The organism is Klebsiella grimontii (assembly GCF_900200035.1).
GTDB classification, from domain to species: Bacteria; Pseudomonadota; Gammaproteobacteria; order Enterobacterales; family Enterobacteriaceae; genus Klebsiella; species Klebsiella grimontii.
In genome coordinates this window covers 55475-112282 of the sequence record NZ_FZTC01000010.1, presented here as the reverse complement: position 1 = coordinate 112282, position 56808 = coordinate 55475, and the positions used below count along the sequence as shown (strand labels likewise).

Here is a 56808-nt window from a genome sequence, read left to right as displayed (position 1 = left end):
GGCGGCGCAGCACAGGACGATACGTGGCATAATTCCTCCCAATGGGTTTTGCTTGAGCGAGCGCTAAATAGACACCATCGACTATAAGACGAGGTGCCGGTATGGGTGAAGGCTATATGAAAATTTTTTTCACGTACGTGATCGGAGCGTTATTTTTCACCTCTTTACCCCGCCATATAAGCGAAACCGACAATAATCTCAGGCGTTGCGCGTGATTAAGTGGTATAAAAAGCCAGCATTATTTGAAAAATATTTTCAATCAGGCGGTGGCGGAGAAAGAGGCTGAAAGCATGGATATCGTAGGGCAGTTACAGGAAGGCATGGCGCGCTTTAGCGCTCAGGAATCAAGAGTCGCGGCATTTATTCTGCAGAATTTAAGCTTTACCGCCAGCGCTTCGATTGATGAACTGGCGGTGCGCGCTGGCGTGAGCGCAGCCACAATTACCCGCTTTGCCCGCTCCGTCGGCTGCGAAGATATTCGTGATTTGCGCAAGCAGCTGGCGCAGGCCTGCGAACGTCGCACCAGTTGGCTAAACGAGGAGAGCGCCGCGCTGCCCGCCGCGTGGCGCGACAAGTTAAGCCTGATTAGCGCAAATCTGGAGCAGCAGCTGGTCAGCACGCCCGAGTCGACGCTGCAAAAGCTGCGCACGCGCCTGCAAAATGCCCGCGCCGTGCACTGTTTTGCCCTCGGCGCGCAGGATATCGCGCTGGCGACGCTGCTTCAGCACCAGCTGCTCTCCATCGGTATCGTGATGAATCTCTGCCAGGACAGCGCCCTGATGCGGATGATAGCCAGTACCCTCAGCGACGATCATCTCCTGCTGGTGCTGGCAACCGGCGAGGCCGACGCGATTTTGCAGGGCGCCACCCTGCTGGCCCGGGTACAGGAAGCGACGATTTTCGCCCTCACCCCGGCCAACCACGCGTTGAGCAATATGGCCTCCGCGCTATTGCCCCTGCCTGAGAATGCGCAGGCCGCGCGTTACGCCCTGCTACTGCTGGTCGACCTGCTTAACGACGCGCTGCTCGCCTGACGTTATCCCTTTCGGGCCTGAATTTCCTGCGTTCAGGCCCCATTTTTGCTTATTTTATAAGCGGATAAGTTTACATTAAGCGCAAGCGCCCATCATTCCTGCTCTCCTCTTTTTACTTTGTTCTGCATCAATAAAATTGCAAACATCTTTGATGCAAAGCACTACATATAGAACTTAAAATGCGTCCCGGCCCCACATATTGTATTAATAGTCTATTATGTCACCACGCCCATCGTACTCAGGCGGTGATGGGATGTGGATAAAAAGGGCCGGGATCGGAGGGAAACGGCGGCAGCTATAGCGCCTCGTGGCTTCGATTGTCCTTCCGCCTCTGTGGATAACCTGTTCTGTAAAAATTATGGAGTGATCATGACACCGCATGTGATGAAACGCGATGGCTGTAAAGTGCCGTTCAAGTCAGAGCGCATTAATGAAGCAATTCTACGTGCAGCTAAAGCAGCGGGAGTCGATGACGCAGACTATTGCGCCACCGTCGCAGAAGTCGTTAGCCAGCAAATGCAGGGCCGCGCCCAGGTGGATATCAGCGAGATCCAGACCGCCGTTGAGAACCAGCTGATGTCCGGGCCGTACAAGCAGCTGGCGCGCGCCTACATTGAATATCGCCACGACCGCGATAGCCAACGTGAAAAGCGCGGTCGTCTGAACCAGGAAATTCGCGGCCTGGTTGAGCAGACCAACTCGGCGTTACTCAACGAGAACGCCAACAAAGACAGCAAAGTCATCCCTACCCAGCGCGATCTGCTGGCAGGCATCGTCGCCAAGCACTACGCGCGCCAGCACCTGCTGCCGCATGACGTGGTGATGGCCCACGAGCGCGGCGTGATCCACTATCACGATCTCGACTACTCCCCGTTCTTCCCGATGTTCAACTGTATGCTGATCGATCTTAAAGGCATGCTGACCCAGGGATTTAAAATGGGCAACGCCGAGATTGAACCGCCGAAGTCTATCTCTACCGCTACCGCGGTGACGGCGCAGATTATCGCTCAGGTCGCCAGCCATATTTATGGCGGTACGACCATCAACCGCATCGATGAAGTACTGGCGCCGTTTGTTACCGAAAGCTTCAATAAGCACCGTAAAATTGCCGAAGAGTGGCACATCCCTGACGCTGAAGGCTACGCCCGTTCCCGCACCGAGAAAGAGTGCTACGACGCCTTCCAGTCGCTGGAATATGAAGTGAACACCCTGCATACCGCCAACGGTCAGACGCCGTTCGTGACTTTCGGTTTTGGCCTTGGCACCAGCTGGGAATCGCGCCTGATTCAGCAGTCCATTCTGCGCAACCGCATCGCGGGCCTCGGTAAAAACCGCAAAACGGCGGTGTTCCCGAAGCTGGTCTTCGCCATTCGCGACGGCCTGAATCACAAGTTCGGCGATGCGAACTACGACATTAAACAGCTGGCGCTGGAGTGCGCGAGCAAGCGTATGTACCCGGACATCCTCAACTACGATCAGGTCGTGAAGGTGACCGGCTCGTTCAAAACCCCGATGGGCTGCCGCAGCTTCCTCGGCGTGTGGGAAAACGAGGACGGCGAACAGGTGCACGATGGCCGCAATAACCTCGGCGTTATCAGCCTCAACCTGCCGCGCATCGCGCTGGAAGCGAAAGGCGACGAAACCGAGTTCTGGAAACTGCTCGACGAACGCCTGCAGCTGGCGCGTAAAGCGCTGATGACCCGCATCGCCCGCCTGGAAGGGGTAAAGGCTCGCGTGGCGCCGATTCTGTATATGGAAGGGGCCTGCGGCGTGCGTCTGAAAGCGGACGACGACGTTTCGGAGATTTTCAAAAACGGCCGCGCGTCGATTTCGCTGGGCTATATCGGCATCCATGAAACCATCAACGCGCTGTTCGGCAACAAGCATATGTACGATAGCGCTGCGCTGCGTGAGAAAGGCGTCGCCATCGTTCAGCGCCTGCGCGAAGCGGTAGACCAGTGGAAAGACGAGACGGGCTACGGCTTTAGCCTGTACAGCACGCCGAGCGAAAACCTCTGCGACCGCTTCTGCCGTCTGGATACCGCTGAGTTCGGCGTCATTGAAGGCGTGACAGATAAAGGGTATTACACCAACAGCTTCCACCTCGACGTGGAGAAGAAGGTGAACCCGTACGACAAAATCGATTTTGAAGCGCCTTATCCGCCGCTGGCTAACGGGGGCTTTATTTGCTACGGCGAGTACCCGAATATTCAGCACAACCTGAGAGCGCTGGAAGACGTCTGGGATTACAGCTATCAGCACGTACCCTATTACGGGACCAATACGCCAATCGACGAATGCTACGAGTGCGGCTTTACCGGCGAGTTCGAGTGCACCAGCAAAGGGTTCACCTGCCCGAAATGCGGCAACCACGATGCTTCTCGCGTATCGGTAACCCGCCGCGTGTGCGGCTACCTCGGGAGCCCGGACGCGCGTCCGTTCAACGCCGGCAAGCAGGAAGAAGTGAAGCGCCGCGTGAAGCATTTGGGTAACGGGCAGATCGGTTAATTCCGCGCGATTTAGCCCTCTCCCCAACGAGGAGAGGGTACCGACCAGTAGCCGTTTGGCCCCTCAGGAGCCGTTCCCGGATCGCGGCGCAACGCGCTTTTTATCCAGGGCTACCGCCACTATATGTATGGGTTTCCTCAAATCAGTTGGCGTTGTAGCAAGGCGGCAAGCGAGCAAGTCCCGGGGAGCTTACTGTAGTAAGTGACCTGGGCGCACGAGCGCAGCCAACGCCGCTATAGCGTCAAATGAGAAGAGGAAACAATGAATTACCATCAGTACTACCCGGTAGATATCGTTAACGGTCCGGGCACCCGCTGCACCCTATTTGTCTCCGGCTGCGTTCACGAATGCCCCGGCTGCTACAACAAAAGCACCTGGCGGCTAAATTCCGGCATGCCGTTCACCGCCGAGATGACCGACCGCATCATTGCCGACCTCAACGACACGCGCGTTAAGCGCCAGGGGATCACCCTCTCCGGCGGCGACCCGCTGCATCCGCAGAACGTCCCGGAGATCCTTAAACTGGTTCAGCGCGTTCGCGCCGAGTGCCCCGGTAAAGACATCTGGGTATGGACCGGCTACACGCTTTCCGAACTTAACGACGCGCAGATGCAGGTGGTGGATCTCATCAACGTGCTGGTTGATGGCAAATTTGTGCAGGATCTCAAAGACCCGGCGCTAATCTGGCGCGGCAGCAGCAACCAGGTTGTGCACCATTTGCGTTAATACCAGCATGGCGTTCATCAGTTAATTTTCACCAGGCCACCTTTAATCACCAGCATCCCGCCGCCGTCAACGGTCTGGGTGGCACTGGCTTTGCTGGTAAGCGTCGCTCTTGCTTCCTGGCTGATGGTTACGGCTTTCTGGGACAGTGAGGATTTGGCTTCACTGGCGATGCTGGCGGCATCCAGCTTCATGCTGCCTGACGCGCTGGCGTTAAGACCCGCCCCACTCTTTATGTCCAGGGTTTTGCCGCTCTCGAGGGTGAGCGTGCCGCTGACCTTAATCGTCAGATTACCGTCAACATTGAGCGTGTAGTTGCCTTTTACCTTATGCGTCTCATTACCGTCGATAGCGTGTTCCTGATCGCCCTTCACCGTTACGCTGCGTTTATTTTTCACACTCAGGATCTCATCATGGCCAACGATGGTTGTACTGTCGTTCAGCACGGTGACCTGAAAATCCTTCTGCGCCTGCATCGCCAGCAGCTCGGCATCTTTTTTGTCGTCGAAGCGCAGTTCGTTAAAGCCTTGTTCGCTGTGGGTTTTAATGCCCGACTGAGTTTGATTCGCCGGTAGCGCATACGGCAGGGCATTCGCGCCGTTGTACACACAGCCGGTAATGAGCGGCTTATCCGGGTCGCCGTCGATAAAGCTCACGACCACTTCCTGACCAATGCGCGGGATAAACTGCGCGCCGAAGCCGTTACCGCTCCAGGCGGTGGCGACCCGCAGCCAGCAGGAGCCGATCTCATCGTTTTTGCCTTCCCGCTCCCACGGAAACTGCACTTTTACCCGTCCGAGCTTGTCAGTCCAGATTTCTTCTCCATTTTTGCCGACCACCGTTGCGGTTTGCGTAGGCATAAACGGCTTCGGCGTGGCGCACGGTGGGTGATACGGGGTGGCTTTCGGGATAGCGGTAAAACGGTTACGGTAGCGTTCGCCGTCATATTCATGGCTGACGGTGGTGATGAGCCAGTCGATATTGGTTGCTTTGTCGTCATGATCGGCGAGGGTAAACCAGTGCCCTGCCATCAGCGCTGGGCAGTCGCTTTCGCCGATCAGCTGTTTCGGCTGCTCAGATTTATCATTGCCGGGGTGAGCCCCCTGCGCGGTAGCCTGTAAACGCAGCTGCGCCGAACGAATCATTCCGGTTTCCCGCCCGCCGTTCTGAGCCGCCTGATACTTGACTTTTTTCTCGCCGGGAATAGGCGGGCAGGCGCTGTTATCATCCGTCAGCACCAGCGTATGCTTGCCTTCTTTATGGGTGAAGAACCAGAAGATCCCCTCCTGCTCCAGCAGCCGCGAGACAAAATTGAAGTCGCTTTCCTTATATTGCAGACAGTATTCACGCTTCGCCGGTTTGCGTTTCAGCTGGAACTTGTAGTCGGTAAATCCGCCGTCCTTAAACACCTTCTCGACAATTTCTTGCGCGTTGAGATTCTGAAAAACGCGGTTGTTGCTGGAGAGCGTCAGCCACCACAGCCAGGGGCGCAGCACAAACTGATAGCGATCGGCGTTGCTGGTCGCCGGAAGCTGGCGCGCCTCGGCAATCAGCCCGTCATAGTCGGCATTGTTGATCGTTGTTGTTAGATGGGTCGCCAGCACGGTATCAAGGATTAACGGCACGGAGGTGGTTCCTGCGACAGTGGCGGTGGTCAGGCCGTTAAGCTGGGAGTCGGTGCGTGCGGTCGCGGCGGTAAGGCCGGTCAGGGTGAGTTTGATGATGGTGGTTTCGGGCATGGGAAATTCCTTTTCAGCAGCAGCGCTAACGCCGGTCAGCCTGATGATAAACATCATCACCATCGCACCTACCTACGGCAATCGCAGGAACACCAGCCTCCTGATCCTCGACCTGATACCCGGCGCTACGTAGCTTGATTTTATAACGGCATAATTTGCCGCAAAGGCAGGCGGTGCGAAGCTTCCACCCTCAGCTACCTTTCTTATTCATCGCCACATCCCAAACGGAAGAGACGTTGCCTTCTTTCTGACCATCCGATTTCTGAGCGGTGATTTCCCATTTAATTTTGGTAAAGTTCAGCGACATCGTTTCGACCGGTTTGCCGCCGGAACCGCCGCTAACGCTCAGATGTGAGATAACGACGTTCATCATGGTATATACGATAAATGGCAGCATTTTTCCGTTATCATTACGGCACAACGTCAGAACGGCTTCTGTAATCGGTTTCCCGCTACAGCAGTACTCATTGAGCTTTGGCGTCGCGAGATCGACAAACTTGGTCAACGACATTTCACCGACATGCGCCCGTCCTGAGGTACGTTCAGTGTTACTGACGTCATTAGCGATCTGCATCGCCACGTTATGGCTGTAGCTCATGATCTCAAGCTTTTTTCAAATCCTTTGGCCTGACTTTCACCTTCGATATCGTCGAGCTTTAAAAAAATCGCATCCATCTTTTGCTCCTTATCAATCAGCCGGCAACCGGTAGCGGCAGTTCCGCCATCAGCCGAATCGCACCGCTTTTTTTCACATTCCTATTATTTTTACGCACATTGAACTAATACAATGATTTTTATGCTAAGCGTCTTCGCCTATATTCGCCCATTCCTGTTACGAGAATATTCGTAGTGCTAATTCTGTCGCCCCACTATTCAAATAGTATTTTTTCAGGATAACCATAAGCAATATAAAAAACACAACCACAAATAAATATCAATCAAATTCTTTACTGCCAATCACCGAATGATAATTGATAAAAATCAAATTAAAACAATTAATTAACCAAAATCAATTAGATGTAAAACAACCAACAAAATATACATCGATGAAAACCGCTCGCTGATATCAACTCTTTAACAGGTTAAATTATGAATAGTGATATGCATCAAAAAACGCATCTACTTTATTTATTACTTTGGTTATGTAGTATCTGTTCAAACTAATAAACGGGCGCTGAATGTTATAAAAGCGCATCAGTTTATTCCGCGAGTCATCATCCGCCGACTGTGGCGGCAACTGGGGGTATTACCATGAGTTGTCCCGGAGTTTGTACCGGCGCATTATTGCAGTGCTCATTTGGCGTTGCGCCGTCGATGCTGAACGTACTGCTCACCAGCCCCACCCTCGTCAGCAACATGCCGATGGCGAATATTATGGATAACAAACCGTTTGTGAATATTTTGCCGTTCGGGATCTGCAACAGTATCGCCAACCCGACGGTGGCCGCCGCTACCGCCGCAGCGCTTGGGGTATTGACGCCGATGCCCTGTATTCCGACAACGCCCGCGCCGTGGATGCCAGGCTCACCCACGGTGCTGGTGGGGAATATACCCGCCCTCACCGCCCAGTCACAGTTGATGTGCATATGGGGCGGCGTGATTCAGATTCGTTTTCCTGGGCAGATGACGACGGTCGTGGCGTGATGTTGTGAACGGTGACAGATACGGAAAACGTGGCGAAGGGCCAAATCAAAATCGGCTGACGCACTCCATCGCCACCGCTTTAAACTCATCAAAGCTGCGGGTGACGGCCAGGCGGGCCATAGCGCGTTCGCGCAGGAAGGTAACGAAAATATCGTAGATCGCCATCGCTTCTTCATACTCGCTTTTGCTGATGGCAAGCAGGAAGATGATATGCGCGGTTTCATCGCCCCAGGCAATGCCGTGCGGCGCAATCACGGTATAAACCACGGTCTTTTTTGCCAGCAGCCCAAGGGCGTGGGGCAGCGCGATGCCGTCGCCGAGCATGGTGCTGACGATAGCCTCACGCTCCACCACCGAATCATGAAACTCCGCGCCGACAAACCCCTCCCGCTGCAGCTGCTGGCACAGCGTGGCAAACAGCGTCTGCCGATCCATCGGAGCATCAATTACCTGAAAGTGGGCCTCATCAAAATACTTATTCAGCATCCACGGACGCGTGCGGTCCACCAGCACCAGCTTGCCGATTTGGTCGAGCTGATAGTCGGTAGGAAACGGCGCAATGGTCACCACCGGTTTATCTTTCTCGCTGATGCGCACGGTGGAGATGACAAAATCTTCCGCGACTTCTTGCCGCTGTTCATATTCGCGCTGCGAGAGGGTGGCGGCAATTTCCAGCTGCGGATACTTTCGCTGAAGAATAGCTTCAATCATCCGCACCATCGCGTTGCTGGTATCGCACACCAGCAGCACCTGCGGCTGACGCTGGTAGCCGATATTGTAATGGCGCTCCAGCCCGACGCCGATATGCAGCACCAGAAAGCCGATCTCATTTTCGCTGATGGCGTAGGGGGTATATTTTCCCCAGCTGGATACCGCCGCCAGGGTCATGTCCCACGCCATCGGATAGTGCTGCTTGATGTTATCGAGCAGCGGATTGGGGATCATTATCTGGTAGCGCACGCGGGTGATCATGGTCTTAATATGGGTCAGTAAATCCGCATGCAGCTGGGCGTCGTCCAGCAGATTGTAGTTATATTGCTGATTGATATAGCGCAGGATGTAGTTCACCAGCGCTTCGTCGTCGTCGGCGCTGATGGTGCCCGGATCGACGTCCTGCACCTGACGGGCGGCAAGATGGACGCACAGCCACTCCTCTTCCGCCGCGGCAAGCGGTTTACCCGCCAGCTGTTGCAGGGTGCTCGCCAGCTCGCGGGCGGCGTCGCGCACGTTCTGCGCCACATCCTCGGCGCTAAAGTCGGCCAGCGGATACCCTTCGCTCACGCGGCGCACGGCAACCGCGCCGTACAGGCAGACAAAACGTTCTCCCGCGTCAGTCAGGCGCACGTGATGGCGGGTCAACGTCTCCTGCAGCACGCCCGCCAGCAGCGCCGGTACGCTGGCGTCAAACGCCTCTTCGCCGATAAGCGGGTTCAGCGGCCCCTGCTGGCTCAGCTCCCACAGCAGATCGGTCAGGCAAGCGCGAATGGAGACCTCGCTCCCGAACAGCTTCATGCCGTGGCGCGGACGGGTCTCGAGGGTGAGCTGATAACGCTGAAAACGTTCGCGTACGTCAACCATGTCGCCCTGTAAGGTGGCGCGGCTGACGAACCACGCATCGGCCAGGTCCTCCAGCTTGATAGAAAACGCGGAGGTTAAAAAGCGCACCAGCAAAAAGTGGCTGCGATCCGCCGCGGTTCGCGGGATGTGCTGCGCTTTCGGCGCGCTCTCTTCCAGCGTCTGATAGCGCGACGGATCGTGGATCACCAGCTGATAACCGCTGCCGCGAGTGAGGGTGAACTGCGCGCCGTAGTGCTGCAGCAGCGCGTTCAGCGCGGTAATGTCCGCGCGCACCGTGCGTGTAGAAACCGACAGCCGCTGCGCCAGCTCCTCCTGCGGCAGCGTTTCGTTTTGCAACAGAGTAAACAGCTGCGCTAAACGTTGATTGGGAAATCGCATGTCAGTTCCTTTTTCTTACGGCTCAGGGTTGAGCGGATATCACCATCTGTGACGGGCCGCCGACCGGAGTGTAGTCCGGGGAGACCGTCAACCTGCCATCCTTCGGCGCGACGCGGAAACGGGTAATGTTGTCGCTACGCTGGTTCATGACGTACAGCCACTGCCCCTGACTGTCCAGGGTCAGCGTGCGCGGGTAGTCGCCGCGGGTCCAGATATCTTCCTGGTGACTCAGGCTGCCGTCGGCCAGCACCGTAAAGTGGGCGATACTGTTATGCAGCCGGTTGGCGACGTACAGCTGCTTGCCATCGCGGCTCAGGACCAGGCCGGCGGCAAAGCTGGTGCCCTTATACTCTTCAGGCAGCGCCGAGACCGTTTTCCCCTCGCGCAGCAGGCCGCTTTGCTTATCAAGATGATAGAAGGTAAGCGTCGATGCCTCTTCGTTAATCAGCCATAGTCCGTCGCCCTGCGGCGTAAACACAAAGTGGCGCGGCCCGGCGCCGGGAGATGAGGCGTCAATAAACGGCGGATCGTTCGGCGTCAGCTTGCCGCTGGCGTTATCCAGCCGGTACTGATAGATCCGGTCCAGCCCCAGATCGGTGGAGTAAACGAACCTACCGCTGGGATCGGCGGCGACCATATGGGCGTGGGGGCCGTTATGATCGCTAATGGCAAAACTGCCTTCGACGGCCGCCGCCGGGCGTTCCGCACCCGCAGGCCCTTGATCCTGATGTATATCCACCGCTTCGCCCAGGTTACCCTCTTCCTTCACCGGGAGCACCGCGATACTGCCACTGACGTAGTTTGCCACCAGCAGATGGCGGCCATCGGGGGTCAGGGAGAGATAAACCGGCCCGGCGCCGCCGGAAGCGACCTGATTGAGCTCGCTCAATTCGCCGTTGCTGCCGATGCGCCACGCCTGAACCACGCCCTTGTCCACTTCGCTGGCGGCGTACAGGGTTTTGCCATCCGCCGAGACGGCGAGCTGGGCAAGATTAGGCAGCTTAGCAACCAGCGCTTTATCGCGCAGCGCCCCGGTCTGGCTATCAACGGTAAAGCGGTACAGTCCTTCGCCATTGGGGTTGTAGGTGCCGACCCAGGCGTAGTGGGTTTGCGCAGCGGCGCCGGCGGCGAGTAGAGAGAGTGAAGCAACAAGCAGGTGACGAGCGGTTGGCATGGTGGCTCCTTGATGGTTCGCTAAGGGTTTCCCCTCACCCTAACCCTTTCCCCAAAGGGGCGAGGGTACAGTTCGGTATTCTCCCTCACCCTTTGGGAGAGGGCCGGGGTAAGGGGCAACGGCGCTATTTGACTAACTGTTTGGTGATCGAAAGCAGCTGACGCACGTCCGCCGGGCGGGTGTTACCGCTGGCTTTATCAATAATCGAACTGTAGATATGCGGGATAATTTTACTCACGCCGGCGTCCAGCGCGATCTGCAGGATCTCGCCGTAGTTTTCCAGATCGATCCCGCCGGTCGGCTCCAGCCAGAAATCATAACGGGCGCAGGCCTCGGCAACCGCGATAAACTCGTCGCGATGTTTTAACCCGCCCATCGGGAAGTATTTAATCGAGCTGCCGCCCATATCTTTCAGCAACGCAATCGCGGTTTCCAGCGGTACGATGCCGTCCGGCGCGCCGCTGCTGAGCGGGCCGGTGGAGATCTTCACCATCCCCGGCGTACCGGTTGGCGACACCAGGCCGTTGACCACGGTGTCGTTCTGCCCCAGCAGCGCGCGGCTGGTCGCTACGCCGGTAAATACCTGATTAACGTGCTGCGGCTGCACCTGGCGCGAGATTTCGCTGACCATCGCCGACTGGTTCGGGTCGCCGGCTCCCAGCCCCACGGAGAGCGCGTTATCAATCCGCAGCGCGTATTCCCGCATATCGGCCACCGCGCTGGCGACGTCCGGGTAATTTTTGGAGAGCACGCCCACCAGTACATGACCTTCCGCCGCCTCATAAATCTCGCTGGCGTTATCTTTACTGCCCGCCAGCACGTTCAGGCAGACGCGGTCACGGTAAAAATTAGGGGTCAGTTTCATGCGTTTTTCTCCTTGTTCAGAACCTCTGCAATCCGACGGGAGACAATCTCCAGCTGCTGCGCGTTCACGCTGCGGACATCGGCTTCAATAATGCCTTCATTGGCCTTATAGCCGCGGAAGTAGATGGCGTATTCGCCCTGCTTCAGCGCGTTGACCAAATCACCGGTATTGACGCCGGTCACCGCTTCATCAAACTTAATCTCCGCCCGCGCGATATCGCGACCGGCGCTGTCCCAGACCACGCGCGCCGTCACGCCATTAAGCGTATTAAGCTGCTGAATAAACGGCGTCATCTTCGCCACCATCTGCTCACCGCTCTCTTTGCTCGCCGTCAGGTAGTGTTCGATGGCGCAGGTCAGGCCGAGAATCCCCTCTTTGCCCACCTTCATCGCCCGGCCAATGCCGTTCGACTGGCGTTTGACCCACTCAACGTATTGGGTTTTGCCGATCACCAGCCCGCTGGTCGGCCCTTCGATCGCCTTCGCGCCGCTATAAATCACCAGATCCGCGCCGGCGCGATAGTAGGCCTGGAGGTCTTCCTCCGCCGCCGCGTCGACAATCAGCGGCAGATTATGGCGCTGCGCCACCGCGGCCGCCTGCGCCACGTTGAGCATGCTTTTCTGCACGCAGTGGTGGGATTTGATATACAGAATGGCCGCGGTGCGCGGGGTAATCGCCGCCGCCAGCTGCCCGGCGGAACATTCATTGGCGTAACCCGCTTCCACCAGCCTGCCGCCGCCCAGCGCCACCATGGTGCCCACCGGCGCGCCGAAGTTGACGTTATGGCCCTTAGGCAGCACGATTTCGTTGTTTTCGATCGGCGTCACGTGCAGGTTTTCCAGCAGCCAGTCGCTGTCTTTTACCAGCACCGCCGCCACCGACTGGGCGATACCCGCCGAGGCGCAGGAGACGACGGTCGCCCCTTCCACGTCCAGCAGCTTCGCAATATACGCGCCGGTTTTATTGACCAGATCTTTCATCTCGAAGTACTGGTTCATGCCCGCCATCGCGGCTTCCACCACTTCCGGCCGCGGCGTGGAGACGCCGAGAATGGTCATACGACCGGAGGTATTAATAACCTGTTTTAAATCATATTTCTCAAAAATCGAAGGCATTTTCCGCGCTCCCTTGTTCGGTCAGATAGCCCCTGCCCGCGCGAACGGCGGCAAGCGGCTGCAGAATCGTGTCGGTCTGAAGGCTCTCTTTTTCCGCATCCACCAGCACCGTCGGCGTCTGCGCGAGGGTAAACAGCGTGAGATCGGCGTCGTAGCCCACCTCCAGCCGCCCTTTATGAGTCAGACGCAGGCCGTCTGCGGCGTTGGCGGTCACGCAGTCGATGACCTGCGGCAGCGACATCCCGATGGCGAGGAATTTCGACATCACCAGCGCCAGCGAGCGCACCGGGCCGTCGATACGGTTGCGGCAGTAGATATCGGAGCTGATGGTGTGCGGCAGAATGCCCATAGCAATCGCCCGACGCGCCACCTCAAAGCTGAAGCTGGCGGTACCGTGGCCGATATCAAGGCGCACGCCGCGCTGTAGCGCGCGGGTAATCGCGCTTTTCAGCTCGCCGGACGGCGTCAGAATACGATTGGGTTTACCGTTGTAGCAGTGGGTAATGATGTCGCCTGAGGTCAGCAGATCGGCGATTTCATCCAGGTCGGGCGGATTGTTGCCGATATGCACCATCAGCGGCAGGCCGCCGTTTTCCTGCTGCATCGCCTTCGCGCGCGCCAGCGGCGTAATGCCGTTTTCGCCCACCACGCTGCTGCTCATCCGCGCCTTCAGGCCGACGATAAAGTTCGGATAGCGGTTGACCGCCTGCTTCACCGCCTCCGCGTCGATATTCGCCATATTGGCCAGTTCATTCTGGGCAATCAGCCCGACGCGGGAGATGTTAAGCAGGGCATAAACCTCGGTCGCGGCTTCGCGGGTCAGCTGGTAGAAATCATCCACGTCGTCCGCGCCGGTGCTGCCCGCGTCAATCACGGTGGTCACGCCGGTAGCAATCCCCACGCTGTCCGGCTCATCATGGTATATCGGCGAGCTCGGATAGCAGTGAACGTGGGAGTCAATCCAGCCCGCGCTGACGTAACAGCTGCCGTCCAGCGCAATAGTTTTGCGCGCAGGGGCGCTAATCTCGCCAAGCGCCGCGATTTTACCGTCCCGGATGGCGATATCGGTCAGGGTATCGTCGACGAGGCGCGCACGGCGCAGGAGTAAATCAAACATATCTCTCTCCAGTTAACGCGGGCGCCGATGCGCCCGCAGGACTTAACTAATCGCCACCGGGAAAATTGACCCAAGGAGCATCGCGCCAAGGATCGCGCCGCCGGTGATCGGCTTCTGCCAGATGTAGAACAGCAGCGCGCCCGCCAGAGAACCGATGCCGATAGGAATAGAAGCGGCCATGGCGCTGAGAATAATCAACGGCCCGAGGAAGCGGCCGGAGGCGTTACCGGCCCCCATCATGACGTCCGCACCGTAGGTGGAGTCGCTCTGGTTGATGGTGAATTTACGCGCCAGGATGATGATGTAGCCAATGGCGAGGCCAAGCACCAGGCCGGTGGCCAGAGAGGCGGCAAAGTTGGCGACCGGGAAAACAAAGCCCGCGCCGAGCAGCAGCGCCGGAACGCCCAGGCCGACGCCGGTCTGAATCGCTCCGCCGATATCCAGAATCCCCACCAGCGAGCCTTCGATAATACGCGCGAACAGGAAGCTGGCGCCGAACGCCGCCACCGCGCCGTAGGCCCCGGTATCGATCCCCGCTTTCAGCATCGCCACGAAAGCGACTTCGTTAAACGCGCCGATGCCGTAGAGGTAGTACATATGCGTCCCGGCAAAGACGCCGGAGGAGAGCAGGCCAACAAAGATCGGGAACGACCAGTCGGCATACCAAAAACCTTTATTTTGTTCCATGAGAGGCTCCTGTTATTTACCGCTGAGCGAGTTGTGGATCAGTTCCAGCCAGTTCGGCACGGTCAGATGGAAGGATTCAATCATCTTCATGTCGAAACCGCGGAAGAAGCCGCTCAGGACGAACAGCGCGACGATGGCCACCATCATCACTTTAGTGACGCGGTGCCAGCCGCTCTCTTCTACGCCTTTACCAATCAGGATGCCCAGCACCAGGCCCGGTACGGCGTTACCCATAATCAGCTGCGCCGCGCCGCCGAAAATCGTCGCCCAGAAGCCCGATTTTTTACCGGCATCAATCGCCGCCAGCCAGAAGATAACCGGCATCACCGTGTTCACCAGCAGGTTTGCCGCCGGAACCAGGACTTTGACCGCCGTCACCTGCAGCGCTTCCGGTACTGAAGAGGCGGTCAGGTTAAGGAAAGCGACCACGATCATGCCGATAATGCCGCAGGCGATGGCCATCTTTTTCGGATCGTGCAGCGTCTCGCCGACGTTGCGGTTTTTGATCATCAGGGCCGCCGCCCCCCAGTTGGGGATGATGCGGTGGTCAACGTCCTGCGTGAAGGAGCCTGCCGCGACGGAAGAGGCCCAGGCGTTGAAGAAGAAGCCCAGGCCAAAAGAAAAGTGGGAAGCCGGATCGCCTTCACATGAATTCAGCTCGCCCAATGTACGAAACGCCCCCATCCCCTGCGTGGTGGGCGCATGAAACATGCGTGCCGCTCCGGCGCCAACGCCGACGCCGACCAGGCCGCCGATGATGAGCGATTTTATTAAAATTATCAGGAACATAGTCTGACCCTTTGGTGAAAATCAGGTTTGCGTGACGAAATCCACTTTATCGAGATTAATGGCGGTCACGGTGACGGTGACCTTCAGCTCCACGCTGTAGCTCCGTCGCTCGCGGCGCAGAAAGAAGAATAAAAACGCCTCTTTCCGTACCGCTTCACGCGCATGAACAACCTCCACATCCTGTGGTTCAATACGCAGTAGAATGTGCGGCGACGTTTTCATCACCGCCGCCTGAACATGGTTCAGCGCATCGGCGAAAGCGCGCGCTTTGCTCTCGCCTTTGCCGGTAACGCTCACCGTGGTGGTGAATTGCTCTTTCATGCTCACGCGCCGTACTTCTTCTTCCAGGCCTCAACCAGGCGTTCGCCCAGCTCTTCTTTATCCATAAAGCCGAAGCCCAGAACGTTGTAGCCTTCGTTGATCGCGGTGACGCCTTCATCAACGGAACGCATGCCATATTTTGCTTTGTAGCCGTGCTTATTCTGCGCGGTGATCGCCCCTGCGCCGCCGCTGCCGCAGAAAGAGATACCGAAGGTGGCGTTTTCGGCTTTCATCATGTCGCCCAGCTTCATATCCGCGGCAACGCCCGGGACGACAACGGCGCGAGCGCCGGCTTTTTCCGCACCTGCGGCAACTTTTTGTCCTTTACCCAGGCGATCGCCAATAACAACGGTGATTTGTTCCATTTGAGTGCTCCTTACAGGTTATCTTTCGCGACTTCGAAGTGGACAGACAGCAGCCAGGCTTCTTCATCTGGCAGATTGCCGAACTGTGCGACCACTTCGCGGGCCAGCATCATTGAATCTTCCGAGATCTCTTCGAACAGGCTGGCATCCACTTCCGGCAGCGGCTCGCCGCTGATTGAGCGATGGGCCATCGCCCGAACGTGGGAGGTCAGCATTTGCTCCTGCACGTCGTTGGGGACGATGTTGCGGCGGCTTAATAGCGCGAAAACCTGCTGCAGCATCTTATCGGCCAGCTGCTCGGTTAGCGTGGCCTGCTCCTCTGGGACGTGTGTTACCGCTCCGTTATTCACTTGAATTACCCCGTTGATGTCTCTGGAGATAACACTAATGCCGGGGAGAAAGAGTTTGTAGCGAGTTGTTTTCCACTTCGAAGTGGAAAGAACGGCGGCAGGTGTGATTCATTTCACATAACCACAAAGAATGTGTTCACTTAACAAAATTCGCGTGATGAATATCACAAAAACGCCAGCGATGCTGAAACGGAACCCGCTGAGTAGAAAAGAGAAAAATGTGATGAAGGTAGTTTTTTACGTCAGCTTACCCACCTGCAAGGGCCTGCGGAACGGTTTGGGGTTTGGGGTTTGGGGTTTGGGGTTTGGGAGTATTTTTCAGTTTGCCATGCCGGGCGAGGCGTCAGCCGCCGCCCGGCAGAAATACCTAAAATCTAAAAACGATTAACGATACTTCTTGTGATAGGCGTTGCGGGTGGTTTTAAACTCTTCCGCGGCGGCCTGGGCCTCTTTAACTTTACCTTCATCGGCCAGCTTCAGCGCGCCGTCGATCTGGCCGATCAGCACATCAAAACCGTGACGATAATCTTTCATTTCCACGCTGTCCGCCGCTTTACCTTCCAGCTTCGGCGGCGTCTCTTTCTGGGCATCCACCGCCGCCGTACGCATCTTATTCAGCGCCGCTTTCAGCTCGCCGGCGTCGGAGGTTTTCTGCACCACTTGCAGGTTCTCGGCAAGGGTATCCATGTCTTCGCCCAGATCGGCGAAGGCCGATGCCGAACCGAGCGCAAAAGCCGATACGGCCAGCATCGCTAACAGTTTTTTACGCATTGCTCACTTCCTTTTTTATTATTTAGCACACAGGTTTTATTGCCCGGCGATTTTCATCTCCGGCAGCAGCACGGAACCGCACTGAATGTTGCTGCGCGTTTCGATATCGTCGCCGATGGTCACGATATTACGCCACATATCTTTCAGATTTCCTGCAATGGTTATCTCACTGACCGGATACTGAATTTCGCCATTCTCTACCCAGAAGCCGGATGCGCCGCGTGAGTAGTCGCCGGTGACGCCGCTTACACCCTGCCCCATCAGTTCCGTTACGACAAGACCGGTTCCCATCTCTTTAAGCAACTTTGCAAAACTGAGGCCGCGGCCGTTGATCCGCCAGTTGTGAATACCGCCCGCGTGGCCGGTGCTCTTCAGCCCCAGCTTGCGCGCCGAGTAATTGGTCAGCAGCCATTGGGTCAGCACGCCGTCTTTAATGATATCGCGGCGTTCCGTACGGACGCCTTCGCTATCAAACGGGGTGGAAGCCAGTCCTTTCAGCAGGTGCGGATGCTCTTCAATGGTCAGCCACTCCGGCAGGATCTGGCTACCCAGCGCATCAAGCAGGAAGGTGGATTTACGATAAACCGACCCGCCGGCGATCGCTCCGACCAGATGCCCGAACAGACCGGTAGCGACTTCGTTGGCGAAAATCACCGGCGCTTTCATCGTCGATAGCTTACGCGGGGCCAGGCGCGACAGGGTACGGCGGGCGCACTCCTCGCCAACCCACTCCGGCGATTGCAGATCGTCTATCGCCCGCCCGATGGTGTAAGCGTAATCGCGCTCCATATCGCCATTCTCTTCGGCAATCACGCAGCTGGAGAGCGAATGGCGGGTCGAACAGTAGCTCTGCAGCATACCGTGGCTGTTGCCGAAGACTTTAATGCCGTAGTGGCTGTTAAAGCTGCCGCCTTCAGTATTGCTGATGCGCTTATCGGCTTTCAGCGCCGCCTGTTCAGCGCGGGAGGCCAGCTCAATGGCTTCGTCCGGCGACACTTCCGCCGGATGGAACAGGTCAAGATCCGGGGCCTCAAAGGCCAGCAGCTCTTTATCCGCCACGCCCGCGCACGGGTCCGGCGAGGTGTAGCGGGCAATATCCAGCGCCGCCTGCACCGTGCGGGCGATAGCCTGCGGGCTAAGATCGGTCGAAGACGCGCTGCCTTTACGGTTTTGGTGATAAACGGTGATGCCCAGGGCGCCATCGCTATTGAATTCTACGTTCTCCACTTCGCCGTAGCGGGTACTAACGCCGATACCGGTAGTTTTGCTGACGGAGACTTCCGCGCCGTCGGATTTGCCTGCCGCCAGTTCCAGCGCCGTGGTCACGGCCTCTTCCAGCGTCTTACGCTGTTGTGCAACTTGAGAGATGACTTTCATCGCTAATGCCATAATGTAAGAAGGAGTTAACTGAAGTCTAACAGAGAACCGTTTTTCAGTGCGCGCCTTAACTGGTAACATTAGTCTCTTTTTTAAGGAGCCTGAGATGACAAAGCAGCCCGAAGACTGGCTCGACGACGTCCCTGGTGATGACGTCGAAGATGAAGACGATGAAATTATCTGGGTCAGTAAAAGTGAAATTAAGCGCGACGCCGAAGAACTGAAGCGTCTTGGCGCGGAAATGGTCGAGCTGGGTAAAAACGCGCTCGATAAAATCCCGCTGGATACCGACCTGCGCGACGCGATTGAACTCGCCCAGCGTATCAAGAAAGAAGGCCGCCGCCGCCAGATGCAGCTGATTGGTAAAATGCTGCGTAGCCGCGACGTCGAGCCGATTCGTCAGGCGCTGGACAAGCTGAAGAACCGCCACAACCAGCAGGTTGCGCTGTTCCATAAGCTTGAGCAGATCCGCGATCGTCTGATTGATAATGGTGATGAAGCCGTGGCTGAAGTGCTGAACCTGTGGCCTGACGCCGATCGTCAGCAGCTGCGTTCGCTTATCCGCAACGCCAAAAAAGAGAAAGAAGGCAACAAGCCGCCGAAGTCCGCGCGTCTTATCTTCCAGTATCTGCGAGAACTGGCCGAAAGCGAAGGCTAATTCTGAACGACTCCCCCGGATTACGGCCCGTGCCCAATCCGGGCGACCCCCCCACCTCCTCTTACAAATCACATGGTCGATAGCCCGTCGCCGTTGTCATGGCTTTAAATCGGTTGTAATTTTTCATTTTAATTCCATTTGGCGTTTATATTTAACTTTTATTTCACAAAAAAGCCGTTCCATTCCTGCCTGGCTGGTCATTCCACCTTTCTTCTAACGCTGCCAGATAAATCACAATGTATTAATATCATTAACTTAAATAAAAAAAACCGCCTTTATAACGCTGACTTTATCAGCAGTTTGCTTATCTTTGATCCATCTCTCAAAACGGTTTTGTTATTTCATACATCATTATAATGAAAAATTAATTTCATTAAGTCGCGAGAAACGAAACGGTGCGAGCGCGTATTTTGGCCAGTCAGTTCTGTTAATTAAAACCAGGCGTCTGCAGGCTTTCTTCAGAAGAAAGTCGACCAAATCTTCCGCGCCGCCGCAGGTGAATCGCCCGGTAATCATCAGGGATTCACTATTCACGAAAGTGGCTGACCCGGCGCTAAGCCGTTCGCCGCCGGTCAGAGCCAGATTTTAGAGAGTCGACAGCTATCATCATGGAGAAAAATATGACTACTGTACCAAGGCTGAAATATTTCGTTGATGGTCAATGGCGCGTATCGCAGACCGAACGCTATATGGACGTCTATAACCCAAGTACCGGGGAAGTGATGGCTCAGGCCCCCTGCTGCACCGAGCAAGAAGTGCTGGATGCCGTTGCCGCGGCGCGCAAAGCCTTTCCGGCGTGGTCAGATACGCCAGCCATTAAACGCTCGCAAATTATGTTCCGCGTTCGCGAATTATTAATCCAGCATCAGGACTGTTTAACCGAGCTGGTGGCAAAAGAAAACGGTAAAGCCTGGGGCGACGCCCAGGGCGATGTTTTAAAAGCGAAAGAAGGCACCGAGCTTGCCTGCTCGATTCCCACTCTCATGGCCGGCGAAAACCTGATGGACGCCTCTGCCGGGATCGACACCAACCTTTACCGTGAGCCAATTGGCGTGTTCGCCGGTATTGTGCCGTTTAACTTCCCGGCGATGATCCCGATGGGATGGATGGCGCCATTATGCGTCGCTTCCGGTAATACCATGGTGATAAAAGCGGCCAGTATGACGCCGATGACCTGTATGGAAATCACCAAGCTCTATCAGGAAGCAGGGGTGCCGGATGGGGTTATCAACGTGGTGACCTGCTCACGTAACGAAGCCGATATATTGCTAACCCATCCGGACGTCAACGGCGTCTCCTTCGTCGGCTCCACCTCCGTGGGCCTGCACGTTTACTCCAAAGCCGCCGCTCATGGCAAACGCGTTCAGGCGCTGTGCGAAGCGAAAAACCATGCCCTGGTGCTGGCCGATGCGCCAATTAACCGCACCGCAGCGGGGATTATCAACGCCGCGTTTGGCTGCGCGGGCGAACGCTGCATGGCGCTGCCGGTCGTCGTGGTGCAGGAAGAGATCGCCGATAAGCTGATTGCCGCCGTCGTCGAAAAAGCCAAACAGCTGAAAATCGGCCCCGGCTATCTGCGCGATACCGATATGGGTCCGGTGATTTCTAAAGACCATAAACGGTCGGTGATCGGCTGGATTAATAAAGGCATTGAGGAAGGGGCGAAGCTGGTGCTCGATGGTCGCGATATTAAGGTGCCGGGCCAGGATAACGGCTTCTACGTCGGGCCGACCATACTGGATCGCGTAACCGAAGAGATGAGCGTCGGCACGCAGGAAATTTTCGGGCCGGTGCTGTGCTTTAAGCGGGTGAAAACCTTCGAAGAAGGTCTGCAATTAATGAACAATAACCCGTTTGCCAACGGCTCGGTTATTTTCACCCAAAGCGGCTACTACGCCCGTGAATTCCAGAAACGCACCCACGGCGGTATGGTCGGTATCAACGTCGGTATCCCGGTGCCGGTCGGCGTATTCCCGTTCTCTGGCCATAAGCAGTCCTTCTTCGGCGATCTGCACTGCCTGGGCAAAGACGGCGTACGTTTCTACACCGAATCAAAATGCGTGACCTCGCGCTGGTTTGATGAAGAGGAAGCGAAACGCGAAAAAGTCGACTCCTGGGACGGTACGATTTAATCGCCGCTTATTCTCCAGTTAATTCGAGTTGCCGCCATCGCCTCCCTCCTGGAAATATGGCGGATTTAAAAGAAAAAGCTCCCTCCAGATATTGCTCCGGCAATATCTGGAGCATTAATTCGATTTTTTTACTCTGCACATGTCGCTGAATCGAAAATGATGAATGCACACTAAAAAAATCCTTAATATTAAATGGAGTTTCCTATGACCCAGGCCTTCTCAATTCCTCGTAGTATTATTTATGGCGAAAACGCTTTAGAACACCTTTCCACGCTGAGCGGTAAAAAAGCCGCATTAGTCACCGGCGGAAGTTCAATGAAGCGTTTTGGCTTTCTGGATAAAGCCGTTAGTGAACTTAATAAAGCGGGGATGGAATGCATTATTATCGATAATGTCGAACCCAACCCATCCATTAAAACCGTCTGGCGCGGCGCAAAAGAGATGCAGGCCTTTGAACCAGACTGGATAGTGGCGATTGGCGGCGGCTCCGCGCTTGATGCCGCCAAAGTCATGTGGTGTTTTTACGAGCATCCGCAGCTGAAGTTTGAAGATATCCTCCCGGTCGGTTCTATGCCAGCGCTGCGCAATAAAGCCCGGTTTGTAGCGATTCCTTCCACCAGCGGCAGCGCCTCTGAAATCACCGCGTTCTCGGTGATCACCGATACGGCAAATCATATTAAGCACCCGATTGTTGCCGCCGATCTGGTGCCGGATATTGCTATTCTCGACCCCACAATTCCGGCAAAAATGCCGCCGCACGTCACCGTTCACACCGGTATGGACGTTCTGACCCACGCGATTGAAGCCTATGTGTCCACCGCGGCCAACTCGTTTACCGATCCCTATGCGGTAGAAGCGATTCGGCTGGTGTTTAAGTATCTGGAAACCGCCTGGCGCTCACCTGATGATATAAACGCCCGCATGCATATGCACAACGCCTCTGCGCTGGCGGGAATCGCCTTCACTAATGCTTCGCTGGGATTAGTCCACGCGATGGCGCATAAAATTGGCGGCGAGTTTGGTATTACCCACGGGCTGGCGAACGCGATTATGTTGCCTTATATCATTCGATATAACGCGAAGTTCACCAAAAAATATCGCCAGCTGGAAGCGGCTTTAGGCATCAATAACCTGAGTGATGCGATCAACGCGCTGAATCAACGTCTGGGCGTGCCGAAAACGCTAAGCCAGTGCGATGAAGTTGAAATCAATGAAGTGACCTTTGTGAATGTTCTCGACAGAATGAGCCGCCATGCCGTCGACGATCCCTGCACCTTAACTAACCCTAACTATCCGTCCGTTCAGGATGTCAAAGGGCTCTATACCCAGGCATTCTACGGCGCTTAATCGCCTCCCCGCTGCGTTTTTCTTAAACGGTAAAGCAGAGTCAACCAGGGCCGCATAGGTAATTAAAACCCGGCGGCCTTATCGGTTCCACAGACGTCATCATAGCCGTGGCCAACAATAGCTGAATCGTTAAAGCTTATTTCGCTTTAAATCACATATTTTTAGCAAACATTTTTATAATTGCCTAAAAAACGCGATTTAAATCTCATTTAAAAATATAAAAACGGCCATTTTCTCACCAGGTGAGACACTTCACATTTTCATAATCCACTTGCAACTAAATTCCCTCCATCAGCGACACAATCGATTCAGCAAAAGGAATAAAAAATGAAAAAAACATTAGCTTTAACCGTAATCGCTATGCTTGTTTCTGGGCCAGTAGTAGCAAAAACGTGGGTGCTGACAAGCGCTGAAAGCGGCATGGATAAAGGAAACTGGCAGATAACCAGCGATCAGCTGAAGATTAAAGATCATAATTTCAGCATTGAGCAAAAAGTCCTTCACGGCGGTAAACAAGAAGGCAGCAAAATCCTCGTCATCCACAGCAAAGACGGCCTGACAATTACCCTGAGCCCGACCCGCGGCATGAACCTGCTGAAAATCGAAGGGTTTGGTTCGCGAATGGGCTGGGACTCGCCGGTTAAAGAGGTAGTCAACCCGGCATTCATAAACCTCGAAAGCCGTAACGGGCTGGGCTGGCTGGAAGGGTTCAATGAGATGATGGTGCGCTGCGGCTATGAATGGACCGGCCACCCGGTAACCGCAGACGGTCAGATTTATACTCTGCACGGCAAAGTTGGCAACACGCCGGCCTCACAGGTGGAAGTGGAAGTCGCGGACGCCGCGCCGTATGAAATTCGCGTTCGCGGACTGGTGAAGGAGAGCACGTTTAAGAAAGCGGATCTGCAGACCATGACCGAGCTGCGCTATGTACCCGGCAGCAACAGCTTCAGCCTGCACGATGTCTTAACCAACCATGCCGACTATCCGCATGACTATCAAATTATCTATCACAGCAACTTTGGCAAGCCGATCCTCGAAGAGGGGGCCCGCTTCCTGGCGCCGATTTCAAGCATCAGCCCGTTCAATGACTACGCCAAGGCTGGCTTAAAAACCTGGCAAACCTACGCCGGTCCAACCAAAGGTTTCGATGAAATGGTGTTTAATATGCAGCCGCTGGCGGATGAAAATCATCAAACCCTGGCCGCCGTGGTCAACAAAGCCGGCGATAAAGGGGCATCGATTCAGTTTGATACCCGCCAGTTGCCGGTGCTGACGCTGTGGAAAAACACCGATACTGAGAAACAGGGCTACGTAACCGGTATTGAGCCGGGCACCAGCTACGCCTATCCGGTGACCATTGAGCGCGAGCAAAAACGCGTTAAGCAGCTTCAGCCTGGGGCAAGCACCCAGTTTGATCTGACCTATACGCTGCTGCACAGCAGCGAGCAGGTTGCCGACGTGGAGAAGAAAATCGCGGCCATTCAGGGCGATACCAAAGTCGCGGAAAACGAAACGCCTATCGCGAAGGAGTAGCGCTGTTTCCCGCAGGCGTTGCCGCGCACCTGTCCGGGCTACCGAACCGCAAACGGCAGTAACCCGTAGCCCCGGTAAGGCGTCAGCCGCCACCGGGGAATGGTTCAGAGGCCACGTTGGATATACTTTCCCGCAGGCGGCGCTTGACGCGCCTTATCCGGGCTACAAAACCTTGACCGCACCAGCCCGATCCATGACCACCAAACGCAAATCCTGCGCAAAGCGCTGGTACTGCGCTTCATTAATCGGCTGCGGGTAGCTCAACACGATCAATTCATGATCGGCGATCCCCTGATGATAGCTCGGGTGGCGATGGGCCCAGGGATTCGCGCAAAAACCCATGGTGTCATAAAAGCGCAGGCGCTTATGGGCGATCTCGCTGGTCAGCGGATCGATTTCCAGAATGGTCAGCGGCGCGCGCTGAAGTATTTCAGCTAACAACCGCTTGCCGTAGCCGCGCGATCGTAACCTGTCGTCAACGGCCAGATGCTCAATATAGACATAGTCGGTAAACCGCCAGCAGCCGCTCAGGCCAATAAACAGGCCATCATCGAACCAGGCTTCCAGTTCATAATGCGGATTATCAAGCGCCTGCTGTTTAGCCTCGGCTTCACGCTGTTCATGCCACGGGAAGGCCCTGCCGTACAGCGCGTCAAGCGCGGGAAAATGCGCGGAATCGGTAGAGGTCACTCTTTGTGAAATCAACATGAACCATCCTGGTCACAAAAACCCTCCGCCCTCGCGCGGAGGGCGGATAAACGAGGAGCATAGCCTACTCGGCCGCCTCGGCTTTTTTCGCCAGCTTATCGAGCAGCTTCTGATGAATGCCGCCAAATCCGCCGTTGCTCATCACCAGAATGTGGTCGCCCGGATGGGCAGTTTTAACAATCATCTCCACCAGCGCATCGACATCGGCGCTCCAGTGCGCGGGCTGAACGCAGGCGTCAGCCACTTCAGCGACCTGCCACGGAATATGCTGCGGCTGCAGCAGGAAGACTTCGTCCGCGCGGCCAAGGGACGGCGCCAGGTCGTCTTTGCAGATACCCATTTTCATGGTGTTGGAACGAGGTTCAAGCACGGCAAGAATACGCGCGGTACCGCCAACCTTGCCGCGTAGCGCCTGCAGGGTCGCCAGAATCGCCGTCGGGTGGTGGGCAAAATCGTCGTACACGGTCACGCCGTTGGCTTCGCCGCGCAGCTCCAGACGCCGGCGGGCGTTAATAAAGCTGCCCAGCGCGTTAGCCGCATCGGCAGGCTGCACGCCGACATGACGGGCGGCGGCAATGGCCATCAAACCGTTATGCATATTATGTTCGCCAACCAGCGCCCACTTCACCTCGCCGACTTTCTCGCCGTCCAGCCACACTTCCCATGAGGAAGCATCTGTGGTGAGCTTTTTCGCCTGCCAGTGGCCCTGTTCGCCGACCAGCTCCTGCTCGCTCCAGCAGCCCATCGCCATCGTCTGTTTCAGATTGATGTCGTTCTCCGGCAGGATAATCTTGCCTTTGCCCGGCACAATGCGCACCAGATGATGGAACTGTTTCTGGATCGCTTTCAGATCGTCAAAGATGTCCGCGTGGTCAAACTCAAGGTTATTGAGAATCAACGTGCGCGGGCAGTAGTGAACAAACTTGGAGCGTTTATCGAAGAAAGCGCAGTCGTATTCATCGGCCTCAATCACGAAGAACGGGCTGTCGCCAAGGCGCGCGGAAACATCGAAGTTGCCCGGAACGCCGCCGATAACAAAGCCCGGCTTGTAGCCGCAGGCTTCGAGGATCCAGGTCGCCATGCCGGCTGTGGTGGTTTTCCCGTGCGTTCCGGCAACCGCCAGCACCCAGCGATCGCGCAGCACGAAATCGTGCAGCCATTGCGGTCCGGACATGTAAGGGATATTATTTTCCAGCACCGCTTCCACGCACGGGTTTCCGCGCGTCATCGCGTTACCGATAATTACCAGATCCGGCTGCGGATCCAGCTGGCTGGCATCATATCCTTGAATTAACTCAATTCCCTGATTTTCCAGCAGGGTACTCATTGGCGGATAGACGTTCGCATCCGACCCCGTTACCTCATGACCGAGGGAACGCGCCAGCATCGCCAGCCCCCCCATAAACGTGCCACAGATTCCTAAAATATGAATGCGCATTCGTCACTTCCTTCTCTTATCTGAAGCACAGTTTACCGGGATGTTGGGGGTGAAAGAAATGCATTTAAGGCGAATCCGTATTTTGCTGGCGCGATTCACCTGTGCGAACTTTTTTTATTCTTTGTTAAGATTGTTATGTTCGTTTTACTTCACATAAACATGCAGGGAACGGGTTATGAAAACGTTAGGTGAATTTATTGTCGAAAAGCAGCACGAGTTCTCTCACGCAACCGGCGAGCTTACTGCTTTGTTGTCGGCGATAAAGTTAGGCGCCAAGATCATCCACCGCGATATCAACAAGGCCGGTCTGGTCGATATCCTGGGTGCCAGCGGTGCTGAAAACGTTCAGGGCGAGGTGCAGCAAAAACTCGACCTGTTTGCCAATGAAAAGTTGAAAGCCGCACTGCGAGCACGCGATATTGTTGCCGGGATCGCCTCTGAAGAAGAAGATGAAATCGTCGTCTTTGAAGGATGTGAACACGCCAAATACGTGGTGCTGATGGACCCGCTGGATGGATCTTCTAACATCGACGTTAACGTCTCCGTTGGAACGATTTTCTCTATCTATCGCCGCGTCACGCCGGTGGGAACCCCCGTTACTGAAGAAGATTTCCTGCAACCGGGCAACCGACAGGTCGCCGCGGGCTATGTGGTTTACGGCTCCTCGACGATGCTGGTTTATACCACCGGCTGCGGCGTCCACGCCTTTACCTACGACCCGTCCCTTGGCGTCTTCTGCCTGTGCCAGGAGCGCATGCGCTTCCCGGAAAAGGGCAACACCTACTCGATTAACGAAGGTAACTACATCAAGTTCCCGATGGGTGTGAAGAAGTACATCAAGCATTGCCAGGAAGAAGATAAAGAGACCCAGCGCCCGTACACCTCGCGCTACATCGGCTCTCTGGTGGCGGATTTCCACCGCAACCTGCTAAAAGGCGGCATCTATCTCTACCCGAGCACCGCCAGCCACCCGGACGGTAAACTGCGCCTGCTGTACGAATGCAACCCGATGGCGTTCCTCGCGGAACAGGCGGGCGGTAAAGCCAGCGATGGTAAAGAGCGTATTCTGGATATCATTCCGGAAAGCCTGCACCAGCGCCGCTCTTTCTTCGTCGGCAACAACCATATGGTTGAAGACGTCGAGAACTTTATTAAAGAGTTCCCGGACGCGTAACGCGCCTCTTCCCCTCCCGCCGTACGGGAGGGGAAATTCTCCAATCAGTGTCCCACCCTTGTGACCGGCGAGCTCTGCCGATTCTCCCACAGCACCGTCAGGCCGCGCTGCAGCGCAATAAAGATAAACAGCAGAATACCGATGGCGATCTTGGTCCACCATGAACTGAGCGTACCATCGAAGTTGATATAGGTTTGAATCAGCCCCTGAATCCCTACGCCAAACAGCGTGCCGAGCACCGTCCCTACCCCACCGCTTAACAGCGTGCCGCCGATAACCACTGAAGCAATCGCGTCCAGCTCAACGCCGACGCCCGCCAGCGCATAGCCCGCCTGGGTATAGATGGAGAAGACGATCCCCGCCAGCGTCGCCAGTCCGGTGGAGAGCATATAGATGCGGATCGTCGTGCTCCGCGTGGAGATCCCCATCAGGTTCGCCGACGTCGCGTTGCCGCCGATGGCGTAAACCTGATTGCCAAAGCGGGTGCGGTGGGCCATAAAAATTCCGCCGATCACCACCAGCAGCATCAGCAGCCCCATCGCGCTCAGACGCCCGCCCCCGGGGATAGTCCATGCCAGTCCGGAAAGGGCGTCATAGACCGGATGATTAATGGGAATCGACTCTTCCGAGACCAGGTAGCTGACGCCGCGCAGGAAAAACATCCCGGCGAGGGTGATGATAAACGCCGGGATCTTCAGCGCATCAATAAGCAGGCCCATAAACGCGCCAAAGGCGCAGCCCATCACCAGCACCAGCGGAAACGCCACCAGCGGCGAAATCCCCCAGAAACCGATCGCTTTAGCGAGAAAGACCCCGGTAAAAGCGATCACCGACCCGACCGACAGATCGATCCCGCCGGAGAGGATCACGAAGGTCATACCGACGGCGATGATCCCGAGAAAGGCATTGTCGGTCAGGATATTGCAGATCACCCGCGTCGAGGCAAAGCCGGGAAACTGGGTCAGGCAGTAAAGGTATCCCAGTACGAAGACCGCGAGGGTAATCATTAACGGTAAATTACGTTTTATCATGGCCGCGCATCCCCTTCAGTATGCTGATAAAGCGCGGCGACTGGACGATCAGTACGCACAGCACCACCACCGCTTTGACTACCTGATTAAGCTCCGGCGGGAAGCCTGACAGCAGGATCCCGGTATTCATGCCCTGGATAATCAGCGCCCCGATGACCGAGAGCAGCAGGTTAAAGCGCCCGCCCATCAGCGAGCCGCCGCCGATAACCACCGCCAGGATGGCGTCCAGCTCCAGCCACAGCCCGGCGTTATTGGCATCCGCGCCGCGAATATCCGCCGCAACGATAATCCCGGCGATTGCCGCGCAAACGCCGCTGAGTACGTAGGCCAACATCACGACGACGCGGGTATTTACCCCGGCGTTTTTCGCCGCGCGAATGTTAATCCCCACCGCTTCGATAAACATTCCCAGCGCGGTTTTGCGGGTAAACAGCCAGAACAGCGCCAGCGTGACGATGGCGATAATCACCGGCGTCGGGAACAGCAGCAGCGACCCGCTACCCAGCCACGCCAGATGCGGTGAGTCAAAGGTCACGATCTGCCCGGAGGTGATCAGCTGCGCCACTCCGCGCCCGGCGACCATCAGGATCAGCGTGGCGACGAACGGCTGGATCTTCAGCACCGCCACCAGGATCCCGTTCCACAGACCGGCCAGCGCGCCGGCCCCCAGCGATGCCAGCAGCACAATCGGCAGGCTGTGCCCTGCCACGGTCATCGACGCTGCCGTTGCGCCGGCAATCGCCATCACCGCCCCGACGGAGAGGTCAATCCCGCCGGTGGCGATAACCAGCGTCATGCCAATCGCCAGCAGCGCCACCGGGGCGGCGCGGTTTAAAATGTCTATCGGGCTGCCGAACAGCCGCCCGTCCTGGAGCACGACCTGATAAAAATGCGGCGCGACCAGGCTGTCAACCACCAGCACCAGCAGCAGCGCAATAATTTGCGGCATCCCTTTTGGCCAGTTAAAGCACCGTTTCGGCTGGCCGCTTTTCGGAACAGATTGAGGCATCATCGGTTACTCCTTATGCCGCAATAGCGTTCATGATCGCCGGTACGGAGAGCTCGCTCAGCGCCAGCTCCGCCACCTGCTGGCGATCGCGCATGATAATCACCCGATCGGCGTAACCCACCAGCTCTTCCAGCTCTGAAGAGATGACCAGCAGCGCCAGGCCATCGGCGCACAGGGTTTCGATCAGGCGGATGATTTCGGCGTGGGCGCCAACGTCAATACCGCGCGTCGGTTCATCGAGGATCAGGAACTGCGGCTTCGTCAGCAGCCAGCGGGAGAGCAGCACCTTCTGCTGATTACCGCCGGAGAGAAATTCGATCGGCTGTTCAGCGCTGGGGGTACGAATACCGAGTTGACGAATAAAACGTTCGGCAATCTCATTTTGTTCGCGGCGACTAATCGGTCGTAGCCAGCCGCGCTGCGCCTGTAGCGCGAGAACGATATTTTCCCGCACCGAGGCGGCGGCGATTATGCCGTCGGTTTTACGATCTTCCGGACAGAAGCCGATCCCGAGGCACGATGCCTGATGCGGCGAGCGCAGGGTTTGCGGCTTGCCTTTGATCCACGCTTTGCCGCTGTCGGCGGGTTTAATGCCGAAAATGACTTCCGCGGTTTCCGTGCGTCCTGAGCCTAACAGTCCTGCCAGACCGACGATTTCACCGGGACGGACCTGCAGATTAAACGGTGCAATAGTGCCTTTTTTGCCAAAATCTTCGAAGGCGGCCACCGGCTTATCGCTCAGTAGGGTGCGGCCCGCACGCTGCAGGGCGTTATGCTCCAGCTCGCGGCCCAGCATCATTTTCACCAGTTCAATTTGCGGCAGCTCGCGGGTTTCCCGGCAGCCGACAAAACCGCCGTTACGCAGAACGGTGATGCGGTCGCTGACGGCATAAACCTGGTCGAGGAAGTGGGTGACGAAAATCAGGCTGACGCCGCTATCGCGCAGCTGGCGCATCAGGGTGAAGAGCATTTCCACCTCCTGGGTATCCAGGCTGGCGGTCGGTTCATCAAGAATTAACACTTTTGCTGACAGGTCAATTGCCCGGCAGATCGCGACAATCTGCTGCATGGCGACCGAAAAGCGGTTCAGCGGTTCACGGACATCGAGAGAAAAACCGTAGGACGCCATCAGCGCGGTGGCGCGTTTTTCCATCTCTTTGCGCTGCAGGAGGCCAAAGCGCCGGGGCTCGCGGCCAATAAACAGATTATCCGCCACCGACATGTTAGGCAGCAGGTTCACTTCCTGATAGACGGTGCCGATCCCCAACTGCTGGGCGTGGGCGGTATTTTTTGGCGAGATTTCCCGGCCTTCCAGCCAGATTGCCCCGCGGTCGGCGTGGTAGACGCCGGTAAGCGCTTTAATCAGGGTGGATTTACCCGCGCCGTTTTCGCCTAACAGAGCCATGATTTCGCCCCGGCGCAGGCTGAAATTAACGTTATCCAGCGCCTTCACGCCGGGGAAAAATTTGCTTAGCCCTTCAGTACGAAGGATTTCCTGATGTTGTTCGCCGTTCATGCTCTCCCCTCACCTTAACCCTCTCCCCGGCAGGGAGAGGGAGCTCAGCCGCGCTTTAGCGACCGGGAAAATCCCGGAGGCGGCGCTGCGCGCCTGTCCGGGCTACTCAATCCGCAGACGGCGATGAACCTGTCGCCCGGAGCGCATAGCGCCACCGGGAGCGTGCCTGTTTTTCGCTACTTAGTAGCCCATATTTTTCTTCTTCTCTAACTCTTCTTTCGCCGTATCCGGCAGATAAAGGGTCGATTTGGTGATGGTGACTTTTTCAGGCAGGGTGCCGTCTTTTTTGTATTTCTCCAGCGCATCGAACGCCGGGCCGGCCATATTCGGCGTCAGCTCAACGCTGGCGTTAGCCTCGCCGGCCATCATCGCTTTATAGATATCCGGCACCCCGTCGATAGAGCCGGTGAGGATATCTTTGCCCGGCTTCAGCCCGGCCTCTTTAATCGCCTGAATGGCGCCAATCACCATGTCGTCGTTATGGGCGTAAACCATGCAGATGTTCTTGCCGTTGTTCTCCGCTTTGATAAAGCTCTCCATCACTTCTTTACCCTTACTGCGGGTAAAGTCGCCGGACTGGGAGCGGATAATCTTGATATTGGAGGCTTTAGAAATGGCTTCAGCGAAGCCTTTCTTGCGGTCAATCGCCACGCTGGCCCCCACGGTGCCCTGCAGTTCAACAACGTTACACGGCTTGCCGTCGACGGTTTTCACCAGCCACTCACCGATCAGCTGGCCTTCCAGCACGTTGTTCGCGGTAACGGTGGTCATATAGAGATCTTTGTCTTTGACATCAATTGAGCGGTCGAGCAGGAATACCGGGATTTTGGCTTCTTTCGCTTCCTTCAGTACCGGCTCCCAGCCGGTCGCCACTACCGGAGCGATGAAGATGGCATCGACGCCCTGAGCGATGAAGGAGCGTACGGCTTTAATCTGGTTTTCCTGTTTTTGTTGGGCGTCGGCAATCTTCAGAGTGATGCCGCGCTTCGCGGCCTCTTCCTTCGCGACGTTAGTTTCGGCCGCACGCCAGCCGGATTCAGAACCGACCTGCGAAAAACCTACGGTAAGAGGGGCAGCCATGACCATAGACGACATAGCTGCGGAAACTGCTGTGACAAGAAGTAAGCGCTTCCACATAAGAGGATCCTCGTAGGGTTATTGTTGGTTAAAGCCTCACCGGCGAACAAACTATAGACAATCGGAGATGTAACTGAATGCGTTACATCACACTTCAAAAAAGTTAATTAGATGTTAATCGATACGCTTTTCAGCAGCGGAGAGCCGGTGAGGCTTCGCGACCCGCGCGAGCTTCGCCGTTTATGACGAAATTTTTCACGCTTTGAGATATCAAGCATATGCAATGAAAACGGTTACATAAATTTATTCAGTATGCGGCTATGTTTATGGATTTTCAGGCTGTATAGCGGGGAAAAATTCAGACTCCCCCCACCCGTTCTGGAGAAAAAGAAGCGAAGACATTCGATGCGAGTTGGCTATAATACCGGGCACTTGTTTGCCATACATTTTAAAGGAAACAGACATGAGCTTACTCAACGTACCTGCGGGCAAAGATCTGCCGGAAGACATCTACGTCGTGATCGAGATCCCGGCGAACGCAGATCCTATTAAATACGAAGTCGACAAAGAGAGCGGTGCACTGTTCGTTGACCGTTTCATGTCCACGGCGATGTTCTATCCGTGCAACTACGGCTACATCAACCACACTCTCTCCCTGGACGGCGACCCGGTTGACGTTCTGGTCCCGACGCCGTACCCGCTGGAGCCAGGTTCAGTCATCCGCTGCCGTCCGGTCGGCGTACTGAAAATGACCGACGAATCCGGTGAAGATGCGAAGCTGGTTGCGGTACCGCACACCAAGCTGAGCAAAGAGTACGATCACATCAAAGATGTGAACGACCTGCCGGAACTGCTGAAAGCGCAGATCACCCACTTCTTCGAGCACTATAAAGACCTCGAAGCGGGCAAATGGGTTAAGGTTGACGGCTGGGACAACGCCGAAGCGGCGAAAGCTGAAATCGTGGCTTCCTTCGAGCGCGCTAAGAAGTAATTCTGCCGCACTCAGGTTAGCGAAAACACCGCCTCCGGGCGGTGTTTTTATTTGGGATATTGAGCCATTTCCCGGTTAGCGACTAACGCGCCTTGGCGGGGCGACAAAAGTTACCCCCGCAAAAAACAACGCCACCCGAAGGTGGCGTTATCGTTATTAATACTGGTCTTTATCCAACCAGTTGCCGCTTTCTATCCGCGTGAAGCCCTCAACGGGGCGCTGATAGACATACATCCAGGCGCTACCGTAGGGCGTCTGGATCAGGTGACGAGCATACTCGCCGCCTTTGGTACGCAGCGCATCCAATTCAGCCAGCGTCGATGCGTCAATACGATAGACTTCACCATGTACCGTGCCATCGCCGGGCACCGCGCCTGGATAGTGGCCCAGGCTGTACAGTTGATAATCATTGACACTATGATCGCCCAACCACTGAGCGTTGGTCATCCAGTGGCTGTTGCCTTGTTTGCGTCGTAAACTGCCGTAAACAAATATTCGCATTGCTAAAACTCAAACTGATAGAGCAAATCGAGAGCCTGGTCTACACCAGACACGGCTTCCATATATAGCTTAGGCATCAGGCGATAACGTAACGTCAACGTCGCCAGGGAATCAAAGATCCCTACCCCATATTTTACCTGCAGACCGGGCAGCACATAGCCGCTGACCACCACCTGGGAGGAGTCGCCCACTCCCTCGGTATCCAGCGCCAGATTGCTTACGCCAAACGTCTCGCCGATTTTACCCACAACCTGACCACTTTGTGCAACCCCCATACCAATAAGCATGGAGGTCATTGCCGCACTATCGCTCTGTCCGCTGCCTAAACCCTGCCCGCGGAGCAGGTAAGAGAGCGCTTCCTGCTGCGACATCGCCGGATCGGAGAAAATCTCCGCTTTCGGCTGATCGGCCGAGCCGGTCACGCGAACGCCGGCGATAACGTCGTCCTCGGTGGCGTCCGGGTTACGAATGGCTTCGATATTCAGCAGCGGCTGATCCGGCGGACCGGAGAACAGCAGCTCGCCTTTACGCACGATCAGATCCTGGCCGTAGGCATGGAAGCGGCCTTCCGGGATGTTGATCTGCCCGTTCAGTCCCAGCCCCTGTTTATCCTGCGCCACTTTCAAATCGCCGGTCAGACGCGCTTTCAGACCGAAGGCATCGAGACGAACGTTGTTGCCTACGTGAATCGTCAGGTTGCTGTTGATAGGGATACCGGCGCTCTGCTGCTTAATCGGCTGCAGATTTTTATCCAGCATCACTTCGTCAGATGAGACCCCAACGGCGCTTTCCGGCACTTCGTTGACCACGATACGCGCCCAGGGCACATCAACGCTGCCATCCAGGTTAAACAGGCTTGGCGTGGCGGTAAACACCACGTCCGGCGAGACATCCAGGCGCACCATCGGCGGCACGGTTATCCGTACCCGGCTGCCCTTCGCCGCAATCTGCGCGCGCCAGTTGTCAATCTGCGTCCAGTCGGCGTTGCCGCTAAGCGCGATGTGGCCCTGGCTGGTATTCACCGTTCCCTGTAGGGTCGAGCGGGTACCGGTGAAATTCATCGCCAGCTGGCTCGGCTGCATATCGAACGGCATAAAGTTACCGTCAATATCAACGCCATTCAGCTGCATCTGACCGAACAGCTGCGGACTCTGAAGGTTGCCGCCAAGCGTCAGGCGCGCATTCAGTCTCCCTTCCGCCTTTTCGCCGCGCGAGAAGATAGGGTTAATCATCGCCAGCGAGAAGTTGTTGATATTGACGTTGCCGCCCAGATTGCGTCGGCCCTGCGGATCGGTGACCTGCACCTGCCCGTCCAGCTGACCATTGTTGGTCAGGCGAATCAGCCAGCCCAGTTGGGCGCGATTATTATGCAGATCGGCGGTGAGGTTGAGAGTATCGAAAGCCACCGGCAGCGGCGCGTCGTTGACCGTCTGAGTGACCTTCACGTTACGCCCGTTCAGCGTCACTTTGCCCTGCGGCAGCCCCTCTTTGGTGGTGTCCCAACTCACATCGGCATTGCCGCTAAACACGCCGCTGGCCTGGGTCGCTTCCGGCATAAACGGCTTCAGCATCGCGAGGTCGAAACGGTTGAGGTTCACCACCGCGCGCCCGCTTGCCCCGGCGTCGATGGTCTGCGGTACGCACAGCTCGGCGTTCGGGTTAGTCCAGCAGTGCGGCCCGATGCTGATTTTCTGTTCGAGGTTACGGTAATCCAGCGCGATATTGCGCGTCAGCGCCACCGGCCCCACCGGGGTCTGGAAACGGGTATTGCTCAGCGTGCCTCTCCAGCGCTCCGCTTTGCGGTCAAAGCTCCCCGCCAGCGACAGCTGCCCGGAGACCGGATCGCCCTGCACCCGCAGCTGCAGGTCGTGCTGCTTCTCGTTGCCCTTCGCATTGAGCTGCACCAGGCTGATATTGACGCCCGGCTGGCTGATACGGTCCACGCGCACGTCGAGGCTACCGCCAATCTGGTCGGTTGACTTCACATCACCCTTCACGTTCACCTGGGCCACCGACAGCTCCTGCCAGCGCAGCGCCCGGGCGGTGATGTCCGCCAGCAGCTGCGGCGCGTCGACGGTGCCGCGAACTTTCACCAGCCCCTTCGCCGTCCCGCCCAGGCCCGGCAGGGCGTTGTCGAGATGCGGCGCGTCAATGGTGGCGTCAAGGTTAAGATCTTTGACCCCCAGCTCGCCTTTCACGTCAGCGCTGTTGGGGCCTAACGCCAGATGCAGACCGGGGATTTTCCACTGCATATAGCTGTTGCCCTGCAGCGACCCGCTCACATCGACTTTATTTTGCTTCACGTTACCGGTGATTTTCAGCTCCGGTACCGACATCTGCCAGCTGCCGCCGTACAGGCTGCCCTGGGTCTTAATCAGGCCGTTGAGCTTCGACGGCCAGTCCGGCACCTCTTTAGCGGTGTTGATACCGTTAAGCGTCAGTTCACCGCGCCAGCTGATCGCCTGCTGCCAGTCGAGCAGCGCCTTCAGTTCGGTTTTCCCTTCGAGAGCGGCGACGGTCAGCTTATCAAGATTGACCTGCTGCTCGTTGCCCTTGGCGTCGAGGTTAATCTTCGCCGGCGGCAGCGACTGCCCTTTGACCGCGGTGCTGAAGGCCAGGGTGTAGTCGGTCATCTTGCCGTTAAATTTCAGCAGGAGATCGTCAGCCTGATACGCTTTCTCGCCGGTGAACGGCCAGTAAAGCTGCTTGCTTTTAATCTCCATATCCAGCGGCAGCCCCGCCTCCGCCAGCTGCGTTTCGGCGCGCAGGGTCATCGTCACGGGACCGTTTAAATCCACGCCGAGCGTAAGCTTCTTACGGACTTCACCGCCCACTTTCAACTGCACTTTCTCGCCCTTCAGGGGATCAATATTCAGCGTACTGTTGAGGGTAATATCGACCGGCCAGTTATCCTGCAACTGGGCGTTGCCGGAAGCCGTGACTTTGCCCTGGTCGGAGTCCACGTCCAGCGCGTCCAGCTTCATCTGCCCATCAATGCTGCTGACTTTGAGCAGCAGATTATAGATGGTGATATCGGTATCGCCGGTGAGACGCAGCTGCTCGCCGCGGAAGGCCTGAATATTGAGATTCAACGGCAGATGGACGTCGGTCATTTCCGGCAGCACCGGCGTCGAGAACAGATCTTTCATCGTCTCGCCGAGCGGCTTTTCTTCCGGCTGCGGATTGTCAATTTTCGGCTCGACCACCTGCTCCTGGGCCACCTTCGCCACCTTCGGCAGCGCGATGAGCAACCCCTGCAGGGAGGTCGGCGTCAGGGTCAGGTTTTTCTCCTGCCAGTTCAGACCGCTGGTAAAGTCGCGCAGCGAGACGGCGGTATCGTCAATTTTTACGTTGACGTTATGCAGCGCCACCCGGCTCAGGGTGATGGGATAAGGCGTGGAGAGATTCAGCGGGCCGCTATCTTCTTCTTCAACCGGCGCCGCCGGCGGCATCTTGCTGGTATCGATCGCCACATAAATATCGCGCAGAGAAAGATCGTTGACGCACAGGCTGCTGTCCCACAGGCAGCGCAGCTTGACGCCGAGGTGGAACTGGCCAGCGGTGACCGCCACGCCCGGCTGCTCAAAGCGCACGTTCTCCAGCGTCAAATCGCGCCAGCCGCCGGTCGCTTTGCCGATCTCCAGCCCCGGAACCCAGCGGTCGGCGGCTTTGATCACCAGATGCAGGCCGGTGGTGCTCCCCACCAGGAATCCTACCGTCCCCAGCAGCAGCACAAGAAAAATCAGTACGCCGAGGCTTATCTTCTTCCATAAACTCATAATTCAGGCCCCAGGCCGATATAAAACTGTAAACCGTGCTCTTCTTTGTCGCCGATCGGTCTGGCGATATCCAGCTTGATTGGTCCGACCGGAGACTGCCAGCGCACGCCGAGGCCGGCGCCGGTTTTAAAGTTGCTCTCGCGGATATCGCTCACCGCTTCGCCGCTATCGACAAACACCGCGCCCCACCATTTGCCGCTCACGTTGTACTGATACTCCAGCGAGCCGGTGGCCAGTTTCGAGGCCCCCATCAGCTTGCCGTCATCATCTTTTGGCGAGATAGATTTGTATTTATATCCGCGAATGCTGCGGTCGCCACCGGCGAAGAAACGCAGATCCGGCGGGACCTTGCTGAAGTTATCGGCCTCAATCCAGCCAAGATTGCCGCGCACCACGAAGCGGTGGCGGTCATACAGGGTGCGGATCCAGACGTCCTGCGCCTGCATCACGATAAAGTTGATGTCCGAGCCCCACATGGTGTTGGAGTAGTCCACCGAATAGCGCTGCGAATCGCCCCAGGTCGGCATCAGGCCGCCGCGCGAGCGGGTACGGTTCACCGACACGCCGGGGTAGATCAGCATGGTGGTGTTAGTGACGTTGGCCTGGGTAAAGTGGTCGAGGCTCCAGCGCAGGTTCAGCGCGCGCTGCCAGCCGCTCGACATCTCCCAAAAACGTGATACCCCGAGGGTCGTAGAGTCGGCTTTGGTATCGTTAAGATCGGTACGCTTAAAGCCGCCCTGCATCAGGTAGTACTGCTCCAGCGGGCTTTTTAACAACGGCACTTTATAGCTGAAATCAAGCTGCTGTTCCGGGGCGGAAAGGCTGAGGCTGGAGGTCAGGCTGTGGCCGTAGGAGTTCATCCACGGCTTTCTCCAGGTGCCTTTGACGCGCGGCCCGACGTCGGTTGAGTAGCCGACCCCGGTTTCAACGGTATTCTCTTTACGCGGAGAGACCACACCCTGCAAAGGCAGAATTTTGGTCTGGCGGGATTTTTCAAACTGCGGCGCCACCACGACGGAGCTAAACCAGCCGGTTGCCGCCAGGCGGCGGTTCAGTTCGGCGAGATCCTGGGAGGTGTAGTAGTCGCCCTGCTTAAACGGCACCAGGTTTTGCAGATATTCGTCGCGAATTTGCGAGCCTTCAAAAGTGACCGGGCCAAAGCGGTAGCGCTCGCCGCTGTTGTAGTCGATATCCCAGAAGGCCTGATGCCGGTCGAGAGAGACGCCGAGCTGGCTTTTATTAAATTCGCTATCAAAATAGCCTTTACGTAGCGCAACGCGGGTCAGGGAGCTTTTGAAGCCATCATAGTCGCTGTGGTTCAGCACGGTGCCGATCGCCGGGCGCGTTTTTAACAAATCCAGATAGTCGCGATCGGTTCGGGCGCCGCCGCGTAAAATCACTTCGGTGCCGCCAATACGCACCGGCTCGCCGGGCGTGACTTTGGCGATCAGGACCTGGCGGCCCCTCGCCGGCGGCGGACGTAAATCAAAATCGATCGTCGGTTCGTAGTAGCCGAGCGCTTTCAGGCCTTCGCGGATAGCATCATCAACGCGCGCGCGAAAGCGCCGGTCCGGCGTGACTTCATCGCTCTGGATCGTAGATAGTTGGGCGCGGACGTTTTTTTCCAGTTCCCCGGATAACCCCTCAACCTGCAAACGCACGCTCGCTGCGCTGGCGACCCCGCTGACCAGCAAAAGGCTGGTGATACATAACTGGCGGATTTGTAGCACGTTTTCTCCTGAATATCCTTGTTTCCCCCCGAAGGAAACGAAAGCGCCGCTCCACGGCTTAACAAAACCCTAACAATCAAGGGTTGAAAAATAGACGTTATCCCAAATAATTCTTATGTTTAAATCTAGACGTATTAAGCGCGTTTATTGTGTTAAAAGACGCGCTTGGTTACAACCTTAACCACATTTTCTGTTTTGAGAGGCCCACCGTGAGTCTATTTGATAAAACGCATCTTGTCGCCCAAGCGGACGCGCTGCCGGGACGCAACACGCCGATGCCGGTGGCTACGCTCCACGCCGTCAATGGTCACTCGATGACCAACGTTCCCGCAGGAATGGAAATCGCTCTGTTCGCCATGGGCTGCTTCTGGGGCGTCGAACGCCTGTTCTGGCAGCTGCCCGGCGTCTACAGTACCGCCGCCGGCTACACCGGCGGCTATACGCCAAACCCAACCTACCGCGAAGTGTGCAGCGGCGAGACCGGCCACGCCGAAGCGGTGCGCGTGGTCTACGATCCGCAGGTTATCAGCTATGAGCAGCTGCTCCAGGTCTTCTGGGAAAACCACGACCCGGCGCAGGGTATGCAGCAGGGTAACGATCGCGGTACCCAGTATCGTTCCGCGATTTATCCGCTGACGCCGGAGCAGAGCGAGGCGGCACAGGCCAGCCTGGCGCGTTTCCAGGCGGCAATGAATGAAGCGAACGACACCCGGACGATCACCACCGAGATAGCGACGGCGAAGCCGTTCTATTATGCCGAAGACGATCACCAGCAGTATCTGCATAAAAACCCGTACGGATACTGCGGTATCGGCGGAATCGGCGTTTGTTTGCCGCCGCAGGCCTGATGCCGCCGCGTGGTTCCCGCAGGCCGCCGGATTGAATAATTTACGCTCTGGCGGCTTTACAGTACCTTACGCTATACTACGCCGTGCTATCGCCGGTCCAGAGCCTTCGGACCGGCTTTTTGTGAATTCCACTTAGCGTTATCCACTTCCCTTCCGAGGATCTGATCTCAACGGTCAGATAAGATATGTTAAACAGTATTTTAGTCATACTCTGTCTGATAGCCGTCAGTGCGTTCTTTTCGATATCGGAAATCTCGCTGGCCGCATCACGTAAAATCAAACTCAAGCTGCTAGCCGATGATGGCAACATCAACGCTCAACGCGTGCTGAAGATGCAGGAAAACCCCGGTATGTTCTTTACCGTGGTGCAAATCGGTCTCAACGCGGTGGCGATTCTCGGCGGTATCGTCGGCGATGCTGCGTTTTCACCGGCTTTCTACGGCCTGCTGAGCCGCTATCTGTCGCCGGAGCTCTCCGAGCAGCTGAGCTTTATTATTTCTTTTACCCTGGTCACCAGCCTGTTCATTCTGTTTGCTGACCTGACTCCGAAACGCATCGGTATGATTGCGCCTGAAGCCGTCGCTTTACGCATCATCAACCCGATGCGCTTCTGCTTGTTTATCTTCCGCCCGCTGGTGTGGTTGTTTAACGGCATGGCCAACAACATCTTCCGCCTGTTCAAAATTCCGATGGTGCGTAAAGACGACATTACCTCCGATGATATTTACGCCGTCGTGGAAGCCGGCGCGCTGGCCGGGGTGCTGCGTAAGCAGGAGCATGAGCTGATTGAAAACGTGTTCGAGCTAGAATCGCGCACCGTGCCTTCATCCATGACCTCGCGTGAAAACGTCATCTGGTTCGATCTTCATGAGGATGAGCAGAGCCTGAAAAATAAGGTCGCGGAGCATCCGCACTCCAAATTCCTGGTGTGTAACGAAGATATCGACCACATCATCGGCTACGTTGATTCTAAAGATCTGCTGAACCGCGTGCTGGCGAACCAGAGCCTGGTGCTGACCGGCGGCGTGCAGATTCGCAATACGCTGATTGTCCCGGATACCCTGACGCTCTCTGAAGCGCTGGAAAGCTTTAAAACCGCCGGTGAAGACTTCGCCGTGATCATGAACGAGTATGCGCTGGTGGTCGGGATTATCACCCTGAACGACGTGATGACCACCCTGATGGGCGACCTCGTCGGCCAGGGGCTGGAAGAGCAGATCGTCGCGCGCGATGAAAACTCCTGGCTCATCGACGGCGGAACGCCGATTGATGACGTGATGCGGGTGCTGGATATCGATGATTTCCCGCAGTCCGGCAATTACGAGACCATTGGCGGCTTTATGATGTTTATGCTGCGTAAAATTCCCAAGCGGACCGACGCGGTGAAATTTTCCGGCTATAAGTTCGAAGTGGTGGATATCGATAACTACCGCATCGATCAGCTGCTGGTGACCCGTATCGACAATAAGCCGACGGTGCTGGTGCCCAAGCTACCGGACGCGGCGAATAGTGATAAAGAGTCGGCGTAACGCGTTTGACGAACCGATAAGGCGGATGAAAATCCGCCTTTTTTATTGCCCGAATGTGAGGCGGCTCACGCCCCTCGGGCGATAGCAGATTTTTACTGCTCCATAGCGAAACGTTCATGACTCCCCGCTTCGCAAAAAGGTAACTTTGCTCGCGACTACACGATCATATTCCTGAATAAAGGAAGCGAGGGTTACCATGATAGAATCAAATAAAAACTACTATATAAGCTGTCTGTTCTTCCTGTTCTTCTTTATTGGCTGGGGATGCTGCTATCCTTATTTATCATTGTGGTTAACGGAAACCATCGGTATTAATTACACCGATGTCGGTCTGGTTTATTCCTTTACTGCGGTTATTGCCGTTTGCGTTCAACCATTATTCGGGTTCATCTCCGACAGGCTCGTCTATCGTAAAAACCTGATGTGGATGCTGGCCATCATTATTACCCTTTTCGCCCCTTACTGGATCTACGTCTTTGCGCCATTATTAAAAGTTAACGTATTTCTCGGGGCGCTGGCCGGCGGTATTTATATTGGCATGGCCTACGGCGCAGGCTGCGGTATTTGCGAAGCTTACATTGATAAAGTCAGCCGCGCTTCCGGCTTTGAGTTTGGTCGCGCCAGAATGTTTGGCGGCATTGGCGCGGCTATTGGCACCTTCGCGGCAGGCAAGCTCTACGGCATCGACCAGAACATGATTTTCTGGCTGGCCAGCTGCGCCGGCGTATGCCTGCTGGTCATTGTCTGGAAAATGCAGATCAGCGCGCATAAACAAGGCGCGATGCAGAGTCGTAAAGCCTCTCCGGTCACCCTGAGCGACGCCGCCTCGCTGCTGAAAATGAAGAAATTCTGGTTCTTCGCGATCTACACGATTGGCGTCGGCGCAGTATATGAAACCTACGACCAGCAGTTCGCCATCTATTACAGCCACTTCTTTGAGAGCAAAGCGCGCGGCGCGGAAGTGTTCGGCTATTTAACCACCGGTCAGATTTTCCTTGATGCGGTGGTGATGTTCTTCGCCCCATGGTTCGTGAATAAAATCGGCCCGAAAAATGCGCTGCTGTACTGCGGAATGATTATGAGTCTGCGCATTATCGGCTCGGCCTGGGCTATGGGTCCTGTGTCCATTAGCCTGATTAAACTGCTGCACGGTTTTGAAAGTTCAGTATTACTCGTCGCCGCGCTGAAATATATCACCGCCAACTTCAACCCGCTGCTATCAGCCACGGTTTATTTAATCGGCTTCCAGTTTTCGAAAAGCTTTAGCTCTATTTTCCTTTCTACCGGCATCGGTCATATGTACCAGAGCATGGGCTTTACCAGCAGCTATATCGTGCTCGGCGGTATCGCCCTGTGCTTTACGCTGATTTCATTTATTACGCTGGATAAAGCGCGCGCTTTTGCCCCGCAGCCGGCGCCCGCGCATTAATTTAAGGAGGTAACCTGTATGTCTGATTTATTTTATGGCGTGGCCTATTACGATGAATATATGCCGGAAGATCGGCTGGCGAAAGATATCGCCTTAATGCAGGAAACGGGCATTAACGTGGTGCGCATTGCCGAATCGACCTGGAGTACGCTCGAGCCCCGGGAGGGCGAATATAACTTCTATCATATCGACCGGGTGCTGGATGCCATGCATGAGGCGGGGATCGCGGTGATTATCGGCACGCCGACTTACGCCGTCCCGGCCTGGCTGGCGGCTAAACATCCGGACATACTGGTCACCACCGTCGATGGCCAGCAAAAATATGGCCCGCGCCAGATTATGGATATCGTCAACCCGACCTTTCGCCGCTATGCCGAAAAGATTATTCGTACGCTAATGGCGCACGTGCAGCGACATCCGGCAATTATTGGCTGGCAGCTGGATAATGAAACCAAGCATTACGATAATATCGGCCGCTATATGCAGGAGGGGTTTGTGCGCAGCCTGCGAGAAAAATACCCCGATCTCGACCGGTTGAATAACGATTTTGGTCTGGACTACTGGAGCAACCGTATTGATAGCTGGCAGGATTTTCCGCCGGTCGAGAATACCATTAACGCCAGCCTCGCCTGCGCGTTCTCTCGCTACCAGCGCCAGCAGGTGACGGAGTATCTCGCCTGGCAGGCGGAGATCGTGCGCGAATATGCCCAGCCGCATCAGTTCGTCACCCACAACTTCGATTTTGAATGGCGCGGCTACTCCTACGGCGTGCAGCCGCGAGTCGACCATTTTGCGGCGGCGCAGGCGCTGGATATTGCCGGTGTCGATATCTATCACCCGAGCCAGAAGCACCTGACCGGGCGGGAAATCGCGTTTGGCGGCGCCATTACGCGCTCGCTCAAGCAGGGCAACAACTACTTCGTGCTGGAAACCCAGGCGCAAGGCTTTGCCCAGTGGACCCCTTATCCTGGCCAGCTGCGCCTGCAGGCCTTTAGCCACGTGGCCTCGGGAGCGGCGATGGTCTCCTACTGGCACTGGCATTCGATTCATAATGCGTTCGAAACTTACTGGAAAGGGCTGTTAAGCCATGACTTTTCGCGCAACGCGACCTGGCAGGAGGCCACCACTATCGGGGCTGACTTCGCCCGCCTGTCGCCGCAGCTGGCGGAGCTGAAGGCGGAAAACGACGTCGCGCTGCTGATCAGCAATGAGGCGATGGACGCCCTCAACCAGTTCCGCCCCGGCGACGCGCAGGGCAATATTTATAACGATATTTTCCGCCGCTTCCACGATGCGCTGTACGACCACAATATCAGCCTCGATATTATTCACGACGTTAACGAGGAAACCGCGCGCTACCGCGTGCTGATCGTACCCGGACTCTACGCCGCGGATGATGGCCTGCTTACGCGCATTAACCGCTATATTGAACAGGGCGGCAGAGCGCTGATCGGCTTTAAATCGGGCTTTAGCGATGAAAACGTGAAGGTGCGCAGCGGCGCGCAGCCGGGAGTTTTGCGCGAAAGCTGCGGCGTGAGCTACAGCCAGTTCACCCTGCCGGAAGAGACGACGGTAAGCGCGTGCAGCGCGGACATTGATTGCAGTAAAGATAACCAGGCCGAGCTGTGGATGGAGCTGCTGACGCCGGACGCCGGTACCCGTACGCTACTGCGCTATCAGCATCCGGCATGGAGCGATTATGCCGCCGCCACCGAGGCGGATTACGGCCAGGGCCGGGCGATTTACGTTGGCTTCCTGCCGCAAAAAACGCTGATTAGTCAGCTGTTCGACCGGCTGACGGCGGGTCTGGATCTGCGTTCACGCACCTCGGCCTACCGCTATCCGCTGGTGGTCAAAAAGATGCGCAACCGCGACGGCAATAGCATCCACTTCCTGTTTAACTACTCCGGCGATCCGCTGGCGTTTATCAGCGAGACATCGGGTAACGCGCTGCTGAGCGGGGAAAAAGTTCACTGCGGCCAGCCGTTGCGTCTCAGGGCATGGGAATTTAGTATCATCGAAAGTTAAGCGAGCGGCGGCACTCGGGCGGGGGAAACGATGGAACTGGATATCAATGAGCTACTGAACTTCTCGCCATTGATGAAGACCTTTACCTTCAACGCCTGGGTCGTCGCCGGCTTTACTCCCATCACCCGTGGCTCAAAGCTGGACTACTACATTAACCGCCCGCAGGGAATGAAAGGTTACATCATCAATCTGACCCTGCGCGGCCAGGCGCGCGCGAAAGCGGGCGACGGCTCTCTTCTGTTTCGTGAAAACGACCTGCTGCTCTTTCCCCCCGGCGTTCCCCACCATTATGGACGGGACGAACACAGCGACTACTGGGATCACTTATGGATCTACTTTATCCCTCGCCCCTACTGGATAGACTGGCTAAAGTGGGATCAAACAGCGCACGGTATCGGCAAAACCACGGTCAACGATCCTGAGCAGCTGCAAAGCCTGCGCGATCTGTTCTATGAGGTCATCCGCCATCACTCCGCTTCCGCCCCGCTGTCGGAGGCGCTGGCGATGAACGCGCTGGAGCGCCTGATCCTGAGCTGCTTTCAGCGACAGCCGATCAGCAACCGCCACGCCCACGATCCGCGGATTAACGCCGTATGCGACTATCTTAACGAACATATTGCCCAGGAGATTAAGATTGAGAACCTGGCGGCGATGGTTTTTATCTCCCCCTCCCGGCTGGCGCATCTGTTCAAAAATGAACTGGGGCAAACGGTTTACGCCTGGCGCGAGGCGCAGCGCATTAACCGCGCAAAGTGGCTGATCCAAACCACGTCGCTGCCGCTTAACAAAATCGCCCTGTCGGTAGGTTATGGAGACCCGGTCTATTTCACGCGCATTTTCCGCAAGCATAACGGCATTCCGCCGGGCGAGTACCGCAAACGCTATGCGGAAATGAAGGGGTAGGTCCAGAAACATCAACGGCTCCCGTTGGGAGCCGCCTTTTTACCGTGTAGCCATACCACTTTTCAGATTATGCCATCTCTGTCTGCAGACGGATAACCTGACGATTGACTTCGGACATCACCGACAAATGCAGCTTGTCCTTCACCTTCGGGATAAGGATTTTGCCCTTATCAAACTCAAAAGCGCCAACGTCCTTGATATACAAACGTCCACGGAACAGGATCTTCACGTACTTCGCTACTTGTAGCGGATTGTAGCGTTGGAAAATTTTCATTGTTGTCTCCTGCCAGGGTTACGCTCCTGTGGTGCCACAGTTAGCCCACGTACCGGAAGCGCAAATTTTAGTGCCCTGAAACTATAGTCCAGAATCTGAGTGATACCCAGTATGTATAAGTTTATTTACCTTATGATGACAATAATTCAGAGTTTTCGTTTCAGGCATCCGATGAAGGTAGTATAAGTCGCCGATTTTGGACGAATTTGTGCGTTAACACGCAAACTGGCACCATCATTGCGGGTAATGCGCATAAATCGCACTTATGATTAAAGAAGACCAAGTGGTCGGATCACCTGCAAAGATAATAAAAGGAAACACCATGACCCTACGTAGATTACTGGCCGTTTCATGTCTCCTGTTCCCGCTGATCGCCTCGGCGCACAACTTTGTCGACGGTCAGCGCGTTGCGCCGGTCGGCGTCGCGGATCGAGGGGAACTGGTGCTGAATAACGATAAGTTTAGCTATAAAAGCTGGAATAGCGCGCAGCTGGCGGGGAAAGTGCGCGTCGTGCAGCATATTGCCGGGCGCTCGTCGGCAAAAGAAAAAAACGCCACTCTGATTGAAGCCATTAAGAGCGCGAAGCTCCCGCACGATCGCTATCAAACCACCACCATCGTTAATACCGATGACGCTATCCCGGGTTCAGGCGTGTTTGTCCGCAGCAGTATTGAGAGCAACAAGCAGCTCTACCCCTGGTCGCAGTTTATCGTCGACAGCAACGGTGTGGTCCGCAAAGCATGGCAGCTCAATGAAGAGAGTTCGGCCATCGTGGTGCTGGATAAAGACGGCCGCGTACAGTGGGCTAAAGACGGCGCGCTCAGCCAGGAGGAAGTGCAGCAGGTAGTGGCCCTGCTGCACAAGCTGCTTAATAAATAGAGACCCGGAAGCCGGGGTTGAGGAACGATTCACGCGGCGTGTAATCCAGGGTACGCCCCTGCCAGTCGTGAACGTGCGCCCCGGCGGCGCTGGCGACCGCATGACCGGCCGCGGTGTCCCAGGTGGAGGTCGGCCCGAAGCGCGGATAAAGCTGGGCCTGCCCTTCGGCGACCAGACAAAACTTCAGCGACGAACCGATTGAGGTCGTCTGGTGTTCGCCAAGCTGCTCCAGATACTCCTGCAGCTCCGGGTCATTACCGTGGGAGCGGCTAATCACCACCAGCGGCGGACGCGCATCGCGGACCTGAATCTGCTTGCGAACGCCGCACTCCTCTTTCCATGCTTTGCCCTTTTCCGCGCTGTACATCACCTTCATCACCGGCGCGTAGACCACGCCAAGGATCGGTTTCCCGTTTTCAATCAAAGCGATATTGACGGTAAACTCGCCGTTGCGCTTGATAAACTCTTTGGTGCCGTCCAGCGGGTCCACCAGCCAGTAGCGCTGCCAGTGCTGGCGCACCTCCCAGGCCGGCGGGTCCTCTTCCGACAGAACCGGAATATCGGGCGTCAGCGCCAGCAGGCCGCTAATAATCACCTTGTGCGCCGCAATATCCGCGGCCGTGACCGGAGAATCGTCCTTCTTGCTGGCGATGTCCATCGGCTGTTTTCCATCGTAAACTTCCATAATGGCATCGCCCGCGTTCCGTGCAAGCTGACATACTTGTTCTAACATTCTCCACCTCGTCTGGTTACAGTGGCGTTAACTCGTTGTTTTATTTATATCGCATCATTGTGAGTTCCGCTATCTGTGATAACGATGGCGGTTTCATTCATCGCTTTTCTGGCATGATTCACATTTCTGTAAGCAACAGAATGTAAATACATTTTCTTCTGTGCCATTGCTCATAAAAAAGGACGCCACTGATGATTAAGTTTAGCGCAACGCTGCTGGCCACGCTGATCGCCGCCAGCGTAAATGCGGCGACGGTCGATTTGCGGATCATGGAAACCACCGATCTGCACAGTAATATGATGGACTTTGACTATTACAAAGACAGCGCCACGGAAAAATTTGGCCTGGTGCGCACCGCAACCCTGATTGAAAAAGCACGCCAGGAAGCCAAAAACAGCGTGCTGGTCGATAACGGCGACGTCATTCAGGGCAGCCCGCTGGGCGACTATATGGCGGCGAAGGGGCTGAAAGAGGGCGATGTTCACCCGGTCTATAAAGCGATGAATACCCTGGACTATGCGGTGGGGAACCTCGGTAACCACGAGTTTAACTACGGGCTCGACTTCCTGCACAAAGCGCTGGCCGGCGCGAAATTCCCCTACGTGAACGCCAATATCATCGATGCCAAAACCGGCAAACCGATGTTTACGCCTTATCTGATTCAGGATACCCAGGTTCAGGATAGCGACGGCAAAACGCAGACGCTGCGTATTGGCTATATCGGCTTCGTACCGCCGCAGATTATGACATGGGATAAAGCCAATCTCAGCGGCAAAGTCACCGTCAACGACATTACCGCAACCGCGCGCAAATTTGTCCCGGAAATGCGTGAAAAAGGCGCGGACGTGGTCGTGGTCATTGCCCACTCCGGCCTCTCCGCCGACCCGTATCAGGCGATGGCGGAGAACTCCGTTTACTATTTAAGCCAGGTGCCCGGCGTCGATGCCATTATGTTCGGCCACGCGCACGCCGTCTTCCCGAGCAAAGATTTTGCCGGTATTAAAGGCGCGGATATCGCTAAAGGTACGCTGAACGGCGTACCGGCGGTGATGCCGGGCATGTGGGGCGATCATCTTGGGGTGGTCGATCTGGTTCTGAACAACGACAGCGGCAAATGGCAGGTCAGCGCAGCGAAAGCCGAAGCGCGCCCGATCTACGATGCGGCGGCGAAGAAATCGCTGGCGGCAGAAGACAGCAACATGGTGGCGGTATTAAAAGCCGACCATGACGCCACCCGCGAGTTTGTCGGCAAACCGATCGGTAAATCCTCGGATAATATGTACAGCTACCTGGCGCTGGTGCAGGACGACCCGACCGTACAGGTAGTCAACATGGCCCAGAAAGCCTATGTGGAGCACTATATTCAGGGCGACCCGGATCTGGCGAAGCTGCCGGTACTCTCCGCCGCCGCGCCGTTTAAAGTCGGCGGACGGAAAAACGATCCGGCCAGCTTTGTGGAAGTGGAAAAAGGTCAGCTCACCTTCCGCAATGCCGCCGATCTCTACCTGTATCCCAACACCCTGGTGGTGATGAAAGTGAGCGGTAAAGAGGTGAAAGAGTGGCTGGAGTGCTCCGCCGGGCAGTTCAATCAGATTGACCCCGCCAGCAGCAAGCCGCAGTCGCTGATTAACTGGGACGGCTTCCGCACTTACAACTTCGACGTCATTGATGGCGTGAACTACCAGATTGATATCACCCAGCCGGCGCGCTACGACGGCGAATGCAACAGTGTCAATCCGCAGGCCGAGCGAATTAAGCATCTGACCTTTAACGGCAAGCCGATCGATGCGAACGCCACTTTCCTCGTCGCGACCAACAACTACCGCGCCTACGGCGGTAAATTCCAGGGCACCGGCGAAGATCATATCGCGTTCGCCTCACCGGATGAAAACCGCTCGGTGCTGGCGGCGTGGATTGGCGCGGAGTCGAAGAAAAACGGCGAGATCCATCCGGCGGCGGATAACAACTGGCGCCTGGCGCCGATCCACAGCAGCGTACCGCTGGATATTCGCTTTGAAACCTCTCCGGGCGATAAGGCCGCGGCGTTTATCAAAGAGAAAGCGCAATACCCAATGCGTCAGGTCGCCACCGACGATATCGGTTTTGCCATTTATCAGCTGGATTTGAGTCAGTAATTGCCCCTTCCCCGGTTGCGCTACGCTTACCGGGGCTACCCAGGCATCACCCTCAGGCTACCTGCCCGTGGTTCGCCAGAACCACGGGCAGGTTCAGTTCAATCCAGTCCGCCAGCGCCGCCACCTTCTCGCTTACCTGCTCACCGAGCGGAGTCAGACTATATTCAACGTGCGGGGGCACCACCGGATAGGATACGCGATTAAGAAAGCCGTCCTGTTCCAGCGCCTGGAGCGACTGGGCCAGCATCTTTTCGCTGACGCCGCCGATCTTACGCCGCAGATCGCTAAACCGATGGGTGCCATCGCGCAGAGACACCAAAATCAACACGCCCCAGCGGCTGGTCACATGCTTGAGCACTTCCCGCGAGGGGCACTGTTCGGCAAACAGGTTGCCGTTGCGTAGCTGCTCGCTCAGCGTCAGATTCGCCATATTCATACTTACCTTTTTGTACGTACTTACTAAAAGTTAGTTAAGGTGTTAGCTTACCACAACTGCCAATGAACACGAAGGAGAAGACCTATGATCGCAATTACCGGCGCAACCGGCCAGCTTGGCCAGCACGTCCTGGAAAATCTGTTAACTACCGTACCCGCAGACCAGGTTGTGGCTATCGTGCGCAACCCGGCGAAGGCCGAATCGCTGAGCCAAAAGGGCGTAGTGGTTCGTCAGGCCGACTACGGCGACGAAGCCGCGCTGACCGCCGCCCTGCAGGGCGTAGACAAACTGCTGCTGATCTCGTCCAGCGAAGTCGGCCAGCGCGCCGTCCAGCACCGCAACGTGATTAACGCCGCGAAAGCCGCCGGCGTAAAATTTATCGCCTACACCAGCCTGCTGCACGCCGATACCTCTCCGCTGGGGCTGGCGGATGAGCATATCGCCACCGAGAAAATGCTCGCCGACTCTGGCGTTGCATATGCCCTGCTGCGCAACGGCTGGTACACCGAAAACTATCTCGCCAGCGCGCCGCCGTCGATTGAGCACGGCGTGTTTATCGGCGCAGCCGGTAACGGCAAAATCGCCTCCGCGACCCGCGCAGACTACGCCGCCGCCGCCGCTCGCGTTATCGCCGAAGAGGGCCACGCCGGAAAAGTGTACGAGCTGGCGGGTGATGAGGCGTGGACGCTGAGCGAACTCGCCGCAGAGCTGAGCAAACAAAGCGGTAAAAATGTGGTGTATCAAAACCTCAGCGAAGCCGACTTCGCCGCCGCGCTGAAGGGCGTCGGGCTGCCTGCCGGTCTGGCGGATATGCTGGCGGATTCCGATACCGGCGCTTCCAAAGGCGGTCTGTTCGACGACAGCCGCACTCTGAGTAAGCTCATCGGTCGCCCAACCACGACGCTGGCAAAGAGCGTCAAAGGCATTCTGTAACTGTTACATAGTGGTTAATTTTTGTAGCATCCCGGCGGGCCATCCTCAATAATAAAAGGATGTCCGTCGGGAGTTATCGCATGCAAGGCGTACCGGAGCAGTTTAATGATGAAAGAGACAGCGCGCGCTTCCGCCATCTGGCGCAGCTGCCCGGCGTTGAGCTATATCATGCCCATATCTCCCGCTACGCCTTTGAACCGCACACCCATGAAGCCTTTGGTATCGGCGCGATCGAGCTCGGCGCCGAGCGTTTTCGCTATCGGGGCAGCCAGCACGTGGCTTCGGTCAACTCTATCGTCACCATGAATCCCGATGAGCTGCACACCGGCGAGGCGGAAACCGCCGACGGCTGGCGCTATCGGATGATTTATCTCGACCCGGATACGCTGGAAGAAGTGACCGGCGAACGCCACTGGTGGTTCAGCGAGGTGGTTCGCCAGGATCCGCTGCGCTCCCGGCAAATCGGCAATCTTATCTATGGCCTGTGGCATACCGACGATCCGCTGGCGCAGCAGGGTCTGCTGCTGGATCTAATCGATACCTTCCGTCCGTTTGCCCATCACGCCGCTGCGCTGCCCGAGGCCCGTCACCGCTTCGAGCGGGTACGCGACTATCTGCACGATAACTATATGCGTACGGTCACCCTCGATGAGCTGGCGCAGGTGGCAGCGCTCAGCCCATACCATTTTCAACGCCAGTTCAAAGCGCACTTTCACGTCACGCCGCACCAGATGCTGATGGCGATTCGCCTGTGGCGCGCCAAAGCGTTTCTCACCCACGGCATGCCCGCCGCCGACGTCGCCCTCGCCGCCGGACTGACCGACCAGTCGCACCTGACCCGCGCGTTCACCCGCCGCTACGGCATTACGCCGGTGCGTTATCAAAAGCAGGTTCTCCCGCGCTAATGCGCAACCTCATACAATATTCCCGCTTTTGCCTCGCCTACACTGTCGGCAACGAAAAGAGTAATGGAAGGCGTGATGATTAGTGGTGTGCTGTACGCCCTGCTGGCAGGGCTGATGTGGGGATTGATATTCGTGGGTCCTTTACTGGTGCCGGAATACCCGGCAGTTTTACAGTCGATGGGGCGCTATCTGGCGCTGGGGCTTATCGCCCTGCCGCTGGCCTGGCTGGGCCGCGCGCGGCTGCGCCAGCTCACCGAGAAAGATTGGTGGACGGCGCTGGGGCTGACCATGATGGGTAACTTAATCTATTACGTCTGCCTGGCCAGCGCGATTCAGCGTACCGGCGCGCCGGTCTCCACGATGATTATCGGCACCCTGCCGGTTGTGCTGCCGGTTTTCGCTAACCTGCTCTATAGCCAGCGCGACGGCAAGCTGCCGTGGCGACGCCTGTTTCCGGCGCTGGTCTGTATTGCCCTCGGCCTCGCGTGCGTCAATATTGCCGAACTGCATCAGGGTTTACCCGATTTCAGCCCCTGGCGCTACGGCTCCGGTATCGCGCTGGCGCTAATCTCGGTAGTGTGCTGGGCCTGGTACGCACTGCGCAATGCCCGCTGGCTGCGGGAAAATCCGGACAAACCGCCGATGATGTGGGCTACCGCCCAGGCGCTGGTCACCCTGCCGGTATCGCTGGCCGGGTATCTCATCGCCTGCGGGTGGCTGCACGGCCAGCACGCGGACTTTCCGCTGCCTTTCGGTCCGCGTCCGGCGGTATTTGTCACCCTGATGCTGGCGATCGCTATCTTCTGCTCATGGGTCGGCGCGTGGTGCTGGAACGTCGCCAGCCAGCGTCTGCCAACGGTGATCCTCGGGCCGCTGATTGTCTTCGAAACCCTTGCCGGACTGCTGTATACCTTTCTTTTGCGCCAGAGCCTGCCGCCGCTTCTGACCTTCAGCGGTATCCTGCTGCTGGTGCTCGGCGTGGTGTCTGCGGTGCGTGCCCGCCCGGAAAAGCCCGCGCTGCAGGAGCTGGTCAGCGAGAAAAAATAGCCAGGTATCCCAAAGGGGTATTCCCAGGAGAATAAGATGCATTTAAAATACAACTTATATTCTTGATGACGAGGTAACTGCTATGGCTTTCCGTGACCAACCTTTAGGCGAGCTGGCGCTGACGATTCCGCGCGCCTCCGCGCTGTTCCGTCAATATGATATGGACTACTGCTGCGGCGGCAAACAGACGCTGGAGCGCGCGGCGTCGCGCAAAGAGCTGGACGTCGCGGTGATTGAAGCCGAGCTGGCTAAACTGGCGGAAGAGCCGGTGGAGCGCGACTGGCGGGCTGCGCCCTACGCGGACATCATCGATCACATTATCGTTCGCTATCACGACAGGCATCGCGAACAGCTGCCGGAGCTAATTTTACAGGCCACCAAAGTCGAGCGCGTTCATGCCGACAAGCCCAACGTTCCGAAGGGCCTGACCAAGTATCTGACCATGCTGCACCAGGAGCTTTCCAGCCATATGATGAAAGAGGAGCAGATTCTGTTCCCGATGATCAAACAGGGCATGGGAACGCAGGCCGGCGGTCCTATCAGCGTCATGGAAAGCGAGCATGATGAAGCGGGCGAGCTGCTGGAGGTGATTAAGCACATCACGCAGAACGTGACGCCTCCGCCGGAAGCCTGCACCACCTGGAAAGCGATGTACAACGGCATCAACGAACTGATTGATGACCTGATGGAGCACATCAGCCTCGAAAATAACGTGCTGTTCCCGCGTGCCCTCGCCGGAAAGTAATAAAAAAGGCGCCCGCAGGCGCCCTCGACATTGTCAGTCTTATTGGCCACCCCGGGTGGCCTTTTTTATGACGGGCCGCTGCAAGCAACGTTAAAAATCTCTCCCGAACATTTTTTTATTTCGCCAGACGCTTCTTGCCGGCAAACAGCCAGCCCGCCCCCAGCAGCACAAACCACAGCGGAGTCACCATCAGCGCTTCGCGGGTATCGGCTTCCAGCGTCAGCAGTACCAGCACAAAGGCGAAGAAGGCCATGCACACCCAGCACATCAGTTTGCCCAGCGGCATCTTGTATTTGGACTGCTCATGCAGCTGCGGGCGCTTTTTGCGATAGACCAGATACGAGCACAGGATAATCGTCCAGACGAACATAAACAGGATCGCCGACACCGTGGTAATCATGGTGAACGCCGCGATCACGCTCGGATTGACCATCAGCATCACCACGCCGCCCAGCAGGCACATACAGGAGAAGGTCAGGCCTTTCGCCGGTACCGCACGCTTCGACAGCTTAGCGAACATTTTTGGCGCCTGTCCGTCCTGCGCCAGACCGAACAGCATACGGCTGGTGGAGAACACGCCGCTGTTGGCGGAAGAGGCCGCCGAGGTCAGCACCACGAAGTTGATCAGGCTCGCCGCCGCCGGCAGCCCCACCAGCACAAACAGCTCGACGAACGGGCTCTTCGACGGCACCACTGAGCTCCACGGCGTCACTGACATAATCACAATTAGCGCGAAGACGTAGAACATAATGATGCGGATTGGAATCGAGTTAATCGCCCGCGGCAGAGATTTCTCAGGATCTTTGGTTTCCGCCGCCGTGGTTCCCACCAGCTCGATGCCCACGAAGGCGAAGACCGCGATCTGGAAGCCGGCAAAGAATCCGCTGATGCCTTTCGGGAACCAGCCGCCGTCATTCCACAGATGGGCGAAAGAGGCTTCCACGCCGGTCGGTGACTGGAAGTGCATCATCACCATCACCAGGCCGACGACGATCAGCGCCACGATAGCGACGATTTTGATCATCGCAAACCAGAACTCCATCTCGCCGAACATCTTCACGGTAGCGAGGTTAAGGCCCAGCAGCAGCAGGATGACTGCCAGCGAGGCGACCCAGTCGGAGAGTCCCGGGAACCAGAACTGCGCGTAGGCGGTGATCGCCACCACGTCCGCCATCCCGGTGACCACCCAGCAGAACCAGTAGGTCCAGCCGGTAAAATAGCCAGCCCAGGGTCCCAGCAGGTCGGCGGCAAAATCGCTGAACGACTTATATTCAAGATTCGACAGCAGTAATTCACCCATGGCGCGCATGACGAAAAACAGCATAAAGCCGATGATCATATAAACAAAAATAATTGACGGCCCGGCAAGGCTGATGGTTTTACCCGAGCCCATAAACAGCCCGGTGCCGATCGCGCCACCGATAGCGATAAGCTGAATATGCCGGTTAGTGAGATTTCGCCGCAGCGATTGTTCAGTCGGAGCCTGTTCGTCGGCAACGACTTTTACCTGATCTACCATGTGATTTTTCCTGTTGTACCTGTCTGTGTTGTTCGGGCTCTACTGGCCCTTCATTCGTCTTAACCCTGGAACGAGGGTTTATCGATATTAGGTAAGAATCGGAGGGATGAATACTATGATTTAGATATAATGTTAATTTTATGTTTAAAGTGAGTGTTATATCACTCCGGTTACGCGAAACAGCTCACAAAAATACACCCATTAAGCCGATATGCAATATAAAGTTCCAGCAAATTCATAACTTAAGGGTTTTACACTATTTAAAGCGGCCTCCTCCCCCCTGCGGGAGAGGAAGCACCTGCTGTTTAGATAATATCCAGCAGTTCAACTTCAAAAATCAGGGTACTGAACGGAGGAATGGATGCGCCCGCGCCGCGCTCGCCGTAGGCCAGGCTGTGCGGAATGGTCAGTTCCCATTTGGAACCTACCGGCATCAGGGTCAGCGCTTCAATCCAGCCGCCGATTACGCCGGTCACCGGGAATTCAGCCGGCTCGCCGCGCGCGACGGAGCTATCGAAGACGGTACCGTCGATCAGTTTGCCGGTATAGTGGACGCGAACGCGGTCAGTACGCGCCGGGATCGGGCCTTCACCCTGGGTCAGAACGCGGAACTGCAGGCCAGACTCGGTGCTGTTCACGCCTTCGCGCTCGCGGTTCTCTTCCAGGTATTTCTCGCCATCCGCGGCCATTTCCTGGAAACGCTCGCGACGCACGGCGTCAGCGCGTTCGTGGATTTCACGCAGCGCGCGGTGAACGGCTTCCACCGGCACCTGCGGCTGTTGACCTTCCAGCGCGTCAGCAATACCCGCGACCAGCGCTTCCGGCAGCAGCCCCTGCAGGCCAGACTCGCTCAGCTGTTGTCCAACCTGCAAGCCGATACCGTAACTTGCCTGTGCTTCGATCGTGTCAAAAGTTGGGGTTGCCATCTTTGTTCCTTTTTTCGTGGGGGCTCTCATGCTCTCTGGCTTCCAAAATGCAAAAGACAATGAGCAGAGAAAAGAGGTGGGAAGCATATCAGCCATAGCACGACGGGTAAAACTTTGTCGCCTGGATGATGACAAATCTAAGGGAAACAGAAACAATAGAGGGATAAGGTTAACCTCACGAAACATAGCTTTGTCTCGTCCTTCAGGAAGTTAGCCATCTATACTCTAGAGAGAGCAGGATAAAAATATGCGGAGCAGGAGGAAAGCCATGCCCGGGCGCTTTGAACTGACATCTACCCTGGCGAAGATCTGGCACGCCCCGGATCATTTTCGCCTCATGGATCCGCTACCGCCGATGCACCGCCGGGGCATTATT

General features: G+C 56.4%; 52 protein-coding genes and 1 pseudogene (2 of these 53 only partly in view). 24 read left to right on the top strand and 29 right to left on the bottom strand.

All coding sequences use genetic code 11. From position 1 onward, the window contains the following. On the bottom strand, nucleotides 1-30 hold the start of the coding sequence (locus KOSB73_RS03965) for a PTS sugar transporter subunit IIB (protein ID WP_004137208.1). The gene continues 279 nt to the left of window position 1, outside the view; only the first 30 of its 309 coding nucleotides appear in the window; the start codon lies at nucleotides 28-30; its stop codon lies beyond the left edge, outside the window. A gap of 260 nt (nucleotides 31-290) precedes the next feature. Here KOSB73_RS03965 and KOSB73_RS03960 point away from each other — a divergent pair, with 260 nt between their 5' ends. From KOSB73_RS03960 to nrdG, 3 genes are all read left to right on the top strand, one after another. Next, entirely contained in the window at nucleotides 291-1034 is a 744-nt protein-coding gene (locus KOSB73_RS03960) for a MurR/RpiR family transcriptional regulator (protein WP_024360515.1), read from the top strand. Between the two features lie 369 nt (nucleotides 1035-1403). Beyond that, nucleotides 1404-3542: an anaerobic ribonucleoside-triphosphate reductase gene (nrdD, locus tag KOSB73_RS03955; RefSeq protein ID WP_004128226.1), complete on the top strand. Its 2139-nt coding sequence runs from the start codon at nucleotides 1404-1406 to the stop codon at nucleotides 3540-3542. A gap of 261 nt (nucleotides 3543-3803) precedes the next feature. Beyond that, nucleotides 3804-4268, top strand: a complete 465-nt coding sequence (gene nrdG / locus KOSB73_RS03950) for an anaerobic ribonucleoside-triphosphate reductase-activating protein (protein ID WP_024360517.1) — start codon at nucleotides 3804-3806, stop codon at nucleotides 4266-4268. A 17-nt stretch (nucleotides 4269-4285) separates the two neighbouring features. Here the strand turns inward: nrdG and KOSB73_RS03945 are convergent, their stop codons facing one another. Further along, nucleotides 4286-6004 carry a type VI secretion system Vgr family protein gene (locus KOSB73_RS03945; protein ID WP_098140259.1) on the bottom strand — a complete coding sequence of 573 codons (1719 nt, stop codon included), beginning with the start codon at nucleotides 6002-6004 and terminating at the stop codon, nucleotides 4286-4288. On the opposite strand from KOSB73_RS03945, the gene KOSB73_RS31305 reads away from it, so the two are divergent. Next, nucleotides 6003-6137, top strand: coding sequence for a hypothetical protein (locus tag KOSB73_RS31305; RefSeq protein ID WP_255256995.1), 135 nt, complete (start codon nucleotides 6003-6005; stop codon nucleotides 6135-6137). The genes KOSB73_RS03945 and KOSB73_RS31305 overlap by 2 nt on opposite strands. A 57-nt stretch (nucleotides 6138-6194) precedes the next feature. Here the strand turns inward: KOSB73_RS31305 and KOSB73_RS03935 are convergent. After that, a pseudogene (locus KOSB73_RS03935) lies at nucleotides 6195-6679 on the bottom strand (Hcp family type VI secretion system effector). A gap of 576 nt (nucleotides 6680-7255) precedes the next feature. On the opposite strand from KOSB73_RS03935, the gene KOSB73_RS03930 reads away from it, so the two are divergent. Then, on the top strand, nucleotides 7256-7648 hold the full coding sequence (locus tag KOSB73_RS03930; protein ID WP_064342101.1) for a DUF4280 domain-containing protein: 393 nt from the start codon (nucleotides 7256-7258) through the stop codon (nucleotides 7646-7648). Nucleotides 7649-7693: 45 nt separating this feature from the next. Here the strand turns inward: KOSB73_RS03930 and KOSB73_RS03925 are convergent, their stop codons facing one another. The 10 genes from KOSB73_RS03925 to KOSB73_RS03880 form a co-directional block, all read right to left on the bottom strand. Then, complete coding sequence (locus tag KOSB73_RS03925; protein WP_004137216.1) at nucleotides 7694-9604, bottom strand: BglG family transcription antiterminator; 1911 nt, start codon at nucleotides 9602-9604, stop codon at nucleotides 7694-7696. A gap of 22 nt (nucleotides 9605-9626) precedes the next feature. Beyond that, complete coding sequence (locus KOSB73_RS03920) at nucleotides 9627-10778, bottom strand: lactonase family protein (protein WP_098140253.1); 1152 nt, start codon at nucleotides 10776-10778, stop codon at nucleotides 9627-9629. A 124-nt stretch (nucleotides 10779-10902) separates the two neighbouring features. Continuing rightward, nucleotides 10903-11643 carry a 2-dehydro-3-deoxy-phosphogluconate aldolase gene (gene dagF, locus KOSB73_RS03915; protein ID WP_004137220.1) on the bottom strand — a complete coding sequence of 247 codons (741 nt, stop codon included), beginning with the start codon at nucleotides 11641-11643 and terminating at the stop codon, nucleotides 10903-10905. Continuing rightward, on the bottom strand, nucleotides 11640-12758 hold the full coding sequence (locus KOSB73_RS03910; protein WP_024360521.1) for a DgaE family pyridoxal phosphate-dependent ammonia lyase: 1119 nt from the start codon (nucleotides 12756-12758) through the stop codon (nucleotides 11640-11642). Before KOSB73_RS03910 ends, dagF begins: the two co-directional genes overlap by 4 nt. Beyond that, nucleotides 12742-13875 carry an amidohydrolase/deacetylase family metallohydrolase gene (locus KOSB73_RS03905; RefSeq protein WP_098140252.1) on the bottom strand — a complete coding sequence of 378 codons (1134 nt, stop codon included), beginning with the start codon at nucleotides 13873-13875 and terminating at the stop codon, nucleotides 12742-12744. Before KOSB73_RS03905 ends, KOSB73_RS03910 begins: the two co-directional genes overlap by 17 nt. A gap of 42 nt (nucleotides 13876-13917) precedes the next feature. Beyond that, nucleotides 13918-14562 carry a DUF4310 family protein gene (locus KOSB73_RS03900; protein WP_004128208.1) on the bottom strand — a complete coding sequence of 215 codons (645 nt, stop codon included), beginning with the start codon at nucleotides 14560-14562 and terminating at the stop codon, nucleotides 13918-13920. Between the two features lie 12 nt (nucleotides 14563-14574). Next, nucleotides 14575-15351, bottom strand: coding sequence for a DUF4311 domain-containing protein (locus tag KOSB73_RS03895; protein ID WP_004098075.1), 777 nt, complete (start codon nucleotides 15349-15351; stop codon nucleotides 14575-14577). Between the two features lie 21 nt (nucleotides 15352-15372). After that, entirely contained in the window at nucleotides 15373-15672 is a 300-nt protein-coding gene (locus KOSB73_RS03890; RefSeq protein WP_024360524.1) for a DUF4312 family protein, read from the bottom strand. A 2-nt stretch (nucleotides 15673-15674) separates the two neighbouring features. After that, the gene (locus KOSB73_RS03885) at nucleotides 15675-16037 is read right to left on the bottom strand and encodes an SFCGS family glycine-rich protein (protein ID WP_004098072.1); all 363 of its coding nucleotides are present in this window, start codon (nucleotides 16035-16037) and stop codon (nucleotides 15675-15677) included. Nucleotides 16038-16048: 11 nt separating this feature from the next. Next, nucleotides 16049-16387, bottom strand: coding sequence for a PRD domain-containing protein (locus KOSB73_RS03880; RefSeq protein WP_004098070.1), 339 nt, complete (start codon nucleotides 16385-16387; stop codon nucleotides 16049-16051). 157 nt (nucleotides 16388-16544) lie between these two features. Here KOSB73_RS03880 and KOSB73_RS03875 point away from each other — a divergent pair, with 157 nt between their 5' ends. Next, complete coding sequence (locus KOSB73_RS03875; RefSeq protein WP_133116561.1) at nucleotides 16545-16775, top strand: hypothetical protein; 231 nt, start codon at nucleotides 16545-16547, stop codon at nucleotides 16773-16775. Here the strand turns inward: KOSB73_RS03875 and cybC are convergent. Together cybC and pmbA are read right to left on the bottom strand one after the other, a co-directional pair. Beyond that, complete coding sequence (gene cybC / locus KOSB73_RS03870; RefSeq protein ID WP_049089954.1) at nucleotides 16772-17158, bottom strand: cytochrome b562; 387 nt, start codon at nucleotides 17156-17158, stop codon at nucleotides 16772-16774. The genes KOSB73_RS03875 and cybC overlap by 4 nt on opposite strands. Nucleotides 17159-17194: 36 nt before the next feature. Continuing rightward, the gene (gene pmbA / locus KOSB73_RS03865; RefSeq protein ID WP_004128199.1) at nucleotides 17195-18547 is read right to left on the bottom strand and encodes a metalloprotease PmbA; all 1353 of its coding nucleotides are present in this window, start codon (nucleotides 18545-18547) and stop codon (nucleotides 17195-17197) included. A gap of 94 nt (nucleotides 18548-18641) precedes the next feature. Here pmbA and yjgA point away from each other — a divergent pair, with 94 nt between their 5' ends. The 4 genes from yjgA to KOSB73_RS03845 all read left to right on the top strand — a co-directional run bounded on the left by yjgA (nucleotide 18642) and on the right by KOSB73_RS03845 (nucleotide 24208). Then, the gene (yjgA, locus tag KOSB73_RS03860; RefSeq protein ID WP_004128196.1) at nucleotides 18642-19193 is read left to right on the top strand and encodes a ribosome biogenesis factor YjgA; all 552 of its coding nucleotides are present in this window, start codon (nucleotides 18642-18644) and stop codon (nucleotides 19191-19193) included. Nucleotides 19194-19813: 620 nt separating this feature from the next. Further along, nucleotides 19814-21325 carry a CoA-acylating methylmalonate-semialdehyde dehydrogenase gene (locus tag KOSB73_RS03855; protein ID WP_098140250.1) on the top strand — a complete coding sequence of 504 codons (1512 nt, stop codon included), beginning with the start codon at nucleotides 19814-19816 and terminating at the stop codon, nucleotides 21323-21325. 204 nt (nucleotides 21326-21529) lie between these two features. Continuing rightward, entirely contained in the window at nucleotides 21530-22672 is a 1143-nt protein-coding gene (locus tag KOSB73_RS03850) for an iron-containing alcohol dehydrogenase (protein WP_004871027.1), read from the top strand. A 327-nt stretch (nucleotides 22673-22999) separates the two neighbouring features. Further along, nucleotides 23000-24208 (top strand): aldose 1-epimerase family protein, encoded by a 1209-nt coding sequence (locus tag KOSB73_RS03845; RefSeq protein WP_024360280.1) that lies wholly within the window; start codon nucleotides 23000-23002, stop codon nucleotides 24206-24208. A 162-nt stretch (nucleotides 24209-24370) separates the two neighbouring features. On the opposite strand, the gene KOSB73_RS03840 is transcribed toward KOSB73_RS03845, so the two are convergent. Further along, nucleotides 24371-24916 (bottom strand): GNAT family N-acetyltransferase, encoded by a 546-nt coding sequence (locus KOSB73_RS03840; protein ID WP_004871030.1) that lies wholly within the window; start codon nucleotides 24914-24916, stop codon nucleotides 24371-24373. Nucleotides 24917-24980: 64 nt separating this feature from the next. Beyond that, complete coding sequence (mpl, locus tag KOSB73_RS03835) at nucleotides 24981-26354, bottom strand: UDP-N-acetylmuramate:L-alanyl-gamma-D-glutamyl-meso-diaminopimelate ligase (protein WP_004871032.1); 1374 nt, start codon at nucleotides 26352-26354, stop codon at nucleotides 24981-24983. A 175-nt stretch (nucleotides 26355-26529) separates the two neighbouring features. Here mpl and fbp point away from each other — a divergent pair, with 175 nt between their 5' ends. Further along, nucleotides 26530-27528 (top strand): class 1 fructose-bisphosphatase, encoded by a 999-nt coding sequence (fbp, locus tag KOSB73_RS03830; RefSeq protein WP_004098053.1) that lies wholly within the window; start codon nucleotides 26530-26532, stop codon nucleotides 27526-27528. A 44-nt stretch (nucleotides 27529-27572) separates the two neighbouring features. Here fbp and yjfF read toward each other — a convergent pair whose 3' ends face one another. The 4 genes from yjfF to ytfQ form a co-directional block, all read right to left on the bottom strand. Next, nucleotides 27573-28559 (bottom strand): galactofuranose ABC transporter, permease protein YjfF, encoded by a 987-nt coding sequence (gene yjfF, locus KOSB73_RS03825; RefSeq protein WP_004128182.1) that lies wholly within the window; start codon nucleotides 28557-28559, stop codon nucleotides 27573-27575. Then, nucleotides 28546-29571, bottom strand: a complete 1026-nt coding sequence (gene ytfT / locus KOSB73_RS03820) for a galactofuranose ABC transporter, ATP-binding protein YtfT (RefSeq protein ID WP_098140249.1) — start codon at nucleotides 29569-29571, stop codon at nucleotides 28546-28548. Before ytfT ends, yjfF begins: the two co-directional genes overlap by 14 nt. A gap of 10 nt (nucleotides 29572-29581) precedes the next feature. Then, nucleotides 29582-31084, bottom strand: a complete 1503-nt coding sequence (ytfR, locus tag KOSB73_RS03815; RefSeq protein ID WP_004871040.1) for a galactofuranose ABC transporter, ATP-binding protein YtfR — start codon at nucleotides 31082-31084, stop codon at nucleotides 29582-29584. A 180-nt stretch (nucleotides 31085-31264) separates the two neighbouring features. Continuing rightward, entirely contained in the window at nucleotides 31265-32221 is a 957-nt protein-coding gene (gene ytfQ / locus KOSB73_RS03810) for a galactofuranose ABC transporter, galactofuranose-binding protein YtfQ (protein ID WP_004098043.1), read from the bottom strand. Nucleotides 32222-32624: 403 nt separating this feature from the next. On the opposite strand from ytfQ, the gene ppa reads away from it, so the two are divergent. Next, nucleotides 32625-33152 carry an inorganic diphosphatase gene (gene ppa, locus KOSB73_RS03805; protein WP_004098041.1) on the top strand — a complete coding sequence of 176 codons (528 nt, stop codon included), beginning with the start codon at nucleotides 32625-32627 and terminating at the stop codon, nucleotides 33150-33152. Between the two features lie 156 nt (nucleotides 33153-33308). Here ppa and KOSB73_RS03800 read toward each other — a convergent pair whose 3' ends face one another. From KOSB73_RS03800 to tamA, 3 genes are read right to left on the bottom strand one after another with little or no spacing between them, the layout of a single operon-like run. After that, nucleotides 33309-33653 (bottom strand): gamma-glutamylcyclotransferase family protein, encoded by a 345-nt coding sequence (locus KOSB73_RS03800; RefSeq protein WP_004871046.1) that lies wholly within the window; start codon nucleotides 33651-33653, stop codon nucleotides 33309-33311. A gap of 2 nt (nucleotides 33654-33655) precedes the next feature. Next, the gene (gene tamB, locus KOSB73_RS03795; RefSeq protein ID WP_098140248.1) at nucleotides 33656-37432 is read right to left on the bottom strand and encodes an autotransporter assembly complex protein TamB; all 3777 of its coding nucleotides are present in this window, start codon (nucleotides 37430-37432) and stop codon (nucleotides 33656-33658) included. After that, a complete protein-coding gene (gene tamA, locus KOSB73_RS03790; RefSeq protein ID WP_024360275.1) occupies nucleotides 37429-39162 on the bottom strand; it encodes an autotransporter assembly complex protein TamA in 1734 nt (577 codons plus the stop codon). Before tamA ends, tamB begins: the two co-directional genes overlap by 4 nt. A gap of 209 nt (nucleotides 39163-39371) precedes the next feature. On the opposite strand from tamA, the gene msrA reads away from it, so the two are divergent. The 5 genes from msrA to araC all read left to right on the top strand — a co-directional run bounded on the left by msrA (nucleotide 39372) and on the right by araC (nucleotide 45899). Then, nucleotides 39372-40010 carry a peptide-methionine (S)-S-oxide reductase MsrA gene (gene msrA / locus KOSB73_RS03785; RefSeq protein ID WP_004871050.1) on the top strand — a complete coding sequence of 213 codons (639 nt, stop codon included), beginning with the start codon at nucleotides 39372-39374 and terminating at the stop codon, nucleotides 40008-40010. Nucleotides 40011-40195: 185 nt separating this feature from the next. After that, on the top strand, nucleotides 40196-41539 hold the full coding sequence (paeA, locus tag KOSB73_RS03780; protein WP_004098030.1) for a polyamine export protein PaeA: 1344 nt from the start codon (nucleotides 40196-40198) through the stop codon (nucleotides 41537-41539). 196 nt (nucleotides 41540-41735) lie between these two features. Then, nucleotides 41736-42968, top strand: coding sequence for an oligosaccharide MFS transporter (locus tag KOSB73_RS03775; RefSeq protein ID WP_024360274.1), 1233 nt, complete (start codon nucleotides 41736-41738; stop codon nucleotides 42966-42968). 18 nt (nucleotides 42969-42986) lie between these two features. Further along, nucleotides 42987-44996, top strand: a complete 2010-nt coding sequence (locus KOSB73_RS03770) for a beta-galactosidase (protein ID WP_098140247.1) — start codon at nucleotides 42987-42989, stop codon at nucleotides 44994-44996. 30 nt (nucleotides 44997-45026) lie between these two features. Continuing rightward, nucleotides 45027-45899 (top strand): arabinose operon transcriptional regulator AraC, encoded by an 873-nt coding sequence (araC, locus tag KOSB73_RS03765; protein ID WP_024360272.1) that lies wholly within the window; start codon nucleotides 45027-45029, stop codon nucleotides 45897-45899. A 67-nt stretch (nucleotides 45900-45966) separates the two neighbouring features. Here the strand turns inward: araC and KOSB73_RS03760 are convergent, their stop codons facing one another. After that, nucleotides 45967-46173, bottom strand: a complete 207-nt coding sequence (locus KOSB73_RS03760; protein ID WP_004128166.1) for a DUF1107 domain-containing protein — start codon at nucleotides 46171-46173, stop codon at nucleotides 45967-45969. A gap of 322 nt (nucleotides 46174-46495) precedes the next feature. Here KOSB73_RS03760 and KOSB73_RS03755 point away from each other — a divergent pair, with 322 nt between their 5' ends. Further along, the gene (locus KOSB73_RS03755; protein WP_004871061.1) at nucleotides 46496-47053 is read left to right on the top strand and encodes a YtfJ family protein; all 558 of its coding nucleotides are present in this window, start codon (nucleotides 46496-46498) and stop codon (nucleotides 47051-47053) included. Here the strand turns inward: KOSB73_RS03755 and cysQ are convergent. Continuing rightward, a complete protein-coding gene (gene cysQ, locus KOSB73_RS03750; RefSeq protein WP_004871063.1) occupies nucleotides 47043-47786 on the bottom strand; it encodes a 3'(2'),5'-bisphosphate nucleotidase CysQ in 744 nt (247 codons plus the stop codon). The genes KOSB73_RS03755 and cysQ overlap by 11 nt on opposite strands. Before the next feature lie 191 nt (nucleotides 47787-47977). Between cysQ and KOSB73_RS03745 the strand changes: the two genes are divergently transcribed. After that, nucleotides 47978-49921: a bifunctional 2',3'-cyclic-nucleotide 2'-phosphodiesterase/3'-nucleotidase gene (locus tag KOSB73_RS03745; protein ID WP_064411405.1), complete on the top strand. Its 1944-nt coding sequence runs from the start codon at nucleotides 47978-47980 to the stop codon at nucleotides 49919-49921. Between the two features lie 52 nt (nucleotides 49922-49973). On the opposite strand, the gene KOSB73_RS03740 is transcribed toward KOSB73_RS03745, so the two are convergent. Further along, the gene (locus KOSB73_RS03740; RefSeq protein ID WP_004871067.1) at nucleotides 49974-50351 is read right to left on the bottom strand and encodes a winged helix-turn-helix transcriptional regulator; all 378 of its coding nucleotides are present in this window, start codon (nucleotides 50349-50351) and stop codon (nucleotides 49974-49976) included. Nucleotides 50352-50441: 90 nt separating this feature from the next. Between KOSB73_RS03740 and KOSB73_RS03735 the strand changes: the two genes are divergently transcribed. The 4 genes from KOSB73_RS03735 to ytfE all read left to right on the top strand — a co-directional run bounded on the left by KOSB73_RS03735 (nucleotide 50442) and on the right by ytfE (nucleotide 53987). Then, nucleotides 50442-51290 carry an SDR family oxidoreductase gene (locus KOSB73_RS03735; RefSeq protein ID WP_049087214.1) on the top strand — a complete coding sequence of 283 codons (849 nt, stop codon included), beginning with the start codon at nucleotides 50442-50444 and terminating at the stop codon, nucleotides 51288-51290. Between the two features lie 80 nt (nucleotides 51291-51370). Continuing rightward, nucleotides 51371-52195: an AraC family transcriptional regulator gene (locus tag KOSB73_RS03730; RefSeq protein WP_024360268.1), complete on the top strand. Its 825-nt coding sequence runs from the start codon at nucleotides 51371-51373 to the stop codon at nucleotides 52193-52195. A 75-nt stretch (nucleotides 52196-52270) separates the two neighbouring features. After that, nucleotides 52271-53242 carry a DMT family transporter gene (locus tag KOSB73_RS03725; RefSeq protein WP_049087221.1) on the top strand — a complete coding sequence of 324 codons (972 nt, stop codon included), beginning with the start codon at nucleotides 52271-52273 and terminating at the stop codon, nucleotides 53240-53242. Between the two features lie 82 nt (nucleotides 53243-53324). Beyond that, nucleotides 53325-53987 (top strand): iron-sulfur cluster repair protein YtfE, encoded by a 663-nt coding sequence (gene ytfE / locus KOSB73_RS03720; protein ID WP_004871074.1) that lies wholly within the window; start codon nucleotides 53325-53327, stop codon nucleotides 53985-53987. Between the two features lie 115 nt (nucleotides 53988-54102). Here ytfE and cycA read toward each other — a convergent pair whose 3' ends face one another. Both cycA and bamJ read right to left on the bottom strand, forming a co-directional pair. Next, a complete protein-coding gene (cycA, locus tag KOSB73_RS03715; protein ID WP_024360266.1) occupies nucleotides 54103-55506 on the bottom strand; it encodes a D-serine/D-alanine/glycine transporter in 1404 nt (467 codons plus the stop codon). 305 nt (nucleotides 55507-55811) lie between these two features. Then, complete coding sequence (gene bamJ / locus KOSB73_RS03710) at nucleotides 55812-56432, bottom strand: BamJ family beta-barrel-assembly machinery protein (protein ID WP_004871077.1); 621 nt, start codon at nucleotides 56430-56432, stop codon at nucleotides 55812-55814. A gap of 268 nt (nucleotides 56433-56700) precedes the next feature. On the opposite strand from bamJ, the gene KOSB73_RS03700 reads away from it, so the two are divergent. Then, nucleotides 56701-56808 carry the 5' portion of a LysM-like peptidoglycan-binding domain-containing protein gene (locus KOSB73_RS03700; RefSeq protein ID WP_004871078.1) on the top strand. Its footprint extends 552 nt past the window's final position, so 108 of the gene's 660 nt are visible here — the first part of the coding sequence; it begins with the start codon at nucleotides 56701-56703; the stop codon falls past the right edge of the window.

Excerpts from the sequence above, each read along its gene's own strand:
- KOSB73_RS03760 (WP_004128166.1), bottom strand. The coding sequence starts at position 46,173 with ATGAAAATTTTCCAACGCTACAATCCGCTACAAGTAGCGAAGTACGTG.
- cysQ (WP_004871063.1), bottom strand. The coding sequence starts at position 47,786 with ATGTTAGAACAAGTATGTCAGCTTGCACGGAACGCGGGCGATGCCATT.
- KOSB73_RS03770 (WP_098140247.1), top strand. The coding sequence starts at position 42,987 with ATGTCTGATTTATTTTATGGCGTGGCCTATTACGATGAATATATGCCG.
- KOSB73_RS03755 (WP_004871061.1), top strand. The coding sequence starts at position 46,496 with ATGACCCTACGTAGATTACTGGCCGTTTCATGTCTCCTGTTCCCGCTG.
- KOSB73_RS03850 (WP_004871027.1), top strand. The coding sequence starts at position 21,530 with ATGACCCAGGCCTTCTCAATTCCTCGTAGTATTATTTATGGCGAAAAC.
- ppa (WP_004098041.1), top strand. The coding sequence starts at position 32,625 with ATGAGCTTACTCAACGTACCTGCGGGCAAAGATCTGCCGGAAGACATC.
- ytfE (WP_004871074.1), top strand. The coding sequence starts at position 53,325 with ATGGCTTTCCGTGACCAACCTTTAGGCGAGCTGGCGCTGACGATTCCG.
- nrdG (WP_024360517.1), top strand. The coding sequence starts at position 3,804 with ATGAATTACCATCAGTACTACCCGGTAGATATCGTTAACGGTCCGGGC.
- KOSB73_RS31305 (WP_255256995.1), top strand. The coding sequence starts at position 6,003 with ATGGGAAATTCCTTTTCAGCAGCAGCGCTAACGCCGGTCAGCCTGATG.
- yjfF (WP_004128182.1), bottom strand. The coding sequence starts at position 28,559 with ATGATAAAACGTAATTTACCGTTAATGATTACCCTCGCGGTCTTCGTA.
- bamJ (WP_004871077.1), bottom strand. The coding sequence starts at position 56,432 with ATGGCAACCCCAACTTTTGACACGATCGAAGCACAGGCAAGTTACGGT.
- pmbA (WP_004128199.1), bottom strand. The coding sequence starts at position 18,547 with ATGGCATTAGCGATGAAAGTCATCTCTCAAGTTGCACAACAGCGTAAG.
- KOSB73_RS03875 (WP_133116561.1), top strand. The coding sequence starts at position 16,545 with ATGAATATCACAAAAACGCCAGCGATGCTGAAACGGAACCCGCTGAGT.
- KOSB73_RS03960 (WP_024360515.1), top strand. The coding sequence starts at position 291 with ATGGATATCGTAGGGCAGTTACAGGAAGGCATGGCGCGCTTTAGCGCT.
- paeA (WP_004098030.1), top strand. The coding sequence starts at position 40,196 with ATGTTAAACAGTATTTTAGTCATACTCTGTCTGATAGCCGTCAGTGCG.
- KOSB73_RS03890 (WP_024360524.1), bottom strand. The coding sequence starts at position 15,672 with ATGAAAGAGCAATTCACCACCACGGTGAGCGTTACCGGCAAAGGCGAG.
- KOSB73_RS03905 (WP_098140252.1), bottom strand. The coding sequence starts at position 13,875 with ATGTTTGATTTACTCCTGCGCCGTGCGCGCCTCGTCGACGATACCCTG.
- KOSB73_RS03775 (WP_024360274.1), top strand. The coding sequence starts at position 41,736 with ATGATAGAATCAAATAAAAACTACTATATAAGCTGTCTGTTCTTCCTG.
- ytfQ (WP_004098043.1), bottom strand. The coding sequence starts at position 32,221 with ATGTGGAAGCGCTTACTTCTTGTCACAGCAGTTTCCGCAGCTATGTCG.
- KOSB73_RS03900 (WP_004128208.1), bottom strand. The coding sequence starts at position 14,562 with ATGGAACAAAATAAAGGTTTTTGGTATGCCGACTGGTCGTTCCCGATC.
- KOSB73_RS03945 (WP_098140259.1), bottom strand. The coding sequence starts at position 6,004 with ATGCCCGAAACCACCATCATCAAACTCACCCTGACCGGCCTTACCGCC.
- KOSB73_RS03930 (WP_064342101.1), top strand. The coding sequence starts at position 7,256 with ATGAGTTGTCCCGGAGTTTGTACCGGCGCATTATTGCAGTGCTCATTT.
- KOSB73_RS03745 (WP_064411405.1), top strand. The coding sequence starts at position 47,978 with ATGATTAAGTTTAGCGCAACGCTGCTGGCCACGCTGATCGCCGCCAGC.
- araC (WP_024360272.1), top strand. The coding sequence starts at position 45,027 with ATGGAACTGGATATCAATGAGCTACTGAACTTCTCGCCATTGATGAAG.
- KOSB73_RS03925 (WP_004137216.1), bottom strand. The coding sequence starts at position 9,604 with ATGCGATTTCCCAATCAACGTTTAGCGCAGCTGTTTACTCTGTTGCAA.
- KOSB73_RS03845 (WP_024360280.1), top strand. The coding sequence starts at position 23,000 with ATGAAAAAAACATTAGCTTTAACCGTAATCGCTATGCTTGTTTCTGGG.
- KOSB73_RS03725 (WP_049087221.1), top strand. The coding sequence starts at position 52,271 with ATGATTAGTGGTGTGCTGTACGCCCTGCTGGCAGGGCTGATGTGGGGA.
- KOSB73_RS03735 (WP_049087214.1), top strand. The coding sequence starts at position 50,442 with ATGATCGCAATTACCGGCGCAACCGGCCAGCTTGGCCAGCACGTCCTG.
- KOSB73_RS03920 (WP_098140253.1), bottom strand. The coding sequence starts at position 10,778 with ATGCCAACCGCTCGTCACCTGCTTGTTGCTTCACTCTCTCTACTCGCC.
- KOSB73_RS03840 (WP_004871030.1), bottom strand. The coding sequence starts at position 24,916 with ATGTTGATTTCACAAAGAGTGACCTCTACCGATTCCGCGCATTTTCCC.
- KOSB73_RS03855 (WP_098140250.1), top strand. The coding sequence starts at position 19,814 with ATGACTACTGTACCAAGGCTGAAATATTTCGTTGATGGTCAATGGCGC.
- cycA (WP_024360266.1), bottom strand. The coding sequence starts at position 55,506 with ATGGTAGATCAGGTAAAAGTCGTTGCCGACGAACAGGCTCCGACTGAA.
- KOSB73_RS03885 (WP_004098072.1), bottom strand. The coding sequence starts at position 16,037 with ATGGAACAAATCACCGTTGTTATTGGCGATCGCCTGGGTAAAGGACAA.
- dagF (WP_004137220.1), bottom strand. The coding sequence starts at position 11,643 with ATGAAACTGACCCCTAATTTTTACCGTGACCGCGTCTGCCTGAACGTG.
- yjgA (WP_004128196.1), top strand. The coding sequence starts at position 18,642 with ATGACAAAGCAGCCCGAAGACTGGCTCGACGACGTCCCTGGTGATGAC.
- cybC (WP_049089954.1), bottom strand. The coding sequence starts at position 17,158 with ATGCGTAAAAAACTGTTAGCGATGCTGGCCGTATCGGCTTTTGCGCTC.
- KOSB73_RS03800 (WP_004871046.1), bottom strand. The coding sequence starts at position 33,653 with ATGCGAATATTTGTTTACGGCAGTTTACGACGCAAACAAGGCAACAGC.
- mpl (WP_004871032.1), bottom strand. The coding sequence starts at position 26,354 with ATGCGCATTCATATTTTAGGAATCTGTGGCACGTTTATGGGGGGGCTG.
- KOSB73_RS03910 (WP_024360521.1), bottom strand. The coding sequence starts at position 12,758 with ATGCCTTCGATTTTTGAGAAATATGATTTAAAACAGGTTATTAATACC.
- fbp (WP_004098053.1), top strand. The coding sequence starts at position 26,530 with ATGAAAACGTTAGGTGAATTTATTGTCGAAAAGCAGCACGAGTTCTCT.
- tamB (WP_098140248.1), bottom strand. The coding sequence starts at position 37,432 with ATGAGTTTATGGAAGAAGATAAGCCTCGGCGTACTGATTTTTCTTGTG.
- KOSB73_RS03740 (WP_004871067.1), bottom strand. The coding sequence starts at position 50,351 with ATGGCGAATCTGACGCTGAGCGAGCAGCTACGCAACGGCAACCTGTTT.
- nrdD (WP_004128226.1), top strand. The coding sequence starts at position 1,404 with ATGACACCGCATGTGATGAAACGCGATGGCTGTAAAGTGCCGTTCAAG.
- ytfT (WP_098140249.1), bottom strand. The coding sequence starts at position 29,571 with ATGATGCCTCAATCTGTTCCGAAAAGCGGCCAGCCGAAACGGTGCTTT.
- ytfR (WP_004871040.1), bottom strand. The coding sequence starts at position 31,084 with ATGAACGGCGAACAACATCAGGAAATCCTTCGTACTGAAGGGCTAAGC.
- KOSB73_RS03730 (WP_024360268.1), top strand. The coding sequence starts at position 51,371 with ATGCAAGGCGTACCGGAGCAGTTTAATGATGAAAGAGACAGCGCGCGC.
- KOSB73_RS03895 (WP_004098075.1), bottom strand. The coding sequence starts at position 15,351 with ATGTTCCTGATAATTTTAATAAAATCGCTCATCATCGGCGGCCTGGTC.